At 70.2% G+C, this 57671-nt stretch carries 41 protein-coding genes (1 of these 41 only partly in view); 25 read left to right on the top strand and 16 right to left on the bottom strand.

Translation table 11 applies throughout. The features are described from left to right. The 7 genes from ACZ7LY_RS16435 to ACZ7LY_RS16465 form a co-directional block, all read left to right on the top strand. On the top strand, nucleotides 1-7120 hold the 3' portion of the coding sequence (locus ACZ7LY_RS16435) for a non-ribosomal peptide synthase/polyketide synthase (RefSeq protein ID WP_471625266.1). It extends 12974 nt beyond the left edge of the window; the window shows 7120 of its 20094 coding nt (coding positions 12975-20094); its start codon lies off the left edge, out of view; it ends in the stop codon at nucleotides 7118-7120. Between the two features lie 102 nt (nucleotides 7121-7222). Then, entirely contained in the window at nucleotides 7223-7429 is a 207-nt protein-coding gene (locus ACZ7LY_RS16440) for an MbtH family protein (protein ID WP_471625267.1), read from the top strand. 117 nt (nucleotides 7430-7546) lie between these two features. Further along, nucleotides 7547-8092 (top strand): GNAT family N-acetyltransferase, encoded by a 546-nt coding sequence (locus ACZ7LY_RS16445; protein ID WP_471625268.1) that lies wholly within the window; start codon nucleotides 7547-7549, stop codon nucleotides 8090-8092. Between the two features lie 879 nt (nucleotides 8093-8971). Then, the gene (locus tag ACZ7LY_RS16450; RefSeq protein ID WP_471625269.1) at nucleotides 8972-9361 is read left to right on the top strand and encodes a nuclear transport factor 2 family protein; all 390 of its coding nucleotides are present in this window, start codon (nucleotides 8972-8974) and stop codon (nucleotides 9359-9361) included. A 339-nt stretch (nucleotides 9362-9700) separates the two neighbouring features. Further along, the gene (locus tag ACZ7LY_RS16455; RefSeq protein WP_471625270.1) at nucleotides 9701-11227 is read left to right on the top strand and encodes an MFS transporter; all 1527 of its coding nucleotides are present in this window, start codon (nucleotides 9701-9703) and stop codon (nucleotides 11225-11227) included. Nucleotides 11228-11454: 227 nt separating this feature from the next. Then, entirely contained in the window at nucleotides 11455-11799 is a 345-nt protein-coding gene (locus tag ACZ7LY_RS16460; protein ID WP_471625271.1) for a hypothetical protein, read from the top strand. A gap of 289 nt (nucleotides 11800-12088) precedes the next feature. Further along, nucleotides 12089-12607, top strand: a complete 519-nt coding sequence (locus ACZ7LY_RS16465; RefSeq protein WP_471625272.1) for an RICIN domain-containing protein — start codon at nucleotides 12089-12091, stop codon at nucleotides 12605-12607. On the opposite strand, the gene ACZ7LY_RS16470 is transcribed toward ACZ7LY_RS16465, so the two are convergent. Continuing rightward, nucleotides 12543-13631: an AraC-like ligand-binding domain-containing protein gene (locus ACZ7LY_RS16470; protein WP_471625273.1), complete on the bottom strand. Its 1089-nt coding sequence runs from the start codon at nucleotides 13629-13631 to the stop codon at nucleotides 12543-12545. The two genes, ACZ7LY_RS16465 and ACZ7LY_RS16470, sit on opposite strands and share 65 nt — an antisense overlap. Before the next feature lie 249 nt (nucleotides 13632-13880). Between ACZ7LY_RS16470 and ACZ7LY_RS16475 the strand changes: the two genes are divergently transcribed. Both ACZ7LY_RS16475 and ACZ7LY_RS16480 read left to right on the top strand, forming a co-directional pair. Next, nucleotides 13881-15050, top strand: coding sequence for an alpha/beta hydrolase family protein (locus ACZ7LY_RS16475; protein ID WP_471625274.1), 1170 nt, complete (start codon nucleotides 13881-13883; stop codon nucleotides 15048-15050). A 275-nt stretch (nucleotides 15051-15325) separates the two neighbouring features. Next, nucleotides 15326-15946, top strand: a complete 621-nt coding sequence (locus tag ACZ7LY_RS16480) for a dihydrofolate reductase family protein (RefSeq protein ID WP_471625275.1) — start codon at nucleotides 15326-15328, stop codon at nucleotides 15944-15946. A gap of 102 nt (nucleotides 15947-16048) precedes the next feature. Here ACZ7LY_RS16480 and ACZ7LY_RS16485 read toward each other — a convergent pair whose 3' ends face one another. From ACZ7LY_RS16485 to ACZ7LY_RS16510, 6 genes are all read right to left on the bottom strand, one after another. After that, complete coding sequence (locus ACZ7LY_RS16485) at nucleotides 16049-16687, bottom strand: DUF6518 family protein (RefSeq protein ID WP_471625276.1); 639 nt, start codon at nucleotides 16685-16687, stop codon at nucleotides 16049-16051. A gap of 102 nt (nucleotides 16688-16789) precedes the next feature. Then, a complete protein-coding gene (locus ACZ7LY_RS16490; protein WP_471625277.1) occupies nucleotides 16790-18259 on the bottom strand; it encodes a purine-cytosine permease family protein in 1470 nt (489 codons plus the stop codon). Nucleotides 18260-18422: 163 nt separating this feature from the next. Beyond that, on the bottom strand, nucleotides 18423-20084 hold the full coding sequence (locus ACZ7LY_RS16495) for an amidohydrolase (RefSeq protein ID WP_471625278.1): 1662 nt from the start codon (nucleotides 20082-20084) through the stop codon (nucleotides 18423-18425). Nucleotides 20085-20580: 496 nt separating this feature from the next. After that, nucleotides 20581-21585, bottom strand: a complete 1005-nt coding sequence (locus ACZ7LY_RS16500) for a LacI family DNA-binding transcriptional regulator (protein WP_471625279.1) — start codon at nucleotides 21583-21585, stop codon at nucleotides 20581-20583. A gap of 147 nt (nucleotides 21586-21732) precedes the next feature. Further along, complete coding sequence (locus ACZ7LY_RS16505) at nucleotides 21733-23115, bottom strand: L-serine ammonia-lyase (protein WP_471625280.1); 1383 nt, start codon at nucleotides 23113-23115, stop codon at nucleotides 21733-21735. A gap of 72 nt (nucleotides 23116-23187) precedes the next feature. After that, nucleotides 23188-24834 carry an APC family permease gene (locus ACZ7LY_RS16510; protein WP_471625281.1) on the bottom strand — a complete coding sequence of 549 codons (1647 nt, stop codon included), beginning with the start codon at nucleotides 24832-24834 and terminating at the stop codon, nucleotides 23188-23190. 364 nt (nucleotides 24835-25198) lie between these two features. Here ACZ7LY_RS16510 and ACZ7LY_RS16515 point away from each other — a divergent pair, with 364 nt between their 5' ends. Beyond that, a complete protein-coding gene (locus tag ACZ7LY_RS16515; RefSeq protein WP_471625282.1) occupies nucleotides 25199-25969 on the top strand; it encodes an MBL fold metallo-hydrolase in 771 nt (256 codons plus the stop codon). A gap of 32 nt (nucleotides 25970-26001) precedes the next feature. Here ACZ7LY_RS16515 and ACZ7LY_RS16520 read toward each other — a convergent pair whose 3' ends face one another. Continuing rightward, complete coding sequence (locus ACZ7LY_RS16520) at nucleotides 26002-27192, bottom strand: Rossmann-fold NAD(P)-binding domain-containing protein (protein ID WP_471625283.1); 1191 nt, start codon at nucleotides 27190-27192, stop codon at nucleotides 26002-26004. Between the two features lie 55 nt (nucleotides 27193-27247). On the opposite strand from ACZ7LY_RS16520, the gene ACZ7LY_RS16525 reads away from it, so the two are divergent. The 5 genes from ACZ7LY_RS16525 to ACZ7LY_RS16545 all read left to right on the top strand — a co-directional run bounded on the left by ACZ7LY_RS16525 (nucleotide 27248) and on the right by ACZ7LY_RS16545 (nucleotide 32063). Next, on the top strand, nucleotides 27248-28012 hold the full coding sequence (locus ACZ7LY_RS16525; RefSeq protein WP_471625284.1) for a TauD/TfdA family dioxygenase: 765 nt from the start codon (nucleotides 27248-27250) through the stop codon (nucleotides 28010-28012). A 149-nt stretch (nucleotides 28013-28161) separates the two neighbouring features. Further along, nucleotides 28162-28857: an alpha/beta fold hydrolase gene (locus tag ACZ7LY_RS16530; RefSeq protein WP_471625285.1), complete on the top strand. Its 696-nt coding sequence runs from the start codon at nucleotides 28162-28164 to the stop codon at nucleotides 28855-28857. Between the two features lie 202 nt (nucleotides 28858-29059). Further along, entirely contained in the window at nucleotides 29060-29833 is a 774-nt protein-coding gene (locus ACZ7LY_RS16535) for a (5-formylfuran-3-yl)methyl phosphate synthase (protein WP_471625286.1), read from the top strand. Nucleotides 29834-29952: 119 nt separating this feature from the next. Then, the gene (locus ACZ7LY_RS16540; RefSeq protein ID WP_471625287.1) at nucleotides 29953-31065 is read left to right on the top strand and encodes an NAD(P)-dependent alcohol dehydrogenase; all 1113 of its coding nucleotides are present in this window, start codon (nucleotides 29953-29955) and stop codon (nucleotides 31063-31065) included. 92 nt (nucleotides 31066-31157) lie between these two features. Beyond that, nucleotides 31158-32063, top strand: coding sequence for a class I SAM-dependent methyltransferase (locus tag ACZ7LY_RS16545; protein WP_471625288.1), 906 nt, complete (start codon nucleotides 31158-31160; stop codon nucleotides 32061-32063). Between the two features lie 12 nt (nucleotides 32064-32075). Here the strand turns inward: ACZ7LY_RS16545 and ACZ7LY_RS16550 are convergent, their stop codons facing one another. Both ACZ7LY_RS16550 and ACZ7LY_RS16555 read right to left on the bottom strand, forming a co-directional pair. Then, a complete protein-coding gene (locus ACZ7LY_RS16550; RefSeq protein ID WP_471625289.1) occupies nucleotides 32076-32609 on the bottom strand; it encodes an EF-hand domain-containing protein in 534 nt (177 codons plus the stop codon). Between the two features lie 181 nt (nucleotides 32610-32790). After that, nucleotides 32791-33276 (bottom strand): hypothetical protein, encoded by a 486-nt coding sequence (locus ACZ7LY_RS16555; protein WP_471625290.1) that lies wholly within the window; start codon nucleotides 33274-33276, stop codon nucleotides 32791-32793. 674 nt (nucleotides 33277-33950) lie between these two features. Between ACZ7LY_RS16555 and proP the strand changes: the two genes are divergently transcribed. The 7 genes from proP (at nucleotide 33951) to ACZ7LY_RS16590 (ending at nucleotide 41852) form a co-directional block, all read left to right on the top strand. Next, nucleotides 33951-35438, top strand: a complete 1488-nt coding sequence (gene proP, locus ACZ7LY_RS16560) for a glycine betaine/L-proline transporter ProP (protein ID WP_471625291.1) — start codon at nucleotides 33951-33953, stop codon at nucleotides 35436-35438. Nucleotides 35439-35507: 69 nt separating this feature from the next. Next, nucleotides 35508-36047, top strand: coding sequence for a GNAT family N-acetyltransferase (locus ACZ7LY_RS16565; RefSeq protein ID WP_471625292.1), 540 nt, complete (start codon nucleotides 35508-35510; stop codon nucleotides 36045-36047). A gap of 104 nt (nucleotides 36048-36151) precedes the next feature. After that, nucleotides 36152-37159: a YdcF family protein gene (locus tag ACZ7LY_RS16570; protein ID WP_471625293.1), complete on the top strand. Its 1008-nt coding sequence runs from the start codon at nucleotides 36152-36154 to the stop codon at nucleotides 37157-37159. A 61-nt stretch (nucleotides 37160-37220) separates the two neighbouring features. Beyond that, nucleotides 37221-37898, top strand: a complete 678-nt coding sequence (locus tag ACZ7LY_RS16575; RefSeq protein ID WP_471625294.1) for a 4'-phosphopantetheinyl transferase family protein — start codon at nucleotides 37221-37223, stop codon at nucleotides 37896-37898. A gap of 150 nt (nucleotides 37899-38048) precedes the next feature. Continuing rightward, nucleotides 38049-38459, top strand: coding sequence for an STAS domain-containing protein (locus ACZ7LY_RS16580; protein WP_471625295.1), 411 nt, complete (start codon nucleotides 38049-38051; stop codon nucleotides 38457-38459). A gap of 56 nt (nucleotides 38460-38515) precedes the next feature. Then, complete coding sequence (locus ACZ7LY_RS16585) at nucleotides 38516-40699, top strand: SpoIIE family protein phosphatase (protein ID WP_471625296.1); 2184 nt, start codon at nucleotides 38516-38518, stop codon at nucleotides 40697-40699. Nucleotides 40700-41441: 742 nt separating this feature from the next. Then, nucleotides 41442-41852, top strand: coding sequence for a hypothetical protein (locus ACZ7LY_RS16590; RefSeq protein WP_471625297.1), 411 nt, complete (start codon nucleotides 41442-41444; stop codon nucleotides 41850-41852). 31 nt (nucleotides 41853-41883) lie between these two features. Here ACZ7LY_RS16590 and ACZ7LY_RS16595 read toward each other — a convergent pair whose 3' ends face one another. Both ACZ7LY_RS16595 and ACZ7LY_RS16600 read right to left on the bottom strand, forming a co-directional pair. Next, entirely contained in the window at nucleotides 41884-42114 is a 231-nt protein-coding gene (locus ACZ7LY_RS16595) for a hypothetical protein (RefSeq protein ID WP_471625298.1), read from the bottom strand. A 122-nt stretch (nucleotides 42115-42236) separates the two neighbouring features. After that, the gene (locus ACZ7LY_RS16600) at nucleotides 42237-42953 is read right to left on the bottom strand and encodes a nitroreductase family protein (protein ID WP_471625299.1); all 717 of its coding nucleotides are present in this window, start codon (nucleotides 42951-42953) and stop codon (nucleotides 42237-42239) included. 144 nt (nucleotides 42954-43097) lie between these two features. On the opposite strand from ACZ7LY_RS16600, the gene ACZ7LY_RS16605 reads away from it, so the two are divergent. Then, a complete protein-coding gene (locus tag ACZ7LY_RS16605; protein WP_471625300.1) occupies nucleotides 43098-43295 on the top strand; it encodes a hypothetical protein in 198 nt (65 codons plus the stop codon). A gap of 133 nt (nucleotides 43296-43428) precedes the next feature. On the opposite strand, the gene ACZ7LY_RS16610 is transcribed toward ACZ7LY_RS16605, so the two are convergent. After that, nucleotides 43429-43851, bottom strand: a complete 423-nt coding sequence (locus ACZ7LY_RS16610) for an ATP-binding protein (RefSeq protein WP_471625301.1) — start codon at nucleotides 43849-43851, stop codon at nucleotides 43429-43431. A 232-nt stretch (nucleotides 43852-44083) separates the two neighbouring features. On the opposite strand from ACZ7LY_RS16610, the gene ACZ7LY_RS16615 reads away from it, so the two are divergent. Then, complete coding sequence (locus tag ACZ7LY_RS16615; protein WP_471625302.1) at nucleotides 44084-44449, top strand: STAS domain-containing protein; 366 nt, start codon at nucleotides 44084-44086, stop codon at nucleotides 44447-44449. Nucleotides 44450-44625: 176 nt separating this feature from the next. Here the strand turns inward: ACZ7LY_RS16615 and ACZ7LY_RS16620 are convergent, their stop codons facing one another. From ACZ7LY_RS16620 to ACZ7LY_RS16630, 3 genes are all read right to left on the bottom strand, one after another. Next, nucleotides 44626-45504 carry an endo-beta-N-acetylglucosaminidase H gene (locus ACZ7LY_RS16620; RefSeq protein ID WP_471625366.1) on the bottom strand — a complete coding sequence of 293 codons (879 nt, stop codon included), beginning with the start codon at nucleotides 45502-45504 and terminating at the stop codon, nucleotides 44626-44628. A gap of 377 nt (nucleotides 45505-45881) precedes the next feature. Continuing rightward, nucleotides 45882-48935 (bottom strand): FG-GAP-like repeat-containing protein, encoded by a 3054-nt coding sequence (locus ACZ7LY_RS16625; protein WP_471625303.1) that lies wholly within the window; start codon nucleotides 48933-48935, stop codon nucleotides 45882-45884. A 359-nt stretch (nucleotides 48936-49294) separates the two neighbouring features. Next, nucleotides 49295-49684 (bottom strand): transposase, encoded by a 390-nt coding sequence (locus ACZ7LY_RS16630; RefSeq protein ID WP_471625304.1) that lies wholly within the window; start codon nucleotides 49682-49684, stop codon nucleotides 49295-49297. Nucleotides 49685-49870: 186 nt separating this feature from the next. On the opposite strand from ACZ7LY_RS16630, the gene ACZ7LY_RS16635 reads away from it, so the two are divergent. Then, on the top strand, nucleotides 49871-56242 hold the full coding sequence (locus ACZ7LY_RS16635; RefSeq protein WP_471625305.1) for an RHS repeat-associated core domain-containing protein: 6372 nt from the start codon (nucleotides 49871-49873) through the stop codon (nucleotides 56240-56242). Nucleotides 56243-57671 lie beyond the last annotated feature (1429 nt).

The following is a 57671-nucleotide window of genomic DNA, read 5'->3' on the forward strand; positions in this document are numbered from 1 at the left end:
CCTCACCGGCCGCCCCGACACCCCGCCCCCGCCGCGCCGCCCGTTCGCCGACCACCTGCACTGGCTCGCCGCCCAGGACCCGGCCGCCGCCGAAGCGCACTGGAGCCGGGCCCTCGCCGGGTTCACCGCCCGCACCCCGCTGCCCTACGACCGTGTCCCCGCCGAGGCGCACCGCGCCCGCGCGTCCGCCGCCGTCCACCACGAACTGGACGCGGACGTGTCCGGCAGGCTGCGCGGGGCGGCCGCCCGCGCCGGACTCACCGTCAACACCCTCGTCGAGGGCGCCTGGGGGCTGCTCCTGGCCCGGCACGCGGGCCGCGACGACGTCGTCTTCGGCACCACCGTCTCCGGCCGCCCCGCCGAACTGCCCGGCGTCGAGACGATGATCGGCATGTTCATCAACACCGTGCCGACCCGCGTCCGCGTCCCCTCGGGCCCGGTCCTCGGCTGGCTGCGCGCCCTCCAGGACGACCAGCTCGACTCCCGCCGCCACGACCACCTCGCCCTGTCCCGCATCCAGGCCGTGAGCGAAGTCCCGGCGGGCGAGGCGCTGTTCGACAGCATGGTGGTGTTCGAGAACTACCCCGTGGACGCGTCCGCGACCGCCCGTACCGGCGTCGGCGTCGAGGACGTACGCGCCGACGACGCCACCACCTTCCCCTGGTGCCTGCGCGCCCACCTGAGCGAACGGCTCGGCTTCGACCTCGCCTACGACCCCGGCCTCTTCGACGCCGGCACCGCCGAGCGCGCCGCCGACCGCTTCGCCGCCCTGCTCACCGCGCTCGCGGACGGCCTCGACGGTCACCTCGACGACCTCGACCTGCTCACCGACACCGACCGCGCGCTGCTCACCGCCTGGAACACCACCGCCCGCCCTGCCGCGCCCGCGAGCCCCGTCGAGCTGTTCACCGCCCAGGCCCGCCGCACACCCGACGCCCTCGCGGTCAGCGACGGCGAAGACGCACTGACCTACACCGAACTCGCCGACTGGGCCGGACGGCTCGCCGCGCGGCTCCTCGACGGCGGGCTCGCCGCCGAGGAACGCGTCGCGCTCACCCTGGACCGCTCGGCGGAGCTGATCGTCGCCCAGCTCGCCGTCCTCCTCGCCGGCGGCGCCTACGTACCCGTCGACACCCGCGCCCCCGAGGAACGCCGCCGCGCCCTGCTCACCGACGCGGGCGCCGCCGTCCGCCTCACCGCCGCCGACGTCACCGCCGCACGCACCGCGCCGCATCCCGGCACGGCGCTCCCGGCGCCCGACCCGGACCGGCTCGCCTACGTCATGTTCACCTCCGGGTCCACCGGCCGTCCCAAGCCGGTCGCCGTACGCCACCGCGACATCGCCGCGCTCGCCACCGACAGCCGCTTCACGGGCGGTGCCTGCGCGCGCGTACTGCTGCACTCCCCGGCGGCCTTCGACGCCGCCACCTTCGAGGTGTGGGCGCCGCTCCTCAACGGCGGCCGCGTGGTCGTCGCCCCGGCCGGCGACCTCGACGCGACCCTCGTACGGCGTCTCGCGGCAGGCGGCGAGGTGACCGCGCTGTGGCTGACCGCCGGCCTGTTCCGGCTGCTCGCGCAGGACGCCCCCGACTGCTTCCGGGGCCTCACCCAGGTGTGGACCGGCGGCGACGTGGTGCCCGCCCAGGCCGTACGCGACGTGCTCACCGCCTGCCCCGGACTGACCGTGGTCGACGGCTACGGCCCCACCGAGACCACCACCTTCGCCACCTCCCACGCCCTCACCGACCCGCACGCGGTGCCCGCCACCGTGCCCATCGGCCACCCCCTCGACGACATGCGCGTCCACGTCCTCGACTCCCGGCTGCGCCCCGTCCCGCCCGGCTGCGCCGGCGAGCTGTACCTCGCGGGCGAGGGCGTCGCGCGCGGCTACCTCGGCCGCCCCGGCGACAGCGCCGCCCGCTTCCTCGCCGACCCCCTCGGCCCGCCCGGCACCCGTATGTACCGCACCGGCGACCTCGCCCGGCGCCGCCCGGACGGCGCCGTGGAGTTCCTTGGCCGCGCCGACGACCAGGTCAAGATCCGCGGCTTCCGCGTCGAACCCGGCGAGGCCGAGGCCGCGCTCGCCGCTCACCCGCACGTCGCCGACGTCGCCGTCCTGGCCCGCGAGGACCGGCCCGGCGCCAAACGCCTCGTCGCCTACGTCGTCGCCGCGCCCGGCGAGCAGCCCCTCGACACCGAAGCCCTGCGCGAGTTCGCCGCCCGCACCCTGCCCGACTACCTCGTCCCCAGCGCGTTCGTCGCCCTCGACGCCCTCCCGCTCAGCGGCAACGGCAAGGTCGACCGCGCCGCCCTCCCCGCCCCCGCGCCCGAGGCCCGGCCCGCGCCCGTCGCGCCCCGCACCGACGCCGAACGCCGCGCCGCGCAGGTCTTCGCCGACGTCCTCGGCATCCGGCCGCCCGGCGTCCACGACGACTTCTTCCAGCTCGGCGGCGACTCGATCCTCAGCATCCGGCTCGCCTCCCGCCTCGCCGACGCGTTCGGCACCGACACCACCCCCCGCGACGTCTTCACCCACCCCACCCCCGCCGCCCTCGCCGCGTTCGCCCACGGCCGCGAGAACAGCGGCCGGCCCGCCATCGTCCCCGTCGCCCGCGAGGCGGCGGCACCCATGTCGTACGCGCAGCAACGCCTGTGGTTCCTGGAGGAGTTCGCCCCCGGCGGCGGCGAGTACGTCACCGCGCTCGCCCTGCGTCTGCGCGGCCCCCTGGACACCGGCGCCCTGCGCACGGCGCTCGACGGACTCGCCGCCCGGCACGAGTCGCTGCGCACCACCTTCGACAGCGTCGACGGGCACGGCGTGCAGATCGTCCACCCGCCGCAGGCGACCCCGCTGCCCCTGCACGACCTCACCCCTCTGCCCGCCGCCGACCGCGAGACGGCGCTGCGCCGCCACCTCACCGACGAGCGCGCCCGCCCCTTCGACCTGCGCCGGGGCCCGCTGCTGCGCACCACCCTGCTGCGCACGGCCGAGGACGAACACGTCCTCGCCCTCACGCTGCACCACATCGTCACCGACGGCTGGTCCACCTCCATCCTGCTCGGCGACCTCGCCCACCTCTACCGCGCCGAACTCGGCGTCGAGCAGAGCGAGTTGCCGCCCCTGCCGGTGAGTTACGCCGACTACGCGCACTGGCAGCGCACCACCCCCGCCGCCACCGGCACCGACGCACAGCTCGCCCACTGGAAGGAGCACCTGGCCGGCGTCGAGGCGCTGGAACTGCCCACCGACCGGCCCCGGCCCCCGGTGCGCAGCGGACGCGGCGCGACCACCCGCCTGGTCGTGCCCGCCCGTACCGCACGCGCCCTGACCCGCCTCGCCCGCGACCGCAACACCACCCTGTTCACCGCGCTCGTCGCCGCCGCCCAGAGCTATCTGGCCCGGCTCACCGGCGCCGACGACATCGCCGTCGGCACCGTCACCGCGGGCCGCGACCGCGCCGAGACGCAGGGCCTCGTCGGCTTCTTCGTCAACACCCTCGTCCTGCGCTCCCACGCCTCGGCCGACCGGCCCTTCGACGCGTTCCTCACCGACGTACGGCAGACGGTCCTGGACGCCTTCGCCCACCAGGACGTGCCCTTCGAACGGGTCGTGGACGAGGTGCGGCCCGCCCGCGACACCAGCCGCAGCCCCCTGTTCCAGGTGATGGTCGTCCTCCAGAACACCCCCGGCGCCGGCCTCGACCTGCCCGGCCTCGACGTCACCGACCTCGAACCCGACTCCGAGCACGCGCCGTTCGACCTCACCCTGGAGTTCGCCGAGACGGAGAGCGGCGCGCTGCACGGCCTGATCACCTACAGCACCGACCTGTTCGACGCGGCCACCGCCGAGCGCATGGCAGACCAGCTCACCACCCTGCTCTCCTCCGTCGCCGAGGACCCGGCCCGCCCGCTCGGCGCGCTGCCGCTGACCGGCCCCGACGAGGCGAAAGCCCTCCTGGAACAGGGAGTCGGCGCCTTCGGCCCGGTCCCCGAGGCCACCCTCGCCGACCTCTTCCAGCAGCAGGCGGCCCGCACCCCCGACGCCGTCGCCCTCACCGACGGCGGACGGCGCCTCACCTACGCGGAAGCCGACCGCGCCGCCAACCGGCTCGCCCACCGCCTCATCCGCGACGGCGCAGGACCCGAACGCGTCGTCGCCCTCGCCCTGCCCCGCTCGGCGGAGACGGTGATCGCCCAGCTCGCCGTCGCCAAGTCCGGCGCCGCCTTCCTGCCCGTGGACCCCGACTACCCTGCTCAGCGGCGGGAGTTCATGCTCCGCGACGCGGGCGCCCACCTCGTCCTCGACGACCCCGCCGCGGTGTGGGACGCCGACGGCCCGGACACCGCGCCCACCGACACCGACCGCAGCGCCCCGCTCACCTGCGACCATCCCGCGTACGTCATCTACACCTCGGGCTCCACCGGCACCCCCAAGGGCGTCGCCGTCACCCACAGCGGTCTCGCCTCGTTCGCGGCCGCCGCCGCCGAGCAGTACGCGGCGGGCCCCGGCGACCGGGTGCTCCAGTTCGCCTCGCCGAGCTTCGACGCCTCCGTGCTGGAGCTGTGCACCGCCCTGCTCACCGGCGCCACCCTGGTCTGCGGCGAGGAAGGCCCCCTGGTGGGGGAGCGGCTCGCGGAAGTCCTCGCCGAGCGGCGCATCAGCCACACCCTGATCCCGCCCGCGGCCCTCGCCACCGTCCCGCCCGGCACCGCGGACACCCTGACCGCTCTGCGCACCCTCATCGTCGGCGCCGAGAGCTGCCCCGCCGACCTGGTCGACACCTGGGCCCCCGGCCGCCGGATGATCAACTCGTACGGCCCCACCGAGGCCACCGTCGTCGCCACCTGGACCGGCCCGCTCACGCCCGGCGCGGGCGCCCCGCCCATCGGCCGCCCCGCCGGCGCCAGCCGCCTCTACGTCCTCGACGCCGCCCTGCGCCCCGTCCCGCCCGGCGTCACCGGCGAGTTGTACGTCGCCGGCGCCGGCCTCGCGCGCGGCTATCTGCACCGGCCAGGACTGACCGCCACACGCTTCGTCGCCGACCCGTACGGAGCGCCGGGGGAGCGGATGTACCGCACCGGCGACCTCGTGCGCTGGGCCGCCGACGGGCAGCTCCGCTTCGCCGGACGCGCCGACGCCCAGGTCAAACTGCGCGGGTTCCGCATCGAACCCGGCGAGATCGAGAGCGCCCTGCGCCGCACCGCTCTCGTACGCGACGCCGTCGTCGTCGTACGCACCGACCCGGCACAGGACGGCGGCCCCGAGGGACTCGCCCGCCTGGTCGCCTACATCGTGCCCGCCGGCCCGGACGGCGCCGACCCGGCCGCAGGCGCCCTGCCCGTCACGGAACTGCGCGGGCACCTCGCCGAACACCTCCCGCCGCACATGGTGCCGTCACTGTTCGTGCCGCTGCCCCGGCTGCCGCTCACCCCGAACGGCAAGACCGACCGGCGCGCCCTGCCCGCCCCCGGCCCCGCACAGGCGGCGGGCCGGACGGGCGCCGCGCCGCGCACTCCCACCGAGCGGCGCATCGCCCGGATCTGGTCCGACGTCCTCGGCGTCGACGGCATCGGCGCCGACGACAACTTCTTCGCCCTCGGCGGCGACTCCATCCTCAGCATGCAGGTCGTCTCCCGGCTGCGCCGCGACGGCCTGCACCTGGCCACCCGCGACCTCTTCACCCACCAGACCGTCGCCGAACTCGCCACCGTCGTCCGCGAAGCACCCCGGCGCGCCGACACCGGCCCTGCCACCGGGGACGTGCCGCTCACCCCGATCCAGGAGTGGTTCCTGACCACCCCGCGCGCCGCTCACCACCACTTCAACCAGTCGGCGCTGCTCGAACTCGACGACGCCACCGACCCCGACACCCTGCGCCGCGTCCTCGACGCCCTGATCGACCACCACGACGCCCTGCGCATGCGCTTCACCCACGACGCCGACGGCTGGAAGCAGTCCGGCCCGCCCCCCGAGGGCCCCTACGACGTCCTCACCCACCACGACCTCACCGGCCTGGACGACGCAGCCGCCGAGGCCACCATGAACACCGCAGCCGACCGCCTGCACGCCTCCTTCGACCTGGCGCACGGGCCGCACCTGCGCGCCGCCCTGTTCACCGGCGCCGACCGGCCCGCTCACCTCCTCCTGATCGCCCATCACCTGGTCGTGGACGCCGTCTCCTGGCGCATCCTGCGCGACGACCTGGAGAGCGCGTACGAGCAGGCCGCCCGGGGCGAGGACATCGACCTGGGGGAGCGCGGCACGAGCTTCCGGGACTGGTCGCGCGGCCTCGCCGCCCACGTCGCGGCGGGCGGCCTCGACCACGAACTGCCCCACTGGGAACAGGCCGTACGCGCAGCCGCCCACCCCGAGGACACCGGCACGACCACCACCGGCAGCATGTCCGTCGAACTCGACGAGGCCGACACCGCCGCCGTCACGGTCGAACTCGACGAGGACGACACCGCCGCCCTCCTGCGCCACGCCCCCACCGCCTACCGCACCCGCGTCAACGACGTCCTGCTCGCCGCGCTCGCCCTCGCCCTGGCCCGCTGGACCGGCCGCGACCGCGTCCGCCTCGACCTCGAAGGACACGGCAGGGAGGACCTGCTCGACGGCGTCGACCTGTCCCGCACCGTCGGCTGGTTCACCACCGTCCACCCCGTCGCCCTCGACGTCACCGCACCGGACGACCTCGGCCCGGACCGCGACTGGCGCGCCCTCGTCAAGTCGGTGCGCCGCCAACTGCGTACCGTGCCCGGCAACGGCCTCGGCTACGGCGCCCTGCGCACCTTCGGCCCGCCCGAGGTGCGCGAGCGGCTCGGCGACGGCGCCCACAGCCACGTCGTCTTCAACTACCTGGGCCAGTGGGACGCCCGGCCCGAGACGGCCTCCGGCGGTCTGGTCCGCGCCGAACACGGCTCCTTCGGCCAGGACCACGACCCCCGCGACCCCGGATCGCATCCGGTGGAGGTGGTGGGCGCCGTCCAGGGCGGCCGGCTCGCCTTCACCTGGCACCACAGGCCCGGCCTCGACGACACGGCGGCCGTACGCCGCGCGGCCGAGGACTTCGCCCAGGCCCTGCGCCGCCTCGCCCGCCACGCCAGGGCCGGCCGTTGACCGACCACCACGACAGGACCCGCGCGCCCCCGGCCACGCACCCCGCCCCCCCCGAACCCCGATGACGCACGCTCACAGGACCAGAGGACCGAGGAGAACGACATGGACGAGAACACCCGCTACCAGGTGCTGCGCAACGACGAGGAGCAGTACTCCCTGTGGCCCGTGGACGTGGACGTGCCCGCCGGCTGGCAGCCCGTCGGCAAGGAAGGCACCGAGGCGGAGTGCTCCGCGTACGTCGACGAGGTGTGGACCGACATGCGGCCGCGCAGCCTGCGCGAGCGCATGGACAGCGCCACCGGAGCGTGACTCGCACGCCGGGCCGCGCGCGGCGGCCCGGCGCCTCCCCCCACGGTTCCCGACGGCCCCGCTGCCCCACCAGCGCGGGCCGTCACCCCGTACGCCCCATGGACCGAGGAGACCGCCATGACCCCGCCCCTGCGCACCGAACGGCTGGAGTTTTTGCCCTACCGCCCCGAGGACGAGGACCACTTCGTCGCCCTGCTGCGCGATGAGGAGGTGTGCCGCTGGATGGGCCAGGACCTCGTGCCCGAGCCGGAGATCCGCGCCCTGTTCCGCGCGGTCCTCGACGAGGTGTACCCGCGGCACCTCTTCGACGTGTGGGGCCTGTGGCTCGACGGCGCGTACGTCGGCCACGCGGAGGTCAAGAAGACCGGCAACGTCGACGGCCACGAACTGATCACCGCGCTCGTCCCCGCCCACTGGGGACGCGGCCTCGGCGGCGAGGTGGTGCGCGGCCTGCTCCGGTACGCCGCCGACGAACTGGGCCTGAAGGAGGCGTACGGCATGGTGGGCGCGGAGAACACCGCCAGCCTGTCCCTCTGCCGCAAGCTTGGCTTCCGCGAGGTGCGGGACGTGATCGGCGACGACGGCACGGTCACGAAGCTCATGGCGATCCGTACGGACATCGACGCGGCGCCGGGCGACGCGACGCCGGGCCCGCGATCGTAGGCACCGACCGGAGCACGGGGTTCGATCCGAAGGGTAAAAGTAACTTCAAGGGATAAAAGGCAGGGTTCACCTCGAAGCGGGTGCGGTTTTCGAAGGTGGCCGGCTGAAAATCCTGGTGCGGCGGTACGGGGATGCCGTGACGCGGGGCGGGGGAGCGGACGCCCGGCCCGCGCCGTGCGCACCGGCGTCGGGGCCCGAGGGCGACGCCGCACGTGCCGTCGCGGCCACGCCCGCTCCCCGGCTGCCCCGTTTCGACGGAAACCGTTCCCGGGATCGGGCCCGCGGCGGGCGGGGGGCGCGCGGAGCGCTCGAAAGCCGCACAGCACAGAGCCGGAGGTCCGTCCCGTCGAGGCCGAAAGACTCTCCGGCGATGGACGAAATACCGACGGACCATTAATTCCCGGCTTCCGTGCGGCCAGAGAACAGGCCGCTGAAAGTAAAGTCCTACGAGAAGCGCACCCTTTTCGGCGGGAATTCCGCCGCCCGATGCCATGGAGTGGCTTCCGCTGAGGGCAGGCTGCGGATTCCGAAGACGCGCATCCGTGACGGCGTACGCGCGTAAACCGCCTCGGGCGTCTGGGATCGCGGCGCCGCACGATGGCACGGAAAGTTGGTCGTTTCGCGGACCGGGCGTCGAAAACCGCGATATCCGCAGGGGCCCGCACCGGCGAAGATTGCCTTTCCTTGAACAACTCGGTTAGCTTCGAGACATCCGGAAAGGCGCTGCTTCACCAGGGCCTTTCAACCGGACGAGATCCCGAGCGGACCGCGCGTTCGATGACGAAGAAGGTTTGAATCGTCCCGCTACCGACTTCGTCACCGTCGACCGACTGCGCGCCGTCCGCCCCACCCCACCGCCGCGAGCGGAGCTGGAGAACCATGAACAGGAAAGAAGTAGTCCGCACCTTTTTCGACCTGCTGTGGAACCATCACGACCCCCACGGCGCGGCGACCTACGTCACCCGGGACTTCGTGGAGCACAACCCCGACCTGACCGCCCCGGGACCCGGCGCCCCCACGGGCCGTGAGGCGTTCGTGGCGGGCACCGAGAAGGTACTCGCCGAGAACCCGGAGACGTCCCTCACGATCCTGCGCATGGTGCGGGAGGGCAATTACGTCTTCGCCCACGTGCACTGGAAGACCAGCCCGGACGACCCCGGATACATGGCCGCCGACGTGTTCTATCTGCAGCAGGGCCAGATCGCCGAACACTGGGACGTCATCCAGCCCGTGGAGGGCGCCCCGAACCCCCTGGCGGCGGTCGCCTGAATTCCACGACGAAGAAGACCACGAATAGGGGAGTCCTGCCGGGTGCGAGCGCACCCGGCAGGACTCCCTCCGTGATGCGGGCATTCGGTGCCGGATATCCGCGAGGCGCCCCCGCCCGCCCTCCAGCCCGCGCACGAACCCACACAAGCCTGGATACTGACAGCGGACGCCACAGTGACGGCGCCGCTGCCCGTCCACCCCACCCCCTGAACGCGAAGACCGCGAAGAACTTCCGCAGTGCACGCAGAAGAAGAACACGCCGCGAAGAACTCGCGTAAGCCTGGGCCTGCACGCCACGCGTCAGGGGAGAAGAACTCACGCCGGAAGGATGCGAACGTCGTGCCTCGATCGGTACGCCCCCAGGGGCCGTCCCAGGAACCCCGGGTTCCGCAGGACGCGGAGGGAAAGGCAGGCGCCGGCCGCTGGGCGATGCTCGCCGTGCTGTGCACGAGCCTGCTCCTCGTCGCCATGGACGCGACCATCCTCAACGTCGCGCTTCCCTCCCTGATCGACGACCTGCGGCCCGGCGCGCTCGCGCAACTGTGGATCATCGACATCTACGGGCTGGTCCTCGGCGGCCTCCTCATCACCACCGCAGCCGTCGGCGACCGCTTCGGCCGCAAGCGCCTCTTCCTCGCCGGGTTCGTCCTCTTCGGGATCGCCTCGGTCGTCGCCGCGACCTCCACCACCTCCGCCCAGCTCATCGCCGGGCGCGTGCTCCTGGGCATCGGCGGCGCCATGGTCATGCCGTCCACGCTGTCGCTGATCCGCAACATCTTCCAGGACGCGCGCGAACGCAACCTCGCCATCGGCATCTGGGCCGCCGTCGCCGGTGCCGGGGCCACGATCGGACCGCTGATCGGCGGCGTCCTGGTCGAGCAGTACGGCTGGGCGGCCGCCTTCTGGGTCAACGTGCCCATCGTCGTGGTCGCCGTCGTCGCCGGCGTCCTCATGCTCCCCGAGTTCAAGGACGCGGGGGACACCCCGCTCGACTGGGCCAGCGCGGTCCTCTCCGTCATCGGCATCGTCGCCCTCGCCTGGGGCATCAAACACGTCGCCAAAGGCAGCGTGCAGGTCATGGACGTGGCCGTGCTGCTCCTCGGCATCCTCGTCCTGGCCGCCTTCGCCCGCCGTCAACTCCGCCTGCCTGACCCGCTGCTCGACGTACGGCTCTTCCGCAACCGGGCCTTCACCGGAGCCGCGCTCGCCACCCTCATGGCCATGCTCGCCATCGGCGCCGCGCTGTTCCTGATGTCCCTGTGGCTCCAGTACGTACGCGGCTACACGCCCTCCGAGGCGGGCCTGCGGACGCTGCCCGCCGCGCTGGCCGCGCTCACCGGTTCGCTCACCGCGCCCTGGCTGATGCAGCGGATCGGCGTCCGCGCCATCATGGCCCTGGGGCTCGGCGCGCTCTCCCTCGGCTTCCTCGTACTCGCGCTGTCCCCGACGCCGACCACCTACGCGTACGCCGTCGTCGTCCTCATCACGGTCGGCCTCGGCGACGGGCTCGCCATCACGACGGCGGCCTCCGTGCTCGTCTCCGCGGTCCCCTCCGAACGCGCCGGCCAGGCCGGTGCCGTCTCCGAGACGTCGTACGAAGTGGGCGTCGGCCTCGGCGTGGCGCTCCTCGGCTCGATCCACGGAGCCGTCTACGCCCGCGAGATGAGCGGCCAGCCCGCCCACGCCGCCGAATCCATCGGCAGCGCCCACGAGTTGAACGACCCGAACGTCATGGCCGTCGCCCGCAGCGCCTTCGATACCGCCCTGACGACGACGGCCTGGATCTCGGTCGGCCTCGTCATCACGGTCACCCTCCTGGTGGTCGCCCTGGTCCCCCGAGACTTCAAGGCAACGGCCTCCCACTGAACGCGGCCGCGGTACCGGTTCCGCCCGTCAGGGCGGCTGGCGGCCAGTACCGAGGGAAGCGAAACGGCCGCAGCGCGGCGGCACAGTGTACGGGCCGCCGGCCTCGGCCGTCCCCGGAACCGGGGAACGCGGGGTCGTGCCCGTCGGTCGGGACTAGGGTCGCCGCGACAAGCTTCGTTCGCAGTCCAGGCGGCCCTGACCAGGCCGCCGTCCAACAAGGGGGAAGCATGCGCAAGTTCGTCCTGTCCGCCGCGGGCGCCACGTTCGCACTCGGTGTCCTCGGCCTCGGTCTGGCGCCCGCCGCGTCGGCGGCGGCCTCGTGCCCGAGCGGCGCCGTCTGCATCCGTGAGCCCGACGGCAGCATCCTGCCCAAGAACGTCTTCTACTCCTATGGCGCGCACGACCTGGAGAAGGTCATCGGCGTCCGTCCCGTCGTGAACAACCAGACCGGCGGCGCCGGTTACCAGCTCTGCCGCGGCTACAACGGCACCAACTGCGGGGCAGTCAACCGCCAGGTCGGCACCATCTCGTACGACATGACCCCGGTGAACTCGGTCGTCCTCGTGAGGTGACGCCCAGCAGGCACTGACCATCGGCGCCCCGCTGACGACGGCGGCGCAGCGCGATCCGATCCGTACGTCCCCGGAGACGGCCCCGCTCGTGGGCTCGTCCCGGGGACGTGCCATGTGGTGACGCGACGCGGAGGTGCCGCCGGGCCGGAGCCCGCCCGCGCTGTGCGCCACGCACTCTTCTGGCGCTCCGTGCCAAGCGGTTGGCGCCCGCTGCGAAGGCGCCCCACCTCGGGTTCCCGCCACGATGGATCCACAGCAACCGACTTACGGACCCGAACTGGGGGATTCAGTGCGCACCACGCCCACGCTGCCCGTCGCGGCGGCCTTCCTGACCGCCGCACTCGCTCTGTCCACGGCCTCACCCGCCCAGGCCGCCGGCCCACTGCGGCACAAGAACGTGCGCTCGGGCTACTGCCTGGGCATGACCTCCGGCCGCTCCACGGTCACCCTGATGAGCTGCGGCAGCAACCGCACCGCCTGGAAGGCGTACGCGAAGACCCGGGTCGGAGGCCGGGCGTACTACAAGCTCTACAACCCCACCAACCGGGTCTGCCTCGGCGTCTGGCACAGCTCCGGCGCCGGGGGCGCGGGCCTGGCGTGGGGCAACTGCACCAGCACCCGGGACCACTCCCAGCTGTGGCGTCTGAAGTACATCGGCCACTCCAGCAAGTACCAGATTGTCAACGCCCACTCGGGCCTGTGCGTCGGTACCCAGCGCAGTTCGACGGCCCGCGACACCCCGGTCATCCAGGGCGGTTGTACGACGTCGACGGGCAGCACCCAGATCTGGAAGAAGCTGAGCGCCTGACGCGGACGACCGGTGAGCGATCACGTGCCCGGGGCATCGTCCGCCCCGGGCACCGCGCGTTCATCGGCGGCGCGCGTGTGTGCGTACTCCCTGCGGTAGTCGCTCGGTGTGACGCCGTAGCGGGTGCGGAACGCGCGGGTGAAGTCCGCCGGCGGGGGAGGCCCCAGCGGGCCGCGATGGAGGCGACGGGTTCGTGCCGCAGCCCCGGGTCGGCCAGCTCACGACGGCAGCGCTCCAGACGCTGGCCCCGGATCCAGGCGCCGACGCTCATCCCGTGCTGCTGGAACAGGCGGTGCAGCGACCGTACGGAGATGTGGTGCGCGGCGGCGACGTTCTCGACGCTCAGCGCGGGGTCGCCGAGGCGCCGCTGGATGAACGCGGTGACGCGCAGGAACAGGACCCGTCGGCGCGACCCCGCGGGAACCTCGTACGCACGCTCCAGATGATGGGCGAGGACGGCGGTCACCAGATCGACGCAGACGGTCGCCAGCCGCAGCGCGTCCTGCGGGGTGCGGCCGGCGCCGTCACGCTCCACGCCGCCGAGGAAGTCCGCCAGCAGCCGCCCCATGCCCGCCGTGGCCGGCAACGGCCGGGAGACGAGCGCGTGCACACGGCCGGCCGGCAGCGACAGCAGGGCGTGCGGGACCTGGACGAGCAGGGACGTGCCGTCCGCCCACGTCTCGAACGGCCGCGAACTGTCGAAGACCGCCAACTCACCCGGGCGGAGCGCCGCCCGGTTGCCGCTCTGCTCCAGCACATGCCGGCCCGAGCGCATGAACGCGAGCTGCACGCACTCGGGGTCCGCTCTGCGGATCAGCTTCGCGGTGCGCACGCACTGGAACGAGTGGTACGCCATCGCCGAGACCTGCACCGCGCCCAGCGCGCTCGCCTCAAGAGCGCCGTGGAACGTGTCGGTGCCGACCAGCCGGAACAGGGTCGGCATCACCGCGTCCGCCGTGGCCGCCGCCCAGGCGTCGAGCGCGTCGCACGCCGGGTAGTCCGCACTGTCGTAGACCTTCTCCATGTCCGCCCCCGGAGGCCGCACCACTTTCTCGGAGAGGGGGTGTCGTCACCGCTCTCTCGAAGAGATCAGTTCTCGGCACCGCACCGGCTCATCTCCCCACACCCCGGACACGTCCGGAACGCGCCGTTCAGTGGCGGGTTCCCGGCCATGGCGCCGAACTCCGGTTCGGGTGGCGGGTCCGTGGTCCGACGCAAGTGCTACATCCCTGAGGCGACGCCAACGCGCCCGGGGGAACGTACGGTCCCGCCCATGACCAGAATCCGTTCCGCCGCCGCGCTCGCGGCACTGCTGCTCGCCCTGCCGCTGACGGCCGCCGCCACACCCGCCGAAGCCGCCCGACCCACCGCGTCCGCGGCGACCGCCCCGGCAGCCGTCCGGGCCGAACTCCCGCGCCCCACAGGGCCGTACGCGTCCGGCCTCGACGTCCTGGAACTCGTCGACCGGGGCAGGACCGACCCGTGGGTGCCCTCGGCGGGCCCGCGCCGGCTCATGGTGTCCATGTACTACCCGGCGAGGTCGGGCACCGGCAGCCCGGCCGCGTACATGACCCCCGCCGCGGCCCGGCTGCTGCTGGACACCAAGCTCCCCGGCAACACCGTCCCCACCGAGGCGCTCACCGGGACCCGCACCTGGGCCGCCTCCGGTGCCCGCCCCGCGCCCGGCCGCCACCCGCTGGTGCTGCTCTCACCCGGCTTCACCATGCCCCGTACATCGCTGACCGCGCTGGCCGAGGACCTGTCCAGCCACGGTTACGTCGTCGCCCTCATCGACCACACCTACGAGAACACCGGGACGACCTTCCCCGACGGGAGCACGGTGCCCTGCGTGATGTGCGGGCGCCTGCGCTCCCCGGCGGACTGGGCGGGCCTCAGTCGCAGCCGCGCCCGCGACGTCTCCTTCGTCATCGACCGGTTGACCGCACGGCCGCACCCCGCCTGGCGCTACTCCCGCACGATCGACCCCGCCCGGATCGGCATGGCCGGCCACTCGGCGGGCGGCGCGTCGGCCGTACCGGCGCTGCTCGCGGACCGGCGGATCCGGGCCGGCGCCGACCTGGACGGCACCCTGGACGTCCCCGTGCCCGCGACCGGCCTCGGCGGCAGGCCGTTCCTGATGATGGGGCACCCGCTGCCGGGCGGCGCGGACGACACCAGCTGGGCGGAGAGCTGGCCCCGCCTCGACGGCTGGAAACGCTGGCTGACCGTGGCCGGCACCAACCATGTCTCGTTCACCGACTTCCCCGTGCTCCTCGACGCGCTCGGCCTGCCCGACCCCGACCGCACGCTCCCCGCCGCGCGCGCCGTCCACCTCACCCGCGCGTACGTCACCGCCTTCTTCGACCAGCACCTGAAGGGCACACCCCAACCCCTCCTCACCGGGCCTGCCCCGGAGAACCCGGAGATCAGCTTCCACCCGTAGGGCCGCCGCCGACCCCGGTGCCGTCCGATGAGTTCTGGCCGGTCGGAGGGCCGGCTACGGGAGACAACCGTCTGATGCTCGACCTGAGCGGTGAGGAGGACTGGGCGGAGCAAGCCTGCGGTAGCCGTCGACGGGGTTCGCCGGCTGACGTTCGGGCACGTCGGCGGCCGACACCGGAGCGATGAGTCGGCGAGCCCGGAGCGGTCTATCCCTTAGTGAACCGACCGGACGGCTCCGCGAAGGCGGCAGAAGGCCGCCACCAGGAGGACGGCACAGTGACGGACCACGTGGGCAAAGTGACCTGCAATCTCTCGATCTCCCTCGACGGGTACGCGGCCGGACTCGCCCAGTCGGAGGAGCGCCCGTTCGGAGACGACGGCGGCGACGGGTGGGGAGACAGGCTGCACGCCTGGATGTTCGAGACCCCGGAGGCGAGGCAGGCCGAACTCGACCGGCTGGCCAAGGTCGGCGCCTTCGTCATGGGGCGCAACATGTTCGGTCCCGTACGCGGCCCATGGGACCGTCCGTGGAAGGGGTGGTGGGGCGACGATCCGCCGTACCACGCCCCGGTGTTCGTCCTCACGCACCACCCCCGCGACCCGCAGCCGATGGACGGCGGGACCACCTTCCACTTCGTCACCGACGGCATCGACTCCGCGCTGCGGCGGGCCCGCGAGGCGGCGGGGGAGCGCGACGTGTCGATCCACGGCGGCGCGACCACGGTCAACCAGTACCTCGCCGCGGGCCTGATCGACGAACTGCGCCTGCACATCGTGCCGTTCACGCTGGGCGGCGGCACGCGGTTGTTCGACGGCGTACCGCCACTCAATCTCGAACAGGTGGACGCGCGAGCCGCGCACGCAGTCACCCACGTGACCTATCGCGTACTGCGCTGAGCCAAGGGGACTGCCGGGCTGCGCGACGGGCGGGACGCGAGCGGTCGGCCGGCTGGATCAGCGGACCGGATCAGGGGCCCGCGCCCGTGGCGGTGGACGACATCAGACCGAGCCGATCAAGCCGTTGAGGATGCCCTTCTCGGCGGCGTAGAAGAGGAGACCGCCCATAGGGGCGAGCGTGGCGCACAGCCAGTAGCGGCGCGCCCCGGTGCGCGCCAGATAGACGGTCAGGAGGGCGGCGATCAGTGCCCCGGCGGTCAGGAAGACGGCCGCCGTCCCCCAGTAACGCAGCGCCAGGCCCAGCCAGAGCCCCTCACCCAGCACCACCATGGCGATCACGGCCCCGGCGACTGCTCGCCGGTCGCCCTGTGCCCGCCGTACGGTCCAGCCCGCCCACCCCAGCAGGGGCCCTCCGGCGAGCCCGGCCACCGACCACACGGCGGCGGTCCCGAGCCCGCCGCTCCCGAACGTGCCGCCCAGCGTGGACGCCGTGTAGTAGCCGCAGCAGGTGGCGAGCATCATCAGTGCCCCGCCCCAGACGGCGACCCACCTTTCACGGACGAGCGCCCCGGCCGCGGCGGTCCAGATGATCCAGGTGGACGACGAGTTGGTCGCCCGGTCCAGCAGAGGCGATATGCCGTGCAGACCGTACGTCGCCGCCCCGAGCGCAAGCCCGAAGACGGCGGTCGCGGCCAGCGTGACGGCAGGGGTGTCACGGCGAAAGGTGATCGAAGCAGCCATGCGCCGACTATACATGCCATGTATACGCCTCATGTATACGTGCCATGTATAGCCGCTGAGCTGGACGGGCGCGCACCCGAACCGGACGGTTCCGCAGGCGTGTCAGCTCTGGGCGATCTGCCTGCGGATGCTGCGGCGGCCGAGCAGCGCGTAGAGGACAGCCGAGGTGAGCATGCCCGCCGGCACCGACAGGTCCAGGTCGCCGAGGGCCGCGCCGAGGGGGCCCGTCCACACGGTGGTGGAGAGGAACAGGGCCGTGGCGAGGGCGCCGGCGACGACGGAGACGAGGCCGGGGCCGCCGAAACCGCCGGTGTACCAGAACGGTGCGCCGGGGCGTTCGTCGAACAGCGCGCGGCCGTCGTAGCGGTTGCGGCGCAGCACGATGTCCGCGACGTAGACCGCCATGGTGGGGGCGGAGATGACCAGGAGGAACTGGAGCATCAGGTTGATGGCGTCGATGAGGCTCGACGACAGGACGAGGACGATGGTGAACGCGGCCCCGAGCACCCCGATGAGGATGGCGGAGGGGATACGGCGGATGGGGATGCCGATCGACTGGAGGGCCATGCTGGCGGAGTACGTGGTCATGCCGTTGAGCGCGATGGTGTTCACGAGGACGCCGAGGACGAACGCCGGGGCGAGCCAGGCGGGCAGTTGCTCCAGCAGGGCGTACTCGATGCCGTTCTTCAGGCTCTGGGCGCCGACGCTGCCGCCGAGGACGATCCCGAAGGCGGTGAGGAGCGTGCCGGGGAACAGGTTGCCCAGCGTGGTGGCGGCGATGATCCGGGAGGGCTTCGTCGTACGGGGCAGATAACGGGACATGTCCGCGCTGTTGCTGAACGACAGAGGGGAGGAGGCGAACAGGCCGAAGGCGATCGTCAGGCTCGACCACAAGGGCAGGCCGTGCAGCGGGGCGGTCTGGGTGAACCCCCAGTCGACGGAGGGTGCGAGGAAGCCGACGACCGCCGCGAAGATCACCGACAGGGCGATGGCGATGGCCATGTAGGCGCGCAGGATCAGGGCGTGGCCGTAGATGGCGACGAGGACGGTGATCGCGGCGGTGACGACGGCGACGGCGATGAGCGCCACGGTGTGATCGGGAAAGCCCCACCGGGTGAGGAGTTCGGCGCCCATGAACGCGGCCGCGACCCAGTTGAGCGCGAGGAAGACGCCGGAGATGAACCATCCGTAGAAGGCGATCACGATCTTGTTGCCGCGAATGCCGTAGATCGCGCGCTGGATCACCGAGCCCGAGGTGCCGGCCGCGGGTCCGGAGACCGCCACGATGCCCGGCAGGACCGCCAGCGCGGACGAGGCGAGGAGCACGAGCAGCCCTTGCCACACCTCAAGGCCCAGGACGATCGTCAGGGACGCGCCCACGGTCACGTTCAGCACGCTGAGGCTGGGCGCCGACCAGACGAAGAAGAGGTCGCGGGCCTTCCCGTGCCGCTCGTCGTCGCCGACGAGCTCGATGCCCCGGGTCTCCGGCGCGGTCGCCGCGTCGACGAACTCGTGCCGTTCCGGGCGGGTTTCGCGCCTCGGGTCGACCGAATCGGCGGATGTCTGGGCCATGGCGGGTGTGCCTTCCTGAAGCCTTCGGGCAGCGCCGACGAAGGAGAGCGAAGGGAGCGGGGGAGAGCGGGGGAGAGCGAAGAGGAGCGGGGGCGGGCGAAGAGGCGCGCGGGGGAGGCGGGAGCGGGAGTGAGCTGAGCCGGGTGGTGCGGGGAGCGGCGATTCAGCGCTCGCCGCTCCCGTCGCCCGGCGCGCGGTGGGCGACCTGCCCGTGGACCAGCGTCAGAAGCACGGAGCCCGACAGCAGATCGTCCGCCGGCCGCGACAGCGGATCGATGTCGAGCACCGCCGCGTTGGCGTAGTGGCCGGGAGCGATACGCCCGTACGCGTCGTCGATCCGCCCGGCGAACGCCGCCCCGCTGGTGGCTGCGGCGAGCGCCTGTTCGGCGGTGAACGCGCGCGAGGGCTGGTACGGAGCCCGGGCGGGGTCGAGCGCGGAACGCCCTGAGGTGGCGATGAACAGGTTGTGCAGCGCCTCGTGCGGCGCGGTGGGCGCGTCCGTGCCGAGCGCGAGCGGCACCTGACCGTCGCGGAACCAGTCCCACGGGAAGCCGTCGTCCGCGCGCCGGTCGCCGAGCATGGCCATCCAGTTGTCGAGGATGGCCGGGTCGCAGTGCACCGGCTGCATCGAGGCGACGATGCCGTGCGCCCGCATCCGGCCGACCGTCGCCGGGTCCACGGACTCCAGGTGCTCGATACGGGGACGGCGGTCGGCGTCGGCGCCGTTGGCCTGCTCGCACGCGGCGACGATGTCGACGGCGAGGGCGCTCGCCGCGTCACCGATCGCGTGCATGGCGAGCTGGAGCCCGGCCCGGTCCGCCGCGACGGCGACCGGCAGCACCGCCTCCCGGCTCCAGATCGGCTCGGCGTTCGTCCCGTCGGCGTACGGGGCCGCCATGGCTGCGGTGCACGCGTCGATGACGCCGTCGAGGATGAGCTTGATCCCGGCGATCCGCAGCCACGGCGTGCCCTCGGCCGCGAGCTCGTCGCGCAGCCGCACGGCCCGCTCCACCTGGGCGAGGTCGGCGGCGGCGTCGCCGGTGGAGTTGATCAGCCAGTGCGCGGTCACCGGGAACGGCAGCCGCCCCTCCCGGTCGAGCAGGCGCCGCAGACCGGCCAGGGCGTACTCCTCCATCCCCATGTCCACGGCCCCCGTCACCCCGGCCCTCAGGTAGGAGTCGAACGCGCGCGCCAGGAACGCGTCCTGCTCGGACTCCGTGACCACGCTCTCCAGGTACGGCATCACGAGGTCCAGCGCCGCCGTCTCCAGCAGGAACCCGGTCGGCTCCCCGTCCGCGTCGCGCACCACCTCGCCCCCGATCGGATCGGGCGTGGCGCGGTCGATGCCCACGGCCTTGAGCGCCGCCGCGTTCATCCACGTCGAGTGCAGGTCGTTCGCGTCGAGGAACACCGGTACGTCGCTGACCACCGCGTCGATCATCGCGGCGGTCGGCTGGGAGACACCGTCGGGCAGCGCGTCGAACAGCCAGCCCCCGCCCTCGATCCGCGCGGCGCCCGGGTTCGCGCGGCGCGCGGCGAGCAGCCGCTCCTGTATCTGCTCCAGGCTCGCGCAGTCCCGCAGTTGCACCTTCCCCTGCGCGCGGCCGAACATCGCCAGGTGCGCGTGCGCCTCGATCACGCCCGGCATCACGAACGCCCCGCCGAGATCGACCTCGACGGCGTTCCCGCCCGCCGCCGCGCGCACCTCGTCCGCGTCGCCGACGGCGAGGAACCGCTCGCCGCGCACCGCGAAGGCGCTGTGTCGCGCCCCGCCGGCGAGCCCGTCGAAGACGACGGCGTTGACATAGACCGTGCTCTCGCACATGCGCGGATCCTCCTGGGACGACTGCGGACATCGAAGAGGTGCAGGACGCGCCGCCGGCGGCGGCCCGGGCGGCCGACCGGAGCGGTCCTCGGGGACGAGGGGCAGGGCTCGCCGTCACTGAGCCCGAGGACCGCACCGGTGCGTACCGATCACACGACAACGCATTCCGTCGTTCAAGTGCTTTGGCGGAACGGATTCGTGTGAGCCGAATCGATTCGGCAACGCAAAGCGTGGACCAGGGGGAGGGATTCGTCAACGCTTCCCGCAGAACCGATCCGCCTCGCCCGCGCCTCCCGCACCGAAGGGTGTGCACGATGGGCACGCGAAACAGCGCCGCTACGACGCCGTGACTCCCGAGCGAGCCGCGCTCAGGCCCCGGCTCCCGCCGTGAGCGGTTACGTAACCGCCGCCACCGCATGATCCGCCGTGCCGGCGGCGCGCCCCGGCGACGGCATCGACGGCGTCTGCCCTGAACTGACCTGACCCGGCAGGGCAGTTACGTACTCTGCGCGCGCCCCGCCGATTCGACGATGTGCCCGCCCTCGAACCACACATGGGGGTCGGCGGGAGCCCCGGCCATCACATCGGACAGGAGACGGGCCGCGGTCGCTCCGTACTGGTACGGCTCCAGCTCGATGACCGGGCCGGTCGCAAGGGGCCGGTCGGACGCGAACGACGCGACCGTGACGTCCGCGCACCGCCCGGCTGCGGGGAGCCGCATCAGCGCGTGCTCGACCTGCGGGGCGAGGCCCTGGACGCCGCACACGATCGCGTCCACGCCCTGGCCGAGGGCGTCGAGCAGCGCGTGCCGGATCGCCTCGGGTTCCGGGCGCCCCTCGAACATGCGCGTCGATCCGCGGACTCCGGCCGCCGTGGCGTCGGTCCCGGTGAGCCAGGTCCCGTACGCCTCTACGGCGTCGGCGGCGAAGGAGGGCTTGCCGTCCAGCGACAGGGTCCACAGTTCGAACCGGCGGCGCCCCTGGTGCAGGAGGCGCGTCAGCAGCTCCCTCTGCAACGCGCCGTGCCGGGCCTCCAGCGTGACCGCCGCCGCGAGGCCCTGCGAGGACGTGTAGCGGCCGACGCTGACCACCGGCACGTCCGAGCGGACCAGGGCGGTGACGACCGGGTCGTCGGCGACGGGGTCCACGGCGACGACCCCGCCGAGTTGCAGCCCGCTGCGGAGCGAGTCCTCACCGACCATCAACACGGTGTCCATGCCCCACGCCAGCGCCTCGCCCGCCACACCGAACGCGAACCGCATGTAGAACTCCAGGTCGCGCGCCCTGAGCGGCCCGTGGAACCCGATGGCGTCCACACGGCGGGTACGCAACTGCCGGGCGATCCGGTTGGCGACGTACCCCAGTTCGTCGGCGGCGACCCGCACCCGCTCGCGTGTCTCCTCGGAGACGCGGCCTTTCCCGCTCAGCGCTTCCGAGACGGTGGTGCGGGACAGGCCGACCCGGCGGGCGACGTCGAGGAGCGTCACAGGGCGCGGGTTCATGCGCCCCACCCTAAGCCAGCCCGGCGCGGCCCCTCGTGGGTGCGGGCGAGCACCCCCCAGCGGATGCGCGCCAGCACCCCCACTGCACGTGCACCCCCGTCGTCGGCGAAACCGGCGAGGGGGGTGCACGCGCAGGGGGGTCCGAGATCAGCAGGCGGCGAGGCTCACGGCGAGGCCCCCGCGAGCGGTCTCCTTGTACTTGTCGCTCATCTCGGCGCCCGTGATCCGCATGGTCTCGATGACGTCGTCGAGGGAGACCTGATGACGCCCGTCGCCGCGCAGCGCCATGTGCGCGGCGGTGATCGCCTTGACGGCGGCCATGCCGTTGCGTTCGATGCAGGGGATCTGGACGAGACCGCCCACCGGGTCGCAGGTCAGACCGAGGTTGTGCTCCATGCCGATCTCGGCGGCGTTCTCGACCTGTTCAGGCGTGCCGCCGAGGACCTCGGTGAGCCCCGCGGCCGCCATCGCGCAGGCGGAGCCGACCTCGCCCTGGCAGCCGACCTCCGCGCCCGAGATGGACGCGTTCTGCTTGATCAACAGGCCGACGGCGCCCGCGGTGAGCAGGAATCGCGTGACGGTGTCGTCGCGTTCGGCGTCGGTCGTCCCGGCGCCGGCGAAGGTGAGGCAGTAGCGGAGCACCGCCGGGACGATCCCGGCCGCGCCGTTGGTGGGCGCGGTCACCACCCGGCCGCCGGCGGCGTTCTCTTCGTTGACGGCCATCGCGTACAGCGTGACCCAATCCATGGCGCGGCCCGCCGCCTCGCCCTCGGCGCGCAGCACGCGGGCAGCGGCGGCGGCCCTGCGGCGGACCTGGAGGCCGCCGGGCAGGATGCCCTCGCGGGAGAGGCCCCGCTGGATGCCCGCGTCCATGACCTCCCAGATCTCCAGGAGCCCGGCCTCGACGGTCTCCTCGTCGCGCCAGGCCCGTTCGTTGGCGAGCATGATGGCGGAGACGGGCAGACCGGTCGCGCGGGTGGCGGCGAGGAGTTCGGCGCCGGTGCTGAAGGGGTGGGCGACGGCCGTGTCCTCGACGTGCCCGGGGTCGGCGCACGCGGCCTCGTCGTCGACGATGAACCCGCCGCCGATCGAGTAGAAGGTCTTCTCCAGCAGGACGGCGCCGGAGACGTCATGTGCGTACAGGCGCATGGCGTTGGCGTGGAAGGGCAGCGAGCGGTCCTGGTGCAGGACGAGGTCGGCGGCCGGGTCGAAGGCGATCTCTTTGGAACCGGCCAGTTTCAGGCGCCGGGTGGTCTCGATGCGCAGGGCGTCCTCGTCGGCGGCGTCCACGTCGAGGGTGCGCGGGGTGTGGCCGCTGAGGCCGAGGAGGACCGCCTTGGGGGTGTGATGGCCGACCCCGGTGGCGCCGAGCGAGCCGAACAGCTCGACGCGCACGGAGTGCGTCGGCGCCAACAGGCCGTCGTACTTCAGCCGTTCGGCGAACACCGAGGCCGCGCGCATCGGGCCGACGGTGTGGGAACTGGAGGGGCCGACGCCGATCGAATACAGGTCGAAGACAGAGAGGGACATGGGGTGGATTCCTTGCGGTCGCGGGAGGCGGCGGAAGCGGACTGCTCGTCAGACGGTGAGACCGTCAGGCCCTCAGGCCGTGACGGGCTGCTGCCCGGGGGCGGCGGTCTCTTCCTGCGGCGCGGCGGCCGGCTCGGGGTCGGGCTCGGCGAGGCCGTCGTGGTGGGCCTTGATCCCGGCGTGCACGGCGATGAAGTAGTAGCCGAGCGCCATGACGGCCACCAGGGCGATGTCGAGGCCGCCGGGAATCACGCCGCTGCCGCCGAACTCGGCGGAGCCGAGGTACGACAGAAGCGAGACGGTGATGAGGAATCCGACCATCCACCAGGCCGGGGCGAACTGCCGCTTGAGGTCCTTCTCGCCGTTACGGGTGAGCACCAATGCGGCGATCGGCGCGGCGAGCAGGGTGAGGACGGTGACGATGCCGGTGTTGGGCCACTTCGACCAGTACAGCGCGCACGCGGCGAACACGAAGGTCAGCGGGGCGAGCACGCCGGCGGCCGGGAGCCGGAACGGACGCTTGAGGTCCGGCTTGGTGCGGCGGAAGACACCGACGGCGATCGGGCCGATGAGGTACGAGATGACCATGGCGGCCGAGATGATCGGCGCGAGCGACTCCCAGCTGTGCCCGACGGTCACCAGCAGCAGCACGGAGAAGCCCAGGTTGACCCACATCGCGGGACGCGCGGTGCCGTAGACCGGGTGGGTCTCCTTCAGCTTCTTCGGGAAGAAGCCGGTCTCGGCGAGGTTCTGCACCATGTACGCGGACGAGGCGACGTTGGCGATGTTGGAGCCCGCCGGGGAGATGAACGCGCCGAACTGGAGCATGGTGACGACCCAGTGGATCATCAGGACCTTCGCCAGGTCCGCGAACGGCGAGTTGAAGTTGATCCCGGCCCACCCGCCGGCCTCCTGAAGCTGCTCGGGCGGTACGGCGCCGAGGAACGCGGTCTGCAGCGCCAGATAGATGACCAGGCCGAGGGAGAGCGCGCCGACGAGCGCGAGCGGAATGGCGCGGCCCGGGTTCTTCGCCGCGCCGCCCAGGTTGACCACGGCCTGGAAGCCGTTGAACGCGAAGACCACACCGGACGTGGTGACGGCGGTCAGCACCGCGGACCAGCCGTTGGGGGCGAAGCCGCCGTGGGCCGAGAAGTTGGAGGTGTGGAAGCCCGAGGCCATCAGCGCTATCACCGCGAGCACCGGGATGGCGAACTTCACCAGGGTCAGCAACGTGTTGGCCCGCGCCAGAAGTTGCACCGACCAGTAGCACGCCAGCCACAGCAGCACGGTCAGCGCCAGCGCGACCAGCATGCCGAACCCGCTGAGCTGGTGCTTGGAGTCGACCAGATCCCCGGCCCAGCCGAAGCTCCACGACGACATGTACTGGGTGGCCGCGATGGACTCGATCGGGATGAGCGAGGCGACCGCGATCCACACCGCCCACCCGGTGACGAAGCCGAGCACCGGCCCGTGCGAGAGGCTGCCGTAGCGCGCCATGCCGCCCGGTATCGGATAGGCGGCGCCCACCTCGGCGTACGACATGGCGATCATGCCGATGAAGACGGCGCCGATGACCCACGCCACCAGCGCGGCCGGGCCCGCCACCTGTGCCGCCGATCCCGCTCCGAACAGCCAGCCCGAACCGAAGATCGACCCGATGCCGATCATGATCAGGGCGAAGAGACTGAGTCCCTTCTTGTTTGCCGCGCTCATATCCATGCGTACGCCTTCCGATCCGTCCCCTCGCCGTTGAGGGGGCCAAGTCACACGATTCCTACGACCCACCCCTCGGCCCTAGGGAAGAAGGGCCGTCATGATCAGGAAGAACGTCCTGTCTTGTCCGGGACTTGACGGCCAGTCAGCGGCGGCGGTGGTCCCTCGGGCGCCTTTACGCGCGACGATGCGAAGCCGCTTCAGTGCTGCGGCCAAAGGGAATTGACGGCAAGTCACGCGCGCGAGCACAGGGCAAGCCCGCTGACGACCAAGGGCCTGGCCTGTACAAGCAGTTGGCGGCGAAACTCACACTCCTCACGCCACGTAGAACCCGTAAATCCCCCTCGATCTTGTGTTCTAGGATCTCGGGATGAGCGACGAGCTTCTGCACCTCACCGTTCTCGGCAGCGCGACCCCCTACCCGAGCGCGGACAACCCGTGCTCCGGCTATCTCGTGTCGAGCGGATCCACCCACGTCTGGATGGACGCGGGAAGCGGAACGCTCGGCCCGCTCCAGCGTCACGTCCGGCTGGACGAACTCGACGCGATCTGGATCTCCCACCTGCACGCCGATCACAGCGCCGACCTGCTCACCGCGTACTACGGCGCCCTGTACGCGGACATCCGCCTCGCGGCGCCGATCCCCCTGTACGGCCCGCCCGGGACCGCCGACCGCCTCGCCGGGTTCCTCACCAACACGGCGACCCGCAGCCCCGTCGAATCCGCTTTCGCCGTGACGGAACTGCACGACGGGCACCAGGCGTCCGTCGGTTCGCTCCGCCTGACGAGCCGGGCGGTCGCGCACGAAGTTCCGGCGTTCGCCGTACGCATCGACGCGGCGGGCACGTCTCTGGTGTACTCCGGGGACACCGCTCCGTGCGCGAGCCTGACGGAACTGGCCGAGGGCTGCGACGTACTGCTGTGCGAGGCCGAGAGCGACCGGGCGCCCGCGGACTGCGTACAGGTGCACCACACCCCGGAGGACACCGGCGACACAGCCGGTTCAGCGGGGGCGGGCAGACTGATCGTCACGCACGTCGGCCGCTTCCTCACACCGGAGCAAGCAGTGAAACGCGCCGCAACCCGCTTCCCCGGCCCCATCGACTACGCCGCCCCGGGGACCGTCTTCGCCGTCGGCTGAGGAGCCCTCGTCGGAGTCCGCCTTGATGTCGGTCAGGCGCCGACCAGCGGTGCTCGGCCGGCGGGCTGTTCCTCCGCGCGAGTGATGAGATGCGGGTAGGCCGGGGAGCGGCCCTGGAAGGTGAGGATGTGCGGGCTCTGGATGACTCCGGCGCGCATCTCGACGGCCCGGCGGACCGTCTCGTCGGACTCCCACGACCGGGGGTCGGCGATGGTCGGCAGGTAGGGGAGGAGCGCCTGGCTGAGTTCCCACGTGGACGAGTCCCACAGCAGGGAGGGGCTGTGGTCGACGGCGTAGTAGTGCATGCCGTCGCCGATCGTGACGACCGGCCGGTCGAAGGTGGTGGGACGTGCCCAGGCGAAGCCCATGGCCGTGTCGCAGGACACGTCGACGAAGAGGGAGCCCGGAGCGAAGCGTGCGAGGTCGCCGTCCGTGAGATACACCTCGGGAGCGGTGACGTCCTGCAGGACGCAGTTGACGACGATGTCGTGCTCTGCGAGGAAGGCAGGCAACGGCGCCTCTCCCTCCGCGATCCGGACGGTGGACTCGTCCGGCGCCGAGCGGTGATGGAGCTGGGCCATTCGAGCGCCGCCGTCCGGAGGGGTGACGGCGGTGCTGGGTCTTCTGGTCACCACGCTCAGATCCCGGACCCCCTGGGCGCGCAGTGCCGCGGCGGCTCCCTTGCCGGTGGAGCCGAATCCGATGACCACGGCGCGCAAGGGTCTGCCCCAGCGGCCGGTGATGCCCACGCACTGCATGGCGTGCTGGACCGAGCAGTAACCGGCCATCTCGCTGACACGGTAGAAGGCGAAGCGGGCGAAGGCGTCGAGCGGTCCGTCGGCGGGCCAGTGCCGCATGGCCTCCATCGAGATCACCGTCAGCCGCTTGTCGATGGCCTGCTGGGTGGTGTCCGCGTTCTGCGCGAAGTGCGGGGCGCCCACGAGGATCTGGCCCTCGCGCATCCCGGCGACATCCTGCGGTGTCACCTTGAACAGCAGCAGGGCGTCGCAGTCGTCGATGAGGTCGGTGCGGGGCCTGACGCCGGCCACGTGAGGGCGGAGATCGTCGTCCGTCAGGCCGAACCACTTGCCGTAACCGGACTCGACGAACAGCCGGTCTCGGATGCCGTCGTCCAGCCCCGGCAGGTGCGCGGGATGGATCGGCACTCGCCGCTCGTGCTTCTTGCCCGTGTTCGCCACCAGGCCCAGCTTCAGCCCGCTCATGACGGCTCCGTCCTATACGCGCGGTATCAGCTTGGTCACACTAATGTAAATATGCATGAAGCACTCTTCACGGACAATTGCTGACGATATGGCCTCGGCCGGGTACGCACTCGTAGAAGGCCCCCTGGACGCGCAGGACGTCACCGCCGTACTGGCCGACCTCGGCGTCCTGGTCCCGCAGACCACCGGTGAGCTGACCTACGACATCCAGGCCCACGCCGGGTTCGAGCAGGTCCGGGACACCCGTAGCGCGCACACGCTGCGCCCGCACACCGAGGCGCCCGGCCAGGACCTGCCTCCGCGCTACCTGGCCCTGCACTGCCGCGTGCAGGCCGCGTGCGGCGGAGGTCAGACTCTGCTCGCCGACGCGCACCACTTCCTGACGACACTGGACCAGCGACTGCGCGACGTCGCCCACACGCGCCCGGTGTTCTGGCCCTCCTACGAGGAACGCCCGGACGCCGGCGGAGTCCGCAAGCCTGTGGTGGACGGCACGGCCGCCGGCACCGTCGTCCGCATGAGTTCCACCTTGCTGAGCACCGGAAGCTACTCGGAGACGCTCGACGCACCCGGCGGCGCGACCCCCTCGCCCCTGGGACCCGACGGCGCGGCCCTGGCCCGGCAGGCCGTGGACTTCGTGCAGGACCACGGCATCTCCGTCCTCATCCCCGAGAACGCTCTGCTCATCTGGGACAACCACCGCATGTTCCACGCCCGTACCGGCTTCTCGGACACCCGGCGACGCCTCACCCGCTACTGGATCGCCGACCACTCGGGCACCGGTCCCTGGAACTCCCGCGCGCAGGCCGCGTGGGGCTGACTGCCCCGAGTGAACGACGACGCCCAGGCGTGGGACGCAGGCCACGCGGTACGGTTTCTCCACGGCCTGACGGCAGTTGGCGTCGGCTCGCGAACGGTCGGCGCGCCCGCGGACCGGCCACCAGCCCGTACGGGAGGGGCACCGGATTCATGAGCGGCCCAACTGTCCCCAGAGCGCGGGAGATCACGCGCCCCGACGTGACCCTCAAGGGGACGGAGGTCGGAGCCGGCCCGACCTTCCTGCTCCTGCACGCCGGGGGCGAACGCCGCCAGGTGTGGGAACCGGTGAGCGAGGTGCTCGTCGACGCCGGGTACCGGTGTGTGGCCTTCGACCAGCGTGGCCACGGCGAGAGCGAGGGCGGTGCCCGGACCCTGTCCGCGTACGCCGAGGACGTGGCCGCGATGGTGCGCTCCGAGCCGCCGTCCTGCGTGATCGTCGGCGCCTCGCTGGGCGGCCTCGGCGCCGTCGCCGCCCTCACGGATCCGGCCGTACGAGCCAGAGTGGCGGGTCTTGTACTGGTGGACGTCGTGCCCTGCCTCGACCCCGCCCGGGTCCGCGGCTTCCTGGCCTCGGCGACCCGGCTCGGCGCCCACGCCGAACTGGTCGAGAACATACTCGCCGAGGCCCCGCGGCTGACACAGGCCGCAGCGGAACTCGATCTGCCGCTCCTGCTCGTCCACGGCGACAACGGCTCGTCGCTCACCGACACGGACCTCGACCAGGTGCGGCACCTGGCCCCGCAGACGACGATCCGCCCCATCCACGACGCCGGCCACCTCATCGCCCGCGACCAGCCGACGGCCTTGGCGCGGACCCTCATGGAGGCCACTGCCACTTGGCGGTGAGCACCCCACCGCGCCTGACGGCGGGCTGGGTGGTTTACGCCGGTTCGCACGGCGCACTGTGCGTGTGCATGAGCACCCATGGGCACGGTGTGCGCCCTCCCGGACCCTCAGGGCGCCGGGAAGGATGAGCGCACCCCACCAAGAGCCAGGTGATCCGCGGGCCCCTGTCCTGCGGCCGGCGGGCTGGGCGAAGGAGGTCAGGGTGTTGCTTCTCATCTCCCCGGACAGCGTCGAAGAGGCTCTGGAGTGCGTGAAGGCGGCGGAACACATCGACATCGTGGACGTCAAGAAACCCGATGAGGGCTCCCTCGGCGCGAACTTCCCCTGGGTCATCCGCCAGATCCGTGACGCGGTCCCGGCGGACAAGCCGGTGTCGGCGACCGTGGGCGACGTCCCGTACAAGCCCGGCACGGTGGCCCAGGCCGCGCTCGGCGCCGTCGTCTCGGGAGCCACGTACATCAAGGTCGGCCTCTACGGGTGCACGACGCCCGATCAAGGCATCGAGGTCATGCGCGCGGTCGTCCGAGCGGTGAAGGACCATCGCCCCGAAGCGCTCGTCGTCGCCTCCGGATACGCCGACGCCCACCGCGTCGGCTGCGTCAACCCGCTCGCCCTGCCCGACATCGCCGCCCGCTCCGGCGCCGACGCCGCCATGCTGGACACCGCGATCAAGGACGGGACACGGCTGTTCGACCACGTTCCGCCGGACGTCTGCGCCGAGTTCGTACGGCAGACCCACGCATCCGGACGGCTCGCCGCCCTCGCGGGCAGCGTCAGACAGGCCGATCTCGGAACCCTGGCCCGCATCGGCACGGACATCGTGGGCGTGCGCGGCGCGGTCTGCGAGGGCGGTGACCGCGATGCCGGGAGGATCCAGCCGCATCTCGTGGCCGCCTTCCGCACGGAGATGGACCGGCAGGCCCAGAAGCACGCGGGCGGCGCCCCTCGGGCGACCGAGCAGCATGCCGACCTCTGATCCCGCGCCCGGTCCTCGCGGCCGACGCGCCTACGCCCCTGCCGTACTGACGCCGAGGACGACGCAAGCGCCGAGGCCCGCGCCCTGCGACGGCCACGCGTTCACCCCGTACAGGAGGCATGGCGTTGAGGTTCCAGGCGGCGGTACTGCGCGCGTACGAGGACCCGTTCAGCGTCGAGGAGGTGATCCTGCGTACAGAGCCCGCCGCCGGAGAGATCCTGGTCGAGATCGCGGGCTGCGGGATGTGCCGCACCGATCTCGCGGTCCGGCGATCGGCGGGCCGCAGCCCGCTGCCGGCGGTGCTCGGCCACGAGGGGGCCGGGGTCGTGGTGGGGGCGGGCGGTGGCCCGGACACCGTGATCGGCGTCGGCGACCACGTCGTACTGAGCTTCGACTCCTGCGGGCACTGCCGGTCCTGCCGCGGCGCCGCCCCCGCGTACTGTGACTCCTTCGCCTCCCTCAACCTCTTCGGAGGACGCGAGGAACGCGTGCCGCGGCTCACCGACACGACCGGGGGAGCGCTGGCGCCCCGCTGGTTCGGACAGTCGTCGTTCGCCGCGTACGCGCTCGTCCCGGCCGCCAACGCCGTCCGCGTCGACCCCGCGCTCCCCGTCGAACTGCTCGGCCCGCTCGGCTGCGGCTTCCTCACCGGCGCCGGGGCCGTCCTGAACACCTTCGGTGTCGGCCCCGGTGACACGCTCGCGGTCTTCGGCGCGGGAGCGGTGGGCCTTGCGGCCGTGATGGCGGCCACCGCCGCAGGTGCCCTGACGGTGGCCGTCGACCACAACCCCAGCCGGCTCGCCCTGGCCGAGCGGTTCGGCGCGCTCCCGCTGCTCGCGACGGAGCCCGGACTGCCCGAACGGATCCAGCGCCGCACCGAGGGCGGCGTGCTGTACGCCCTGGACACCACGGCCTCGCCCCCGCTCATCAACGACGCGCTGCGGGCGCTGCGCCCCACCGGCTGCCTCGGCCTGGTGGCACGCCTCCACACCCCGCTGCCGCTCGAACCGGGCACGCTGGACCGGGGCCGAGGCATCCGCCACATCTGCGAAGGGGACGCCGTACCCGGGCTGCTGATCCCCCGCTTGATCGGGCTGTGGCAAGCCGGACGTTTCCCCTTCGACGAGTTGATCCGCACCTACCCGCTGGCCGACATCAACGAAGCCGAACGCGACTGCGAGGCGGGCCGCGTCGTCAAACCCGTCCTGGTGCCGGAGCACGGAAACCGTTGACCGAAGCGGAGAACGAGACGGACAGAGCCGCAGACCCACCGCGTCACACCACCGGACACCCCGCAGTCGCCACTCCCACCGACGGAGGAGATATGGCCGGCACGTTGCCGCAGCACACAGACGTGGACGGAGTGGGTGAAGGCGTGGGCCTGACCGCCCTCCTGGTCGCCGCCGCCCGCGCGATCGAGACCCACCGCCACGACAGCCTGGCCCAGGACCTCTACGCGGAACACTTCGTGCGCGCCGCCCCGCCGTGTGCGGGCTGGCCCCTGCGCATCGACGAGGTCCCGGACGGGGACGACAACGCCCTGTGGGGGCGGTTCGCCCGCTACTTCGGCCTGCGCACCAGAGTCCTCGACGACTTCCTCCTCAGCTCAGTCCGTGCCGGAGCGCGCCAAGTCGTCCTCCTGGGCGCCGGCTTGGACACCCGCGCCTTCCGGCTCGACTGGCCCACCGACTGCGTCGTCTTCGAGACCGACCGGCCGGGCGTGCTGGCGTTCAAGGACCGGGTGCTCAGGGACCTGCCGGCCACCCCCCGGGTCAAGCGTGTCCCCGTGCCGGTCGACCTGCGCGCCAACTGGTCCGTCGCGCTGACCACCGCCGGCTTCGATCCGGCCGTACCGAGCGTCTGGCTGGCCGAGGGACTCCTCTTCTACCTGCCGGGTGCCGCCGAAACCCACCTCATCGCCACGGCGGACCGGCTGGCCGCCGCCGGCAGCGCCCTGGCGTTCGAGGCCAAACTGGAGAAGGACCTCTGGGCGTACCGGGACAGTCGCATCTACACGGCGACGAGGGAACAGATCGGCATCGACCTGCTCCGTCTCTTCGCCGAGGGGCCGCGCCCCGACTCCGCGGGCGATCTGGCCGCCAAGGGCTGGGCCACGTCGACGCACACGCCGTTCGAGTTCGCTCGGCGGCACGGACGTGGCCCCCTCCCCGAGCCCGACGACGCGCTGGAGGGCAACCGCTGGGTGTTCGCACACAAGCCCTCGACCTGACGCCCGCCCGTGTCAGACAGCGGGGGCGGCCACGAGCCGGTCGCCGGGGATCCCGGCCATGTCCGGCGCGTAGTAGTCCACGATGCCGTCGGCCCACGTCCGTACGGTGATGCGGTCCTCGGCGTCCGGACCGAACGCGTCGAAGAGGGCGTGGATGTTCCTCTCCTCGAAGCCGATCGCCTTCATCAGCGATACGAAGAGGGAGCGTTCGATCAAGCCGTCCCCGTCGGGGTCACCGAGAGCGGACAGCGCGTGGGCGAACTCGGCGATCGTGGGACCGAACCGCTCGGGGTCGAGCACGAACGGACGGAACTCGTCCACGGTGATCACACCGTCGCCGTCAGCGTCCAGTTCGGTGGCGAGCGTCGTCCAGTAACGGCGGAACGCGGCCCGGATGGCGGCCTTCGCGGCGTCGTCCGACGCGGTCGCCTCCTTCACCACGCGGTCCGTCATCAGGTCGAAGTCGTCGGAGTCGATGACACCGTTGCCGTTGGCGTCGAAGAGGGAGAAGACCAACTCGACCCGCTGGGCGGCTTCGTCACGCATTTCCATCACCTGTCTCGTACGACCCGGCGGTCCCGGGCCTGACCAATGAGCGCCGCCACCTGATGGCGTGGGGGCGCAGGGGTCCGGCCGCAGGGCCTGTCACAGGCGGCCCGGCGGCCGGTGTGCGCTGCCTGACCAGGGGTCAGCAGCGCGGCGTGTCCTCGCGGGCCACGCGGGGCGGTCAGCCCTGGTGGAAGACCCGGACGCTCCAGTCGGCCTTCCAGTTGCCGTCACCGAAGCGGAGATCCGCGGTGCACTTGTACGTGTCGCCGTCACACACGAGGTTGGTCACGGGGACCGGCGCGGCGGCCCTGCGGTCGGCCGACCGGTTCTGGTGGAAGACGCGGGCGGACCACTCCGCCTTCCACTTACCGTCGCCGAAGTTCAGCGAGGCCAGACACTTCCCCGTATCCCCGTCGCAGGTGGCGCTGGTGACCGGGACCGGCGCGGCGGCTCGGCGGTCGGCCGACCTGTTCTGGTGGAAGACGCGGGCGTCCCAGTCGGCCTTCCAGTTGCCGTCACCGAAGCGAAGGTCCGCGGTGCACTTGTAGGTGTCCCCGTCGCAGTTGAGGGCGGTCACGGGGACGGGGGCGGCCATGGCGGAGGCGGGGACGCCGAGCGCGAGCGCGCAGGCGGCAGTCGCGGCGCCCAGGGCGATACGCAGCATGAGGGGGGTTCCTTTCACGAGGGGCCGACCGGACGTCGGCGGTTCATAGGAAGAGATGGGCCTCGGGCGAGCCCGGCATGTCAGGACCTTTCGATGTTCACCGCCATGAGTGAAGGAAATGTGAAGGCGTGAATGGTGGTGCGCGACAGGCCCGGAAGCACCCGCCCGACTCGCCCGCGCCCATACCCTTGAGGCACCCCTGAAGCCCAGGTCAGCGCGGTGAGAAGGACCCCAGCAGCGGACGAGGCGAGATCACCGATGACGGCTCGCTCACCGTCGCCGACGCCCTCGCGGACGAAGACGCCCCGTCGTGGAGGCGGGTGCAGGACGCGCACCTCAGGACGCGCCTGGGGACTGGTCAAGCGGCCCTCCGGGACAGCTCGTCAGGCAGCCGCGCGGCACCTTGAGCCGGTTGGCCCGTGGGCAGGCCGCCCTCATCGCGGCGGCCCCGACCGGTCCCGCCACGGCCCTCGGCGCCGCCTTCCGCCGTATGCGCGACGAGTCCACCCGTGTGCGGCCGCGTGAGCCGGGCAGGCGTCCCGAGGTGCGCCGAGTGATCATTGTGAGCAGACTCGGCCCAGACGCGCGTAGACGAGGACGACGACACGGAGAGGCGGCATCGGCACGTGGCCCACACTCCTTCTGACGGCCCGCCCACCAGGGGGCGCAAGCGCATGCCGGCGACGGTCGCGGAGCTACCGGGACACGTCCGCGAGGAACTCGTCCGCCGGCTGCGTCGTACAAAGAGGGCCTACGGCAAACAGGACGTACAGGTCGTCGAGAAACCCCTGCTGGAGCGGGCCGTGGGCGCCTCGGCGCTCGGGAACTGCATGGAGTGGTTCGACTTCGGCGTCTACAGCTATCTCGCCGCCACCATCGGCAAGGTCTTCTTCCCCGGAGCCTCGCCGGGCGCCCAGTTGATCTCGTCCTTCGCCACGTTCGCCGCCGCGTTCGTCGTGCGACCGCTCGGCGGCCTGGTGTTCGGGCCGCTGGGGGACCGGATCGGGCGGCAGAAGGTGCTGGCCACCACCATGATCATGATGGCGGCCGGTACGTTCTCGATCGGCCTGATCCCCAGTTACGCGACCATCGGCATGGCGGCGCCCGTACTCCTGCTGCTCGCCCGAATGGTGCAGGGCTTCTCGACCGGCGGTGAGTACGGCGGAGCCACGACGTTCGTCGCCGAGTACTCGCCCGACCGGCGGCGCGGATTCCTGTCGAGCTGGCTCGACTTCGGCACCTTCGTCGGTTACGCCCTGGGCTCCGCGCTCGTCACCGTGCTGAACATGGCGCTGACGGACGACCAGATGCTGTCCTGGGGCTGGCGCCTGCCGTTCCTGATCGCGGGACCGCTCGGCGTCATCGGCCTCTACATGCGGCTGAAGCTGGAGGAGTCCCCGGCGTTCCAGCAGCAGCTCGACGAGCACGAGAAGAACCTCGCCCAGGACTCCGTCGGCAGCGAGTTCAAGACCATCGTGCGCGAACACTGGCGGCCGCTTCTGATCTGCATGGGCCTGGTCCTGCTCTACAACGTCACGAACTACATGGTCACCGGCTACCTGCCCAGCTACCAGACGGAGGCCCTCGGCCGCTCCAGCGGCTCGGCGGACATCCTGGTGCTCATCGGCATGGTGTGGATCGTCGTCCTCATCACGTTCCTCGGACGCCTCAGCGACCACATCGGCAGGCGGCCCCTGTACGCGGGCGGCGCCATCGCCATGATCGTCCTGGCGATCCCCGCCTTCCTGCTCATCAGGGCGGACGGCACCTGGCCGCCCATCTTCGGTGTCCTGCTCCTGGCCACGTTCCTGGCCTGCTTCGCCGCCCCGAGCGCCGCCACGCTCCCCGCCCTCTTCCCTACGGCCGTGCGCTACGCGGCGATGGGCATCGGCTTCAACTTCGCCGTGGCCGCGTTCGGCGGTACGACGCCGCTGGTCACGGAGGCCCTGGTCAACGCCACGGGCGACAAGCTGATCCCCGCGTACTACCTGATGGTCGCCGGTGTCATCGGCCTCGTGACGGTCAAGTTCCTCCCCGAGAGCGCCCAGCTCCCGCTCAACGGCTCCCAGCCGATGGTCGGCTCGAAGGAGGAGCAGAAGGAACTCATCGACACGTCCCAGGACCTGTACCAGTACGAACAAGAGCAAACCGCAACCCGCTGACACCCCCGACTCACACCGCCGCCCGGCAATCGCTGGATCGAACGTCTGCCGTCCTTGTACGTTCCTGACATGCGTGAGGACGGCAGGACTCGGATCCGTTTCGCGGAAGAGGCGGACGCGGCTGTGATCGCACGCATCCACATGACCTCCCGTTCGGAGACGATGCCCTATCTGCTCCGGCAGAAGCGCAGCCACGAGCAGGTGACCCGATGGGTCGAGGAGGTCCTGCTGAAGCAATGCCGCATCTGGGTAGCCGTGCGGGAGGCGGAGGTCGTCGGCTACGCGGCCCTTGCCGACGCCATGCTCGAACACCTCTATCTGCGCCCGGACACCCGTCGCCAGGGAATCGGCACGCTCCTGCTCGACGAGGTGAAGCGGCACAGCCCTGACGGGGTGTCCTTGCACGTCTTCCAGCAGAACACCGGGGCCCGCGCCTTCTACGAACACCACGGCTTCACGCTCCTCGACACCAGCGACGGTGCCCGCAACATGGAGAACCTGCCCGACATGACGCTCCGCTGGACACCGGGGCGGCCTCACTCGCCGGACCTCATGGAGGTGGGAAGCAGCACGATCGGACTGACCGAGCCGGCCCCGGCGGGGGAGTGAAGAGACAGGGCAGGTCCCCGGCAGGCCGCCCGCACCGCCCACGAAGGGCGCCACACAGCGATGCAGCACCACCGGACACCGCACAAGGAACTTAGGATGCCCTGGTGATCGCATTCGGCTTCGCCGCCTTCTTCTTCGTGCTGTTCAGCCTCGGAATCCAGGAGGACCCGCGACGTTTCCGGAATGCGGTGCTGCTGGGCCTGAGCGTGGTGTGCGCTCTGCCTCCGCTGCTGTCGACGCTCACCCTGAACTCCTCGCCGTCCGGCGAGGTCGCGATGGTGCTCGTCCTCCTCCTTGTCGGCCTGGGTGTCCTCGTTCTGCCCGTGCTGCTGGTGGCCAACGGCATCACCATGGTCCGCAAAGAGGGGCGCAGCCTGGGCAACCTGCTCTCGCTCCTCACCGGACTCGCCATGTTCGCGCTGATCGGGATCACCGTCGTGGCGGTGCGCACCCAGTCCATGCACGTGGTGGCCTTCGCCGTCGTGGCCTTGTCGGTGAGCGCGTACGTGTCCTTCCTCTTCCTCTGCTTCGTCGGCTACGGGTTCGTGTACGGCCGGCAGAAGGTGCGAGGTGACCTCGACTACGTGGTCGTGCTCGGGAGCGGACTGCTCGGCGGCAGCCGGGTGTCGCGCCTGCTGGCCAGCCGCCTGAACCGGGGTCGCGCGGAGTACGACACACAGGCCGCGCGCGGCACCGCCCCCAAACTGCTCCTCTCCGGAGGCCAGGGCCCCGACGAAGAACTCCCGGAGGCCGAGGCCATGGCGGGCTACCTCGTAGGGCGCGGCGTGCCCGAGGGCGACTTGCTGCGTGAGGAGAAGTCCCGTACCACCGAGGAGAACCTGCGCTTCAGCAAAACGATGATGGAAACAGAGAAGCCCGACTACCGCTGCGTGATCGTGACCAATGACTACCATGCCTTCCGCGCGGCGATGTTCGCGCGCCGCCTGGGAGTGCGTGGCCAGGTGGTCGGCTCGCCGACAGCGCGCTATTTCTGGCCGAGCGCCACGCTGCGGGAGTTCGTCGCGGTATTCCTGCACTACAAGAAAGTCAACTTCTCGGTATGCGGCGCTTTGATCGTGCTCGGCGCTCTCTTCGTCTTGATCGGCCGCTGAAGCGCTCCCCCCGGGGGGCCCGGAGCGGGCAGTCCGCTGAGAGCTGTGGAGACTCGACCGCATGGACCACATGGACCACATAAAGGAGTTGGAGTCAGCCGAGGATGTGCGCGTATGGCTGATCCGCGCGGAGCCCGAGTTCGAGAACGTAGTCCCGGCCACGCTCCTGGACGAGACCGAGCAGGCGCGCGCGGCGGCCTTCCGGTTCGAGGCGGACCGCGTGCGTTACGTGGTCGCGCATCTTGGCCTGCGCGTGATCCTGTCTGACGTACTCGAACGCGACCCGGCCTCCCTGCGATTCACGCGCCTGCCCTGCCCGAACTGCGGCCAACCGCACGGACGCCCGGCCGTCGTGAACGCCCCGAACGCTCACTTCTCCCTCTCCCACAGCGGCCAACTCGCTCTGGTTGCCGTAGCGCCCGCTCCGATCGGCGCAGACGTCGAGGAACTACCGCCCCCCGAAGCCGTGTCGGACGTTGCGGCCCTGCTGCATCCCCAGGAGCGCGCCGAACTCGCCGCTCTGTCCGACCCGCTGACACACCGCCAAGGTGTGGCACGGGCCTGGGCCCGCAAGGAGGCCTTCTTGAAGGGCCTCGGAACCGGCCTGTCCCGCGACCTGGACATCGACTACGTAGGCACCCAAGCGACCGCACCCGGGTCACCCGAAGGCTGGACGCTGACAGACGTGCCGGTACCGGACGGCTACGCGGCGGCCGTCGCCGTGGCTCCACGCGTGTAAGAGGCGCCACGGGGCCCCCGGGTGAAGACCCCCGCCCCCCGGCACGTCACCCCACGCAAAGGACAGACCTCGCCCCGGCCGAGGAGGAACACGCGGTCCCTACGATGGAGGTGATCGTCGACAGATGCCGGGTAGGAGAGGAGACCGCGGGTGTTCTCGGTGCAGGTCACGCAGGAGGAGCAGGGTGTGGTGTTCGTGCTGCGGGGCGCGCTCGACTTCGACAGCGTGGTGCAGTTGGAGGAGGCCGGGGAGGGTGCGCTGGCCCGGGGCCGGGGCGCGGACCCGGTGGTGGTCGACTGTGCCGGGCTGGCGTTCTGCGACTCCTCCGGGGTAGGTGCCCTGCTCCGGTTGACGCAACAGCTCGCGGCCCAGGACCGCGCGCTCCGCCTGGCGGGCGTACCCGCGCAGATGACCCGCCTGTTCGCGGTGACCGGCCTCGACCAGTTCTTCGAGGTCTACCCCGACATGGATCAGGCCCATGCGGCAGCCGCGGCCCGGCGTGACACGGCGGCCGGCGGCACGGACGACCCGGCGCGGTCGGGGAAGAGGCAGATCTCATGACGCGCGTACCGGAGCAGCAGGTGCGACGGCCTGCCGCGGCGCCTGGGGCGCGGAGCGTGGCCCACGAGGAGAGAGCGGATCACGACCTGCGGGCCCTGTTCGGTGAGTCGGCGGCCATCTTCGCCTACCTCGCGGGACCCGCCCACATGCTGGAGTCGGCGAACGCGGCGTTCTTCGAGACGATCGGCAGCGAGCGCACCTGTACGGGCCTGCCTCTGGCCCAGATGATGCCGGAGCTGGCCGGCCAGGGCTTCATCGCCGTCCTCGACCGCGTCTACCGGACCGGGAAGGCCCACACGGCACGCGACGCCCGCGTCCTGCTCGGCGAGGGAGCGAACGCCCGCGAGGGCTTCTTCAGTTTCACCTACGAGCCGCGCCTCGACGCCGGTGGCAACGTGACCGGCGTGCGCGTCGTCGGCGTGGAGACCACCCAGGTCAAGCACGCCCAGCGGCTGACGGCCGAACACCGCGTGCTGCTGGAGCAGATCGCCCGCCAGGCACCTCTGCCAGAAGTACTGGAAGGCATGGCCCGCGCCATCGAGACGGTGGCCCCCGAAGAAGTCCTCGTGTCGGTGCTCCTCGCCGACCGCGACGGCCGGCACCTGCGGCACGGGGCCGCCCCGAGCCTGCCCGACTTCTACAACAAGGCCATCGACGGCATCGCCACCGGAGAGGGCGTCGGCTCCTGCGGCACCGCCGCCCACCGACGCCGACCAGTGATCGTCACCGACATCGCCACCGACCCGTTCTGGGACGAGTTCCGCTCGCTCGCCGAGCAGGCGGGGCTCGCCGCGTGCTGGTCCACCCCCATCCTGGCCCGCGACGGCGCTCTGCTGGGCACCTTCGCCATGTACCACCGCACACCGCGCAGCCCCCACGCGGCCGACCTCGCCCTGGCCCGGGTCTTCGCCGACACCGCCGCCCTCGCCATCGAACGCCACCACGCCGAAGAGGCCCGTACCACCGCCGAGGCGCGGGAAGAGTCCGTACGTGACGATCTGACCTTCCTGTTGGAGGCGAGCAGCGCGCTCACCTCCGATCTGGACGCCACCCAGGTGCTGACCAGGCTGGCCGCCTCCTGCGTCCCCAAGCTGGCCCCGCTGTGCACGGTCGACCTCATCGAACACGGCCGGGTGCGCCGGGTCGCCGTCACCGCACCGACCCAGGTACAGCGGGACCTGCTGACGTCCCACATCCCTGTCTACGACGCCACCGACGACGCCGTGGCCCGCGTCCTCGCCTCGGGGACCAGCGAGGTGGCCCGCCGCACGCCCACCGGGCCCGGCCCCTGGGACGATCTGCACGTCACCGGATACCTGTGCATCCCGCTCATGGACCGCGACCAGGCCTTCGGCGCGGTGACCCTGCTGTCCAGCGGCGACCATGTCTTCGACGGCCACACCGTCGCCCTCGCGGAGGAACTCGCACGGCGCGCCGCCTCAGCCGCCCGCAACGCTCTCCAGTACACCCACCGGGCCACCCTCGCCCGAGACCTCCAGGCGGGGCTCCTGCTGCCGGACCTGCCCGACGTGCCAGGCGCGGAGGTGGCGACCTACTACCACCCGGCCGGCGAAGGGCTCGACATCGGCGGGGACTTCTACGACGTCTTCCCTCTCAAGGACGGCCGCTGGGCGTTCCTCCTGGGCGACGTGTGCGGGCGCGGCGCCATCGCCGCGACCACCACCGCACTCGTCCGCCACACCGCGCGCGCCGTCGCCTCCCGACTCCCGGGCCCCGCCGATGTCGTCCAGGCCGTCAACGAAGCCCTCACCGACCGGCCCCAAAGCCACGGCACCGGCTTCGTCACCCTCGTCTACGGGCAACTCACGCCCACCCGCACCGGCCTCGACATCGAACTCGTACGCGCCGGACACAACGCCCCCTTACACCGAAAAGCGCAGCACACCGTGGACGTCCTCGACGCGACGGGCCTCCTGCTCGGCATCTCCCCGACCGCGCACGTCACCCCGCATCGCCTGCACCTGCGGCCCCACGAAAGCCTGATCCTCTACACCGACGGCATCACCGAAGCCCGCCGCGCGGACGGCACGATGCTCGGAGACCAGCGCCTCGCCGAGGCCGTGGCCCACCTCCCCGACCTGCCCGGCCCCCAGCAGATCATCGACGGCATGATCACGGCCCTGCACACCTTCACCGGCGACGGAGCGGGCGACAGGGACGACGACCAAGCCATCCTCGTCCTGACAGCCACCCCGCCCCAGGAGACGGCCGCTCCATAGCCGAATGCTCCATAACCGCAGTCGATCCCTCAACCGGTTACCCACCGGGGGAAAACTGCTGATCGTGGCTCCGGGTGCTTATCTGGCAGGGCCGGCGGGCGCGGGCAGGAGCGCGGGACACGTACGACTGTCGACCACGGGAGCCGCCCGCTACTCCCGGAGCGACCCCTGCGCCCGCCTCCCGTCCAGCCGGCGATCAAGTTCCCGGCGGATCGCAGGGGGAAGGTCGCCCGTCGCAGCCCAGGCCACCACCAGTTCCGCCACGTCAGCGACGCCGTACCCGGTGGCCGCCGCTACCTCGCAGAGGATGTCCCATGCCCGGGAGGGGGCCACCGCTCCGACGGCGCAGATGACTCCACGGGCCTGATTGAGTGGGGCGCCCGCGTGGATCAGTGCTTCCAACTCGGCGATCTGAGCTTCCAGTTCCGATATGCGCGCGCGAGCCGCTGCGTCCTCGTTCGCACCGCAAGAAGTTGTCACGACACCGATCCTTCACAACGAACACGTTCCTCTTACGTTCAGCGCGTGCCCGGTCATGCACCGGCTATACGCGGCGGTAACCGGCCGCCTGCCGAGAGATCTCCCAGGCCGGTGGGTCGGCGGGCCTCGTCGGAACCGCTGGGCGCGCCGCAGCGGGCGGGACTGTTCGAGTGACGACGCGGCGAACGCCGATATCGCCACCCGCACAGGCGGTAGTCGTGCCCTGGACGCACACAGGCGTGCTGAAGAGAAGGGCGTGATCATGCCGAGCACGAAGCACCTGGTCCGTGGTGCGGCGATGGCGGTGGCCTGCGTCTTCGCTGCGCCGGGCGCCGCCGCGGCGGACGATCCCGCCGCCGAGGCGCCCGCCGCGGTTTCCTGCCAGGCGGTGGCCAAGTCGGACATCCAGGCATGGACGCACACCCGAGGAATGGCCGACCTCAGCAAGTCGTACGTGCCGAGGAACATCTTCGTGCACGACGGCGACCGCTTCCGTGGCGGCAGTTGCCTCGACGGTCTCTGGACGGACAACGTCTTGGAGGGCCGATTCGACTGCGACGACGCGGACACGAGATGCGACGAGCGCAAGGCGCCTGGGGACGGGGACTACCGCCACTTCAGGCAGTTGACGAACGGCCAGTACGTCGACGAGGACGCCATCGACTGGCAGTAGCCGCGGCACCGGCCTGCGCAGTTCTGTGAGTTCAGGAGCGCGGGGGTACGGCTTCCGCGCACACCGGGCAGCGGCGCCCGCGTTGCAGCGGCATCTCCCACGGCTCGTCGGTTTCAGTGATGTAGGCGGAGCGGATCTCATGCGGCGCCGACTCGGCTGCCGCATCGTAGGCGTGCACGACGGCGTCGGCGCGTATCGCATCGATCTCGTTGACCAGGCCGTCGGAGTCGGTGGTTTCTATGGCTGCGATCCAGTGGGTCATGACGCTCAAGTGCTCCGGATGATCGGGGCTGACACCTCCCATGCGAAGAAAGGAGCCGAGAACGACGGGGCGTGTCCGCGAGGACGGTGGTGAAGATCGGCGTTCAAGGACGGAGAAATCGTCTACCAATGGTTCCGATGCATGACTTCGGCTACCGGGCGGCGGCGAACCGGCCCGAAGTTGCCCATCGGCCAGCCGACAGGAATCGCGGCGAACGTGCGCATGCCGTCCGGAATCCCGAGAGCATCCTTCCATTCCGCCTCCAGCATCAGATGCCAGATGGTGATGTTCGCCGCGAGTCCAAGCGCTCGGGCGGCGAGCAGAAGGTTCTGCACACCGGGGTAGACGCAGGACGCCTCGGCGAGTGCGGTGAAGCGCTCTTGCGTATCCAGCATGTGCTGGGTCGCGGCCGGCCCGAGAGCGCGGCCGTAAGCCGCGTACCCCTCCTCGGTCACCCGCTGCGGAGGGAATTCATAGCAAGGGATGATGAGGACAGGCGTATCAGCGAAATGATCTCGCTGGTACTCGATCGCGCCGACCATACGGCCGTAGGCGGCTTCATCCATTCCCTCGGGCGCCGACGCACCTGTCGTGGCGAGGTAGGCGTCCACGCAACGCTTCCATAAGGGCGCGAGACGCGACATGACGGCCCGGTCGGTGACGACCACGTACTCGAATCGCTGCATGTTGCCACCGCTGGGCCCCCAGACCGCGGCCTGGACAAGCTGTTCTACGAGGCCGTCGGGCACCGGGTCGGGCTTGAGGCGCCGCATGGCCCGCATCGTCGACATGACCTCGAACAGGGGCACGGCGGTTTCCTCACCGAAAGAGTTGACCATGATCACGCAGTGTAGCGCTCGCCGCTATGCCTGCGTAGGCCGTACGGGTCGGTCGCTCGGCCCGCTTGCCTCCAGTGGGGTGAAGATCAAGGAGGCCCTCGGCCGTACACGTGTCCCCGGTCGGAGCCCGTCGTTGGCTGGATCATGAAGAAGATCGCAATCGCCGCACTGTCCGCCATCGCCTTCGGCTTCGTCGCCCCCGCGGCGGCTCACGCTGACGACAACAACTGGGCTGCCATCGGTGGCTCGGGTGCCACCGCCGCGTCGGTCACGTTCCCGGACGGGTTCCAGGTCTCGAGTTCTGACGACTGGTTCTACTTCGAGGACGCGACGTCTGCCTGACGCTTCGACGTCAGCCGGGAGGGCCCCTGTCGCACACTGCGGCGGGGGCCTTCTCGTTGGATGCGTGACCTTGACGCCTACCGGACATCAGCGCGCCCCTTGGTGCCGCGCGGCGGAGGCGGGCGAGAGGGCGTCAGGCAGGTTGGGGGCCGGCCGGGGCGCCCTCGGGGTCGTTGTGGAGCGGGAGGCGGGCGGTGATGCGTTTGCCGGCTGGATCGCTGCGCGTCTCGAAGCTCTCGGCGACGGCCTTCACTATCTCCAGCCCGTGCTGCCCGACCCGGCGGGCGTCGGCAGAGCCGGATACGGGCAGTTCGGGGTTGCTGTCCCACACCGCCACCTCCACCACCGTGCCGGTGATGCGCAGATGGAGCAGCGCCGGGCCGGGGGCGTACTTGCGCGCGTTGGTGACCAGTTCGCTGACGACCAGCTGCGTGAGATCCAGGGCACGCGGTGTGACGGGTATCGCGTACTCGCTCTGGAGGCGGGTGAGGAAGTCGGCGGTGAGGTGGCGGGCCTGTGCGATGCATGTGCTGTCGCCCGTCAGCGTGGCTGACACCTCCCAGGACTCGGGATGCCGGGCCCGGGCGTCTTCCTCACTGAAGGGGACCGATCCCACTCCGCCACCCCCGCACCCGTCGTTCATATGTCTGCGCCTGCCCGTGACCGCCTCGCGCACACCCCAGATGCCAGGCGGCCCCACCTTGTCGAGGACGCCCCCGTAGTATCCGGGCAGAGTCCGGCGGACGACCGCCGTACGGAGTGGTCACCGAGTCTTTGTCGAGGGAAGTGTGACAGACACGAGCGAGGCAGTAGGACCAGAGGGCCTGGCAATAACCTCTGCCCTCATCGACGGCATCAACGTCGTCACCGTGCGTGGAGAGATCGACCACGACACCGGTGACGCTCTCCGCGACGCTCTCGCCTTCGGGCAGGGCGGGACCGCTACGCGGGTGGTGGTGGACCTCAGCGGGGTGACGTTCATGGACTCCAGCGGCATCAACATTCTCATCGCCGCGCGTAACGCCGCCGCCGAAGCCGGCGGCTGGCTGCGCCTGGCCGGGCCGACCGACGCCGTGCTGCGCCTTCTGCAGCTCGTGGGCCTGGACAGGGTCATCGACTGCTACCCCACTCTGGAGGACGCCCTGGACGCCTGACGTGCCGGGCAGGAGCACCGCCTTGACGGCGTCAGGCGTCAGGCGTCAGGCGGTTACGGCTCTCGGTCGCGCCGCCTGCTCGAACTGGCGGGCGAAGCCGCGGTGTCAGCGCGTGCGCGCCCCCGCCCTGTCTCCGCAGAGGGCGAGAGGAGGAGGCGAGGGCGCGCGTCGCGGTTTCAGGGAGTGCGGATGGCGTCGCTGTCGTACAGCTCACGGGTGAAGGACGAGATGTACTCGCTGCGGTCCGAACCGTCCAGGTTGTACGTCAGATAGGCGCCGTACCCCTCGTCGACGGTCCGCCGTGCGAAGTCGGCGGCGGTGTCCGCGGGCGTGCCGCCGATCTCCACGGCGGCGGGGGAGAGCTTCGACTTCGGCAGGTCGAGCTGCGGGGGGCTCCACTGGCCGTACCAGGGGTTCCAGGCGTAGTCGAACATCGAGGTGACGTCCACGCCGTCGTGGGAGAGGCGCGAGGGGGCCTCACCGATGTTGTAGAGGGTGATGAGTTTGTCGGGCATGTCGGCCCGCAGGCTGCTCACCAGATGGACGAAGGAGCTGTCGTTGGGCGCGCCGGTTCCGTTCTTCCCGTACTCCGCGTATTCGTCGTCGAAGTCGACCCCGTCCAGCCCGTACTGCTCTACGGTGTCGGAGAGTTCGCCGGCGAATTTCGAAGCGGAGGCCTTGTCGGGGAAGTTGGCGAAGCCGGCTCCCTGATGGTTGCCGAGGACGGACAGGACGACTTTGATCCCCTTCTCCTGGAGCGGGCGGATCTCGGTGTCGGCGTTGTCGAGGACACGTTGGACGTTCTCGTTGAAGTGCAGATAGGCCGACTTGGTCGTCGTGTCGTAGTTGATGTTGGCGGCGAAGATGACGGCGATGTCGAAGACGTTGCTTCCGTCGTTGAGGGAGTACTTGCCGACGTTGGTCATGCTGTTGTCGTTGACCTCGACGTAGGCCACCGAAACCGGCCCGGATTTCCGGTCCGTGGGGTTCTCTGCTGCTGCTGCCGCGGGGGAGGGGATCAAGGGGCCCAGGGTTGCCGCTGCGGCGGTCACCATCGCCGCCAGCGTCCTGCGCGTGGAAGCACGAGCTAAAGCGAACGTCATCTGCCTGACTCCTTTGTGAGGCGGAGGATTGCTGTGGCCTCAGCCTCGCACCGGATTCGTGGACGGCCCATTGCCGAAAGTCACGCGGGTGCAAGGGATTTGGTCCATATCGGGGGGCGCTCTGTCAGCGGGTCCCTCGGCTACCACAGCGCGGAGGTCGTGAGATTCAGCGGGCGAGTCCCGAAAGGGTGATCGGTAGTCTGCAGTCACGGCCCCGGGAACCCGAGGTGAGTCCGGTTCCCAGCCCCGCCGATTCCAGCTGAGGAGTCGGCGGGGCTCGGTGCTTGCCGGCTATCGGCTGTCTTGCGGTTCGCGCATCGTGCGGGGTGTCAGCCGAGGGCGACCATGCGGTTCCAGCCGCGGGTGCCGACGGCGATCGGGGCGCCGAGGCCGTTCGGTGTCAGCCGCGGATAGAAGTGAATTCCCTCCCTGGCGTTGCTCGAAGTGGCCCACAGGTCGGGGATGCCATCGTGGTCGGCGTCGGTGGGCGAGGTGAGCAAAGGCCGGGCGGCGGGGGTGAATCCGGTGGCGACCCGCTTTCGGTCCGCCGTGGAACCCAGCCCCTCGCCATGGGGGCCGGTGCCTTCGTAGAGGAACAGTTCGCCGGTGCTGCGCTTGCGGGCCAGCAGATCGACATGGTTGTTCCCGGTGGCGTCGCCGGGGGCGGCGAGATCGTAATCGGACCAGTCGCCGTTGCCGAGGAGTACGGGATCGGAGTACTCGTCGAGGTAGTCCATGGGGTGCCCGAAGTAGAGCCACAGGTGATCACCTTCCTTGACCAGCAGGTCGGGGAAGGAGGGGAGGTCCCAGGTGTCGTCGATGCGACCGTTGCCGTCCAGGTCCGTGGGGCCGTCGACGTCACCGATGGCCAGGATCTGGTCGGCGTTCTTGAAGTGGTCGTTGGCGGGGTCGTACACCTTCAGTTCCCGACGTCCGTCTCCGCAGGCGGAGCTGCCAGTTTCTTCGCCGTATGCGGAACAGGCGTAGCCGAAGCCGTTGTTGGGGTGGACGTACAATCGACGCTGACCCTTGGGCCCGGTGGTGGCGATCAGGTCCTCGTAGCCGTCCCCGGTCCAGTCGCCGCGGCGGGTGATCAGGGAACCGGTGAAGTCCATGGTGCTCGCCTTGCCGGCGGTCCCGATGCGTCCGTTCCCCTGCCCTGTGTACAGGCGCAGCTCTCCGTTGTCGCGCAGGGCGATCATGTCGGGGTTGCCATCGCCGTTGAAGTCCCCGGGTTTGTCGGTCTTGCCGGTGGGGTTGGCGTAGAAGAGGTAGGTGCGGGTGTCGGACTTGTTGTTCGCCTTGTCCAGGGAGCGGGCGAACAGCCGCTGCGGGCCGGCTGCGGGCGGGGTGAGCTTCACGGTGGCGCTGCCGCCCGCGGAGGGAGCGCCGACCGTGCGGACCTTGGGGTCCCAGTCAGCCCAGTACTCGTACGTCACGACGTCCTTGATGCCGGATGCGGACAGGGTGAAGATGCCCTCGGTTCGGGCGGGGGACGTGTTCTCGGGCCAGCCGTCATCGCCGTTGGGGAACTGGGCGGAGGTGATGCCGGGCGGGGTACTGGGCCGGACCGGGTCGAAGACGAAGCGGCAGCCGGGGGCGCCGGCGGTAGGAGTCCAGTCAGAATTGGCTTTGCCGTCGCGGGCCTGGACTTTCCACGAGTAGTTGCCGGCGGCGGCACCGAGGTGCTTGGTCAGGAGCCCCTTGGACACAGTGGTGCGGGCGACGCCGCCTGAGGTGACCTTCACATCACGGTTGACGACGATCCCCGGGGCGACGTCGTGTTTGCCGGTGGGCCAGAGGTGGAAGCGGGCGGTGACGGTACCGCCGTCGGCGTCGGAGACCTTCGCGGTCAGCTGCACATCGGTGTTGCCGACCGTGACATGCGTGCCCTTGTCGCCGCAGGTGTTGTTGATGCGGGTACTGGGCACGGTGTCCAGGCTGGACGGTCTGTTCGGTACTGAGTTGTACTCGGTGGAGAGTACTGCGGTGGACGCGTCGAACTTCTTCCAGGCGTACACGTCGCTTTCGCTGGCGCGCAGCCCAAAAGTGATCTTGTTCCATTTCTTGGCCGAGGCGTCCTTGGTTGCGCTCTTGACGTTGAACGCCAGGTTCCCGGCCGGGCACGAGGACGACCAGCCCTTGGAGTCGGTGACAGTGGCCAGCTTCTTTCCCCAGGTCGGTTGCTTGTTCCAGGTGGTCGCCGAAGAGATCGCCGTGGTGAGCCGCACCTCGACGGGCTTCTTGGTGCAGGACCAGGAGTGGGTGTTCTTGACCCTGAGAGTGGACTTGATGATCTGCTTGCCGTGCAACTTGCGCGGGTCGAACTGGACGAAGGAGCGCCAGGTACCGCCGGTCTCCGACTCGTGGCCGACCCGGGCCACCTTGGACGAGTGGTTCCAGTAGGAGTTGTTCGGGTGCTTCTTCGACACCGCCGTCCAGCCCAGACGCGGGCTGGAGATCGTCGGGTCGATGTAGACGGGGAAGACGGTGTCCGGGGCGGACAGCAGCTTCTGGTCCGGTGTCACGAGCAGTTCATCGCCAGAGACTTCCAGTGGCATGCGCGTCGCGGCGGAGCCGTGGCGGGGCTCGAACACGTCCTCGTCGCGCTTGGCGGGTCTGCCGCCCTGCCCGTCCAGCAGTGCGCCGAGGCTCTTGGCCCTGGCAGCGGCGGGCCGGTGGTCGGGGACGCCCGCCGAGTCCCACATCTCGGGCGGCGGAGCGGTGAACACCTCCTGCCCGGCCGGGTTGACGGCCTTCAGGTTGCCGAACTCGTCGGCGTTCACCACCACGCCGTCGGCCCCGAGTGGGTAACGGATCTTCTTGAGCAGGGGATTGCCGGCGGCCTCGCGGGTCTTGACCACGAGCAGTTGCTGGTAGCCGTCCACGCCCGCGCGCATCCGCAGGTCGATGCCCGGCGCCACTTCCGGGTAGACAGCGGTGTCACTCGCCAGACGCGGTGTGGGCAAGGGGGCCGGCCACCCCACCGTAAGAGAGCGGCCGTTGCGCGTGATCCTCACCAGCGGAGTGTCGCCGCCGGATGAGAACTCCAGGCCGACATCGACAGCGTTGGGCCGGACGACACCATCGTCGAGGCGCAGGGTCGTGTCGACATCGACCAGGGAGTTCTTCTGCTTCACCCGGACAGGCACCGCAGCCGACTCTTGGGTGAAGGTGCCGTCCGGGTTGGCATAGACGGTGTTGAACGGGGAGCGGTGCGAGACCACCTCGACCCGCTCCCCGGTCTGTGCGGCTTCGCGTGACGCGGTCGCTTCCGGTGGCGCGCCGACCGCCTGCTTATGCCCGGTCGGCCCGGGTGCGGCGGCGGCCTGCGACACGGTCAGTACGGGGATGGCGAGGGCCGCGGCCAGCCCACAGGACAACGAAACGCGGGGCAACGCACGCCAGGACATTCGGTGGTGACGGCCCGTTTTCAACAGGGGCTTCCTTTCGGAGGAGTTCGAGTGCCGAGATCGACACAGCGGAACGTATCCGACGCCTCGCCACCAGGCGGCCCCCGCAGGGCAGTTGATATATATCAAGGTGGCTTAGGCTTCTGGCCTCCGTGGCTTTCGTCGCCTCCTAAAAGCCATTAGTCCTCACGTGAGAAGTACTTGATACCTAATCGGGACCCAAAGTGTGTCTCACGTGGTGAATGGTGTGAGGCTCCATCTGGTCGGGAGATCGCCGGGAGTTCGAGACAGACCGAGGGCTGTTGCTGCGGGCAAGCAGGTCGCGCCGTTCAGGCCCTCTTCGCGCGGATGCAGGCCGCCTGTACGACGGCCAAGGCCCAGACTCCCTCGGCGTCGGCGTCGGCGTCGGCGTCGGAGTCGAGGTCGGCCAGAACCGCCTGCTGCAGCCGCGGCCACAGCCCGTCCTTGGTCCATGCACGGAATCGGCGGTGGGCGGTGGCTGGCGAGATGTCGAAAGCCTCCGGCATGTGCCGCCAGGCGCACCCGCAGGTCAGCACGTACACGACGGCCGTGAAGACCGATCGTTCATCCACCGGGGCCGTTCCGCCTCCCTGCGGACGGGAAGCGAACGGAGGTAGCAACGGCAAGACGAGCGACCACAGTTCGTCAGGAACCAGCCGTCGCGACAAGTCCATTCCCATACCCATGGAGATCATCATGCCTCACGAACCAGGCGCCACATGAGACGCAATGCGCGAGTAAAGGCTATGTAATGTCAGCGTGGTTCGTTCGCTTCCGAATGGGGAGGAGACCGCGTCGTGCCATTCGCCGCTTTCTGTGATGAAGGTGACCAGCCATCAGGGAAGCCCCCTGGTCGACCACGGTTGCGGCGAGGCGTGACTCGGGTGGTCACGTCGCTGGCAGCGGCTTCACTGCTGGTCGGGCTGGTTTCAGTCGAGGCGCTCGCCCTCTCGCCCTTGGCGCTGCCAGAACTGCAGAAGACTCCTCCGGTCCCCGTTTCGAAGGTGGGCGGCGCTTCCACTGCTGCGGCCAAGGACGACACAATGGGCAGGGAATGGAAGAGCATCCCTGATGCCTCATGGCCCAAGCTCGGTACAGTCACGGCGACATGGGTCGCGGGAAACGCGGTCAGTCTGAACGCCGGTGGCCTTCCGGTTCGCATATCGTCGGCTCCCTCGCAGCGCGGTAACCACAACGGGAAGGCGGCGGGCGAGATCGGCGTGGAAGTCCTCGACCGGAAAACCGCCGAGCGGGCTGGAATCTCCGGTCTGGTCATCGCTGTCGATTCCAGTACCAGCACGGTCGACGCTCAATTATCCGTGGACTACGGTGCGTTCCGCAACGCTGTCGGTGGTGACTGGGCCTCGCGGCTGACCCTCGTCCGACTGCCCCCATGTTCCCTTTCCGTGGCGGACAAGGGCGACTGCAGACCGGCCCCGCTGAAGGGAGTCGACAACGACCACGCCAAGTCCCGCCTCACGGCACTGGTGTCGTTGGGCACAGCTCCGGCCTCCCGGGCGAGCAGGGAGACCGAATCGACTCCGGACGCTCCTGAATCCAGTCTTTCCAGCCCCGAGGCCACGCGGTCCGGCACCGCGGAATCGGCCACCGCCACCGAACGCCGTGCAGGCGCGCCGTCGATGGCCCGGACATTGTTCGCCGTGACGGCGAAGCCGGCCGGACCGAGCGGCGATTTCAAGGCGACATCGTTGTCCCCGTCGGGCCAGTGGGAGGCCGGAAGTTCGTCGGGCGCCTTCACCTGGTCCTACGACCTGCAAACCCCCGATGTGGCCGGTGGCCTGGGGCCCGAGCTGTCACTGGAGTACTCCTCGACCGCGCTCGACGGGCGCACCGGCGCCACCAACAACCAGGCCAACAACGTCGGTGACGGCTACACCCTGGAGCCCGGGTTCATCGAGCGCCGCTACAAGGCATGCAATGCCGACATGATCGGCGGTACCAACAAGGCCAAGAACGGCGATTTGTGTTGGGGCGGTGACAACGCTGTCCTCTCGCTCGGCGGTGCCACCAACGAGCTTGTCAAGGACGACGCATCCGGGGCGTGGAAGCTCAAGCAGGATGACGGCTCGAAGGTCGAACTGCTCAAAGACATGTCGCTGTCCAACGGGGACAATGACGGCGAGTACTGGAAGGTCACCGACACCGCCGGAGTGCAGTACTTCTTCGGCCGCCACAAGCTGCCTGGTTGGGCGAATGGCAAGGAGACAACCAACTCGACCTGGACGGTGCCGGTCTTTGGCAACCACACGGGTGAGCCGTGTTACAAGGCCGACTTCGCCTCCGCCTGGTGCCAGCAGGCATGGCGCTGGAACCTCGACTACGTCGTCGACCCGCACGGCGACGCGATGGCCTACTACTGGGCCAAGGAGGCCAACTATTATGGCCGAAACGTCGAGTTGAGCACGGGGAAGTCGAAGTCGACGACGTACACGCGCGGCGGCTATCTCAAGCGCATCGAGTACGGGCTTCGCTCCAACAACCTCTACACCGGAACTCCTGCCGCCAAGGTGACCTTCAGCACGGCGGAGCGGTGCGTGAAGTCTGGCGCGTTCAACTGCGCGGAGAACAAATTCACCGCGGCCAATGCCAAGCACTGGCCGGACGTGCCGTTCGACCAGTACTGCGCCTCCGCCACCGAGTGCAAGAACCGCTACAGTCCCTCGTTCTGGTCGCGCAAGCGCCTCACCTCGGTCACCAGCGAGGTCCGCGTGGGCAACGTCTACCAGAAGGTCGATGTCTGGGCTTTCGACCAGAACTTCCCCTCCAGCGGGGACGGCTCCAGCCCTGCTTTGTGGCTCAAATCGGTCAAGCGGACCGGGTACAGCAGCGGCACCGCCACGAGCCTGCCGGCGATCACTTTCATGGGAAAGCAGCTTGCCAACCGGGTGGAAGCGACCGGGGACGAGATTCCGCCGCTGATTCGCTACCGCGTCCAGACCGTCAACAACGAGACCGGCGGCACCGTCGCCGCCACCTACAGCGCCCCGGAATGCAAGGCGGGCAGCCTGCCGCCGGAGCCGGGCAACACCAAGCGCTGCTACCCCGTCTACTGGTCCTCCCCGGATTCGCCAGGAGAGGAGTACAAGCCGGTAAAGGACTGGTTCCACACCTATGCGGTCACCCAGGTCCGTGAGGAGGACAAGGTCGGTGGTGCCGTCGCCAAGGTCACCGATTACACCTACACCGGCGGCGTCGCCTGGGCGAAGAGCCAGGACGCCTTCACCGAGGCCAAGTACCGCACCAACTCTGAATTCCGCGGATACGCACAGGTGAAGACCTCGGTCGGTACCGGCACGGACGGCGCCAAGCAGGTCAGCGAGGCCCGCTACTTCCGCGGCATCCCCGGCGCCAAGGTCGCGGACAGCGAGGGCAACAAGGTGGACGACCACCCCGCCTTCGCCGGCATGACCCGCGACGAGGCCACCTACAACAGCGGCAAGATCATCGAGGCGTCGGCTTTCACTCCGTGGAAGTCGGCGGTCACCGCCACTCACAAGCGCGGCGACTCCCTGCCCGACCTAAAGGCGTTTTACGCCCAACAGGCCCGCATCGAGACCAGCCGCACCCAGGTCGGCGGCAACTGGCGGCGCACCAAACTGGAGCGGACCTTCGACACCTACGGGATGCTGTCCACCGAGTCCGACCTTGGCGACATGGCCACGTCCGGTGACGAGACGTGCACGAGCACTACGTATGCGCGCAACACCGAGAAACATCTGCTGGAGTTCGCCTCGAAGGTGAAGAGGGTCGCCAAAGCCTGTGGCACGGCGCCGAGCTTGCCCGCTGACCTGATCTCAGAGGACCGCACCTACTTCGACGGCTCCACCACCCTCACCAAGCCGCCCGTCAAGGGGGACGTGACGATCGTGCACGCGCAGGACGCCGAGGGCACCGGCTTTGTGCGCACCGAGACGAACAAGGTCGACCAGCACGGCCGCGTCACGGAAACCCTCGACGCCGCCGGCAGCAAGACCACCACCGCCTACACCCCTGCCACGTTGTATGCGGCGACGAAGCAGGTCACCACCAATGCGCTCGGCCACACCGAGACGGTGGAGACGGATCCCGGCCGCGGCGAGCCCATCGCCACGATCGACGCGAACGGCAAGCGCACCGATGCGGTCATGGACGGGCTCGGGCGCACCGTGAAGGTGTGGGAGGCGGCCTGGCCCAAGAAGGATCATGCGGATACCCCGAGCAAGCAGTTCGCCTACACGATCACCAAGATCCGCCCGAACGTGATCGAGTCCAAGACGCTCCAGCACGACGGCAGCTACCGCTCCGAGTACACGTTCGTGGACGGGCTGGGTCGTGAACGCGAAACGCAGGCGCCCGCGGCCAGTGGACTGGGCCGGCTGATCACCGAGAAGCTGTACGACTCCCGGGGATCGAAGTGGAAGTCGTTTGACGGCTACTTCGCGAACGGTGATCCGTCCGGTGAGTTGGTGACCGGGGACGACACCAAGACCTCGCGCACCACTCGGACCACGTTCGACGGGGCCGGCCGCCCCCTGGTGGAGATCAGCGAGAAGTATGGCGAGGAGGTCTCGCGCACCACCAGCCAGTACGACGGTGACCGGGTCACGGTGGTCCCCCCGAAGGGCGATACCGCCAGCACCACCATCACCGACGTCCACGACCGGACGACCGAGCTGATCCAGTACACCAACGCCGAGCGCACCACGTCGCAGTCGACCAAGTACACGTACACGCCCTCGGGGCAGCAGAAGACGGTCACCGACCCGACCGGCGCGAAGTGGACCTACCACTACGACCACCGTGACCGCGCCGTCAAGGTCGAGGACCCCGACAAGGGCACCTACACCACCGCCTACGACATTCTCGACCGGCCCGAGACCGACACCGACGCATCCGGCAAGACCCTGACCACCCGCTACGACAAGCTGGGCCGCAAGACCGAACTCAAGGAAGGCGACACGGTCCGGGCGAGCTGGACCTACGACACCCTCGCCAAGGGGCAGCTGACGAAGACGGTGCGCCGCGAGGGCGGCCAGGAGTACGTCAACGAGACCACCGCGCTCAACGACCGCTACCAGGCCACCGGCGTCAAGGTCACCATCCCCGCGCGCGAGGGCGCCCTGGCCGGCAGCTACACCTTCGCCGCGGGATTCAACGCGCAGACCGGACTGCAGGACTGGGCCCGCCAGCCCGCGCTGCCCGGCCAGATCGCCGAGAACCTCACCTACCGCTACAACCCTCAAGGTCAGCTCATCGGCGCCGGCACCACCGCCGCCGTCCTGATCAACAACCGTACTTACAACCCGTATGGGCAGCCGCTGCGCACTGAGTACGGGCGGCTGGGGCAGAAGGTATGGCAGACCCAGGAATACGACGAGCACACCGGCAACCTGAGGCGCACCACCACCGACCGTGAAACCGGCCCCGCCCGCATCGACGACGTCCACTACAGCTTCGACCTCGTCGGGAACATCACTCAACTTGACACGACCTCAGGCCAGGACGCCGAACGCACCGCCGACACCCAGTGCTTCACCACCGATGCCCTGCGCCGCATCACTAACGCCTGGAGTGCGACCGACAGCTGCAAAGCTCGGCCGGATGGGAACGGCGGGGAAGGCGGCGAGACACCGAAGGTGGGCGGCCCAGACGCCTACTGGCACTCCTACACCTATGACCCGGTCGGTAACCGGAAGACCACAACCCAGCACAAGATCGACGGCAGCGTCCTGGCGGACAAGGACACCACCCGCACCTACCGCTACGGGCAAAACGGCGCCAGCAAGCGGCAGCTGACCGGCATCGACACCGAACAGGACAACAAGAAGACCGCCACCGACTCCTACACCTACGACAAAAACGGCAACACCACCCAGCGCACCCTGGCCGGCACGGCCCAGGACCTCACCTGGGACGCGGAAGGCCGCCTGGCGACCGTCACCCAGTCCGGGCAGAAGACCGCATACGTCTACGACGCCGACGGCAACCGCCTCATCGCCAAAACCGACGCCCGCAACATCCTCTACCTGCCGGGAGGCAACGAACTCGTCGCCGACAAGGTCGGCACCAAGTCCTCGACGCGCTACTACGCGGCCGGAGACGAGACCATCGCGGTCAAGGCCAGCAACCAGACCAGCATCCTCCTCAACGACCACACCGGCACCGCCACCGCCGCCGTCCTCCTCGCCGCCGGACAGACCGTCACACGGCGCAAGATGAACATCTTCGGCACCCCACGCAGCGAACAGAACGTCAACTTCCCCGGCAACCGGGGATTCGTCGGCGGCACGATCGACAACACCGGCCTCACCCATCTCGGAGCCCGCGAATACGACCCCGCCCTGGGCCGTTTCGTCTCCGTTGACCCCATCATCGACACGGCCGACCCGGACCAGATGCACGGCTACACCTACGGCAACAACAATCCCCTCATCAATTCCGACCCGACGGGCTTGATGTGGTGGCCGACCAATAAGCCGCCGTGGTCCGGCAGCGGCTTCACCACGCCGCCGGGCGGCTGGAACTCGACCATCCGCAAGAACACCCGCAAGACTTCGGCAAGTAGCCGGGCGCCCTTCAACCGCCGCATGGGAGTCAATTCCACGGCGCGAACGGGACCCTGGAAGGGTGGTCTGTACGCCGACCCCTACGCCACCCGAAACGCGCAGAAGCGAGCCCAGGCCGACGCCGCCGCAAGAGCCGCGCAAAGGCGCGCGGACGAACAGCGCCGCAAGCAGGACCAGATCAAGAAGAACACCCAGCAGCAGGCCAAACCCAAGAAAAGGAGCGGAATCGGAGGATGGCTCAGGGATGCCTGGGACGAGACTGGCGGAAAAGTCGTGAGTCACATTAAGGATCACTGGCGTGGATACGCCCAAGTAGCAGCCTTCGGAGTTTGCGTCGCAGCGAGCGCTGGGTGGTGCGCAGCTGCCGGCGCCGCCGTATTGATTGCCGAAAACGGGGCTGATGCAGCGAACGGGAACTTCAGCGGGCAGAAGGTTGTTACCCAGGGGCTTTGGCTCGCTGCGGGAGCTGGTGCCGGTAGGTACCTCGCGGGCAGCTGGCGAGGCAGCGCGTTCACCCGCGGCCCTTCCGGTCCACGCCCCCCTCTATGGCGGGGAACTGCAAGGCCAGCTGCCCCTAAGGGCGCCTTGGACTGGGGACAGACAGGTCGCAACATGGGCCTTAATGCCGGAACGAGTTGGGCAGGCTGCGGCGCAGGCGGATTCAGCGGTGGACAAGGAGCCTGTGGATGAAACGCGTCCTGAATCCGGTGCCCCGCCCGGGGGGTGCGCCTCTGGCTACCCTGCGCCGAAAGAGCGGGCCCATCGGCGGACTGGTAATGATCGCCGCAATATTGATCGGTGGATGCTGGGCGACCATTGCGGGTTGGAATAAGAACGACCCAGGAGAAATGCCCATGTTCGGTGCGGGCGTAGCTGCAGCTGCTAGATTCATGTGGCGAGCTGTCGTACGGCCTCGCGTCGAGGTGTATTCGGACTCTCTCTTCGTCATCGGATTCTGGGATCGCTTCTGGATACCCGGCGTCGCAATCTGCAGAATCGATCCCGAGGACGGGATGTCGGTCGGAACGGTCCATGGTGAAGAATTTTCCGTATTTGCGTTTTCGCGGTCATTGCTCGACCGAGGCCAGGCAGATTCGGCTGCACGAGCGATGCGTAGGGCGAAACCAGCTCGACCCGGGACTCCGACGGAAACACCGCACGCGATCCACACAGCTGATTTCACCTGGGCAGACCTACTGCTGGTCCCGCTTCCCGTGCTGATGCTGCTGGCTGCAACCGGCATATACGGAACATGGACCTGACCATTAGATCGGAGTTCTCGTGGGCCCAGCCAACCTGGACTGGGCCCACGAGGGGGCTGATGTGGTGGCCGACCAATAACCCGCCGCGGTCCGGCAGCGGCTTCACCACGCCGCCGGGCGGCTGGAACGCGACCATCCGCAAGAACGCCCGCAAGAAGGCAGCGAGTAGCCGGACCCCCTTCAATCGCCGCAAGGGAGTCAATTCCACGGCACGAACGGGCCCCTGGAAGGGTGGTGTGTACGCCGCCCCTATGCCACCCGAAACGCGCAGAAGCGGGCCCAAGCCGACGCAGCTGCACGAGCCGCGCAAAAGCGCGCGGACGAACAGCGCCGCAAGTGGGATGCGGCCAAGCGTGCATCACAGCCGTTCTGGAAGCGCGCTGGCGGATGGTCGCCGAAAAGGGAAAGAAGATCGCCCAGAGCTTCAGTGGAGACACCAAAGGAATGTGTCTGAGCGGATCGGTAGGAATCGGGCTCGGTGGAACCGCCTCGCTCTGCTTCGTCACCACACGACGCCCGGACGGAAAGAGCGACTACGGGTTCAGTCTCAGCACGGGGACGGAAACTCCTTCTGTCGGATTCAATGGTGGCATTTCCTTCATGAGTGGCAACGCGACGGATCTCGAGCAGCTTCGCGGCGACGGCTGGGGAGGTACGCCGAGCGGATCCTACGGAGTCGGCGCCACGATCAGCCACGAACGTGGGATCGACGGAACGAACAGTCGGGGTGAGCCGGTGGGAACGACAAGCGTGGGTCTCATAGGAGGCGTGGGTGCCGCAGCAGGTGTAACAACCTCGCACGGCACACGAGTTGGCCGAATAGGTGATCTGTTCAAATGGTAACAAGCCCTGAAGTA

This window comes from Streptomyces sp. NPDC107550, from assembly GCF_055639095.1.

Coding starts and splice junctions, on each gene's coding strand:
- ACZ7LY_RS16485 (WP_471625276.1), bottom strand. CDS start 16,687: ATGGCTGCTTCGATCACCTTTCGCCGTGACACCCCTGCCGTCACGCTG.
- ACZ7LY_RS16520 (WP_471625283.1), bottom strand. CDS start 27,192: ATGAGCGGGCTGAAGCTGGGCCTGGTGGCGAACACGGGCAAGAAGCAC.
- ACZ7LY_RS16470 (WP_471625273.1), bottom strand. CDS start 13,631: ATGGAGAAGGTCTACGACAGTGCGGACTACCCGGCGTGCGACGCGCTC.
- ACZ7LY_RS16445 (WP_471625268.1), top strand. CDS start 7,547: ATGACCCCGCCCCTGCGCACCGAACGGCTGGAGTTTTTGCCCTACCGC.
- ACZ7LY_RS16540 (WP_471625287.1), top strand. CDS start 29,953: ATGGCGTTGAGGTTCCAGGCGGCGGTACTGCGCGCGTACGAGGACCCG.
- ACZ7LY_RS16450 (WP_471625269.1), top strand. CDS start 8,972: ATGAACAGGAAAGAAGTAGTCCGCACCTTTTTCGACCTGCTGTGGAAC.
- ACZ7LY_RS16510 (WP_471625281.1), bottom strand. CDS start 24,834: ATGGATATGAGCGCGGCAAACAAGAAGGGACTCAGTCTCTTCGCCCTG.
- ACZ7LY_RS16590 (WP_471625297.1), top strand. CDS start 41,442: ATGCCGAGCACGAAGCACCTGGTCCGTGGTGCGGCGATGGCGGTGGCC.
- ACZ7LY_RS16575 (WP_471625294.1), top strand. CDS start 37,221: ATGGACCACATGGACCACATAAAGGAGTTGGAGTCAGCCGAGGATGTG.
- ACZ7LY_RS16545 (WP_471625288.1), top strand. CDS start 31,158: ATGGCCGGCACGTTGCCGCAGCACACAGACGTGGACGGAGTGGGTGAA.
- ACZ7LY_RS16565 (WP_471625292.1), top strand. CDS start 35,508: ATGCGTGAGGACGGCAGGACTCGGATCCGTTTCGCGGAAGAGGCGGAC.
- ACZ7LY_RS16530 (WP_471625285.1), top strand. CDS start 28,162: ATGAGCGGCCCAACTGTCCCCAGAGCGCGGGAGATCACGCGCCCCGAC.
- ACZ7LY_RS16490 (WP_471625277.1), bottom strand. CDS start 18,259: ATGGCCCAGACATCCGCCGATTCGGTCGACCCGAGGCGCGAAACCCGC.
- ACZ7LY_RS16525 (WP_471625284.1), top strand. CDS start 27,248: ATGAAGCACTCTTCACGGACAATTGCTGACGATATGGCCTCGGCCGGG.
- ACZ7LY_RS16460 (WP_471625271.1), top strand. CDS start 11,455: ATGCGCAAGTTCGTCCTGTCCGCCGCGGGCGCCACGTTCGCACTCGGT.
- ACZ7LY_RS16505 (WP_471625280.1), bottom strand. CDS start 23,115: ATGTCCCTCTCTGTCTTCGACCTGTATTCGATCGGCGTCGGCCCCTCC.
- ACZ7LY_RS16555 (WP_471625290.1), bottom strand. CDS start 33,276: ATGCTGCGTATCGCCCTGGGCGCCGCGACTGCCGCCTGCGCGCTCGCG.
- ACZ7LY_RS16600 (WP_471625299.1), bottom strand. CDS start 42,953: ATGGTCAACTCTTTCGGTGAGGAAACCGCCGTGCCCCTGTTCGAGGTC.
- ACZ7LY_RS16515 (WP_471625282.1), top strand. CDS start 25,199: ATGAGCGACGAGCTTCTGCACCTCACCGTTCTCGGCAGCGCGACCCCC.
- ACZ7LY_RS16475 (WP_471625274.1), top strand. CDS start 13,881: ATGACCAGAATCCGTTCCGCCGCCGCGCTCGCGGCACTGCTGCTCGCC.
- ACZ7LY_RS16605 (WP_471625300.1), top strand. CDS start 43,098: ATGAAGAAGATCGCAATCGCCGCACTGTCCGCCATCGCCTTCGGCTTC.
- ACZ7LY_RS16500 (WP_471625279.1), bottom strand. CDS start 21,585: ATGAACCCGCGCCCTGTGACGCTCCTCGACGTCGCCCGCCGGGTCGGC.
- ACZ7LY_RS16620 (WP_471625366.1), bottom strand. CDS start 45,504: ATGGTGACCGCCGCAGCGGCAACCCTGGGCCCCTTGATCCCCTCCCCC.
- ACZ7LY_RS16550 (WP_471625289.1), bottom strand. CDS start 32,609: ATGCGTGACGAAGCCGCCCAGCGGGTCGAGTTGGTCTTCTCCCTCTTC.
- ACZ7LY_RS16440 (WP_471625267.1), top strand. CDS start 7,223: ATGGACGAGAACACCCGCTACCAGGTGCTGCGCAACGACGAGGAGCAG.
- ACZ7LY_RS16630 (WP_471625304.1), bottom strand. CDS start 49,684: ATGATGATCTCCATGGGTATGGGAATGGACTTGTCGCGACGGCTGGTT.
- ACZ7LY_RS16595 (WP_471625298.1), bottom strand. CDS start 42,114: ATGACCCACTGGATCGCAGCCATAGAAACCACCGACTCCGACGGCCTG.
- ACZ7LY_RS16495 (WP_471625278.1), bottom strand. CDS start 20,084: ATGTGCGAGAGCACGGTCTATGTCAACGCCGTCGTCTTCGACGGGCTC.
- proP (WP_471625291.1), top strand. CDS start 33,951: ATGCCGGCGACGGTCGCGGAGCTACCGGGACACGTCCGCGAGGAACTC.